Here is a 57,671-nt window from a genome sequence, read left to right as displayed (position 1 = left end):
GAATATCGAACTTAGGTTGGGTGGCCGACGTGATGTTGGTTTCAAAACCTGGGGTTAGATTACCCAGATCATTAATATTGTTAGCGCCTATTTTCCTCAGGTTTTGGGCGGAAAACGCGCTGATGGCAATGGGAACCTGCTGGATATTTTCCACCCGCTTCTGGGCGGTGACTTCCAGAACTTCAATGCCGATGACTTCTTTATCTTCGCTTTTGTCCTGAGCCATAGCCTGCGAGCAGGCCAGAATGGCGGTAACGGCACTGGCAATCAGTGTAGGATGCTGGGTCAGATGTTTCATTGTGTACCCCAAAGTTGCTTCATAGTGTTTGGTCGGGTTGCCCCCGATTCTCTGGATAGAAGTAAAAATTACCTGGCTTTTCTTCCACCCTGATGACCTATCTGGCCCAACCAGTGTAAGGACTGAAAATGTTGGACGCCAGTACTAAGTTAAAAAAATGTTTTAATTGGTACTATAGTTCCACTAGTATGCGTGATACAAAAGAAACATGAGAACTCAATCATGCCAAAAACTGTCATGCAGCTTGTCTTAATAGGTTTCGCGTTCTTGAGCCTGTCGGTACTTGCCGATCCTGCCAAGGTCTATACGACTTGTGCAGCCTGTCACGGTGATAAAGGGCAGGGCAATCCGCAGTTGCAAGGGCCGGTATTGGCTGGGTTGTCTGGTGAGTATCTGACGCGTCAGTTACAGGCGTTTCAACAGGGGAAGCGAGGACAGCATCCTCAGGATGTGCCGGGGCAACAAATGGCGGCAATGGCCAAGTCTTTACTTAGTGAGGAGACCGATTTAGCCGCACTGAGTGCTTATATTGAACAGATGCCGTTACCGCAGCAAAGCACAAGGCTGTCGGGGGATCTGAAAAGTGGCAACGCGTACTATCAAAATAATTGCGGGGCCTGTCATGGCGGTCAGGGGCAAGGGAATCCGGCGTTTCAAGCCCCCAGACTGGCCGGTCAGGACAGCGACTACCTGCGGCGTCAGTTTATGTATTTCAAACGGGGTATCCGGGGGACAGATAAGAGCGACAAGCCAGGTCGTCAAATGGCGATGATGGCCAACACCTTGCCAGATGACAAACTTAACGACGTACTGGCGTTTATCGGTTCCCTATGAAGTATTGGCCTTATCTTTTCATGCTGTTTAGCCTGACCTTACAGGCACAAGACAGTGTGGTATTGAGTGAGCAATGCCCGCCCAGTTTCGAATTACGCAGCGGTCAGTGTTACTTAGTTAATCGTTATCAATTCTATGATTCGCTGCAAGACCGTGGTGTTGGTGGCACACAAACCGGTTTGCCGGCTTTTCGGGATGGCTTCTCGCCTCAACAAATCGACCTGGGCCGTTATTTGTTTTTCGACCCCTTGCTGTCAAAAGATGGTTCACTGTCTTGTGCCAGTTGCCACCAACCGGCGCTGGGGTTTGCCGATGGTCGGGCTCGCAGCATCGGCATGGACGGTCAGGTGGTAAAACGCGCGGCTCCCAGTTTATGGAATGTGGGCTTTTTAAAAAAACTGTTCTGGGATGCCCGGGCCAGTACATTGGAAGAGCAGGCACTGGGGCCGCTTTTTGCTGCTGACGAGATGGCCAATACGCCACAAAAACTGCTGGCGGATCTAACCGGCAATGCCGCTTACCCTGATTTATTTGCCCAGGCTTACCCCGGCAGCGATGCGCCGCTGACTCTGCCAAATGTCGTACATGCGTTGGCGGCGTTTCAGACTTCTCTGATATCTCTGAACAGTCGCTACGATCGTTATGCTCTGGGCCACCACGGGGCGCTTAATGAGCAGGAAATTGCCGGTATGAATGTGTATCGCTCTTTTGTGGCGCGCTGTGCGGAGTGCCATACGCCGCCGCTTTTTACCAATCAGCAGATAGCGGTGATTGGCACACCGGAGCCCGAAGGTATGCCGCTGGATATCGGTGCCGAGGCCACCTTTAAGGCGGCAAAACTTAAGGGCGGCTTTAAGGTGCCGACTTTGCGCAATATCGTGAAAACCGCACCTTATATGCATTCGGGGCGTTTTGATTCGCTGCGTGATGCGGTGGAGTTCTATACCAAAGGTCGTGGACATGCGGTGCCGGCCGGTGTGGACATGCAGATCCACTGGCATATCTGGGAGCCAAAACTTACCGAGCAGGAAATTGATGACATTGTCACTTTTCTCGGGGCGCTAACCGATGAAAGCCTGATGCCGGTCATCCCGGCTAAGGTGCCGTCGGGCTTATCGCCACTGACGGGGTTTCAACCAACACTCAACCAACAACAAGCGGAGTATACCGATGAGTAAGGGCAACATTTTTGCCGTGGTGTTAATCGTAGCGGCATTCTTTGTCGGCCGGCACTGGTTTGCCGATACGCCGACTGTGATGACAGACAGCCGAAGCGGCGCGGGTTACAGCGGCGGGGCGGAATCGACGGGCAGCGCCCGAAGCGGCTTAGTGCGGGCTATCCATACCGCGCCACGTACCGGCACAGTGCATGAAGTGCGTGAAGGCGAGTTAATTATGGATAAGGTGAAGGTAGCCGAGCCGGGCGATACCATTCTGGTCTATCCGGGCAGCTATTCCGAGACCGTGTATATCGACAAGGACAATATCCGTTTGTCAGGGGTGATCGAGAAAGGTCAGCGTGCGGTATTGGATGGCAAGGGCCATCTGAACGACGCAGTGTTGTATTCGGGCAACGATATTGTGGTGGAAAACCTGCTGATCACTAAATACAAAGGCAATGCCATTATGGGCCAGGCCGGCAACAACTTTGAGATCCGCAACAACATCATTGTTGATACCGGCGTTTACGGTATTTTCCCGCAATTGGGTAAAAACGGCATTGTCACCCACAACGTAATCTCCGGCATTGAGGATGCGGCCATTTATGTTGGCATGAGTGACAACATTCATGTGGCCCATAACCAGGTATTTGAGAGTGTGGCGGGGATTGAGATTGAAAACAGCCGTCACGCCATTGTCGAGAATAACTATGTGACCAATAACACCGGCGGTATTCTGGCCTTTATCACTCCAGGTTTGCCGGTAAAAACCACATATGACGTGATTATCCGCAACAATTTTATTGTCGGAAATAATCATCCGAACTTTGGTGCGCCGGGCAGTACGGTAGCGGGCATTCCACCTGGTACTGGTATTCTGATTATGGCCGCCGATGAAGTGGTGGTGGAAGGTAACATTATCAGCGACAACAAGACCGCCGGTATTATTATCACCGATCACAATAACGCCCCCAATACCACCATCGATCCTGAGTCGGATCCGGCGCCAGATAAAGTGGCGATCTTGGACAACCTGATGCACAACAATGGCTACGACACTATTGATGAAGCCAAGGCATTAATGCTGACCGAATTTAAAACCGGTAACCCTGACATTGTCAGAGTGGGTGTCAGCCGCGATAGCTGTATTATTAACCGCCATCAATATGTGACCGTGGGCGTGGATAATTGGGCCGAATGTGGCTTTACCCATACCGGCGATATTATGACTTACTTGCTGGACAAGCCGGTTGAGCCACGTGAAATCGACCCGTCCGAAGTGGGTAAGGTGGCTTATCTTGGCATTTGCGCCGGCTGTCATACCTACACAGGTCGCATGATTGGCCCGCCGGTTCAAGTGATCCAGGCGTTATATATGGATAATGCCCAGGGGCTGGCGGACTATATTGCCAATCCGGTGAAAAAGCGTGATGACTACCCAGAAATGCCGCCGCAGGATTATCTGGATGCCACCACTCGTCTGGCCGTGGCCGAATATATGCTGAGCGTGAGCAAGTAAATCGGTCAGTCTGCGGTTGGCAGTATCCTTTACTGCCAACCGCCTTCTACTCACCTGTTAGTTCGGAATAAGCCTCTGTTCCCCATAGCGGCACGGTAGACAGGCTGTGTTTAAAGCTTCCCGAGGTTTCTTTGGTGGAATAAGACAGATACATCAGTGTCTGATGCTGTGGATCAAAAATCCGACGAATCTTCATTGTCTTGAAGAAAATGCTTTTGGATTTGCTGAACAGCACTTCACCGGATTTGCTTTTATCTATCTGCGCGATCATGGCCGCGGTGATTGGACCGGTTTGACGACAGGCAATGGCGCTGTCAGACGGGTCGGCCAAGTCCAGATTGGCCTCGATACTGGAGACATGGCAGGTCACGCCCGTCACTATGGGGTCGTTAAAGGCATCCAGCTTGATATCTTTAGTGGTAAATAGCCCTAGTGATACATCACCCACTTCGTTGGGGCTACATGCCGACAGACACGTCAGTGTGGTGAGTAATAACAGTGTGTTACGCATGGGTTTTATCCTGATTATCGAGAGTCAGATTATAGTGCCATAGACCAGGGGCAAAGCGCTGGGAGAATGATGAAAAATTGTCACTGGCGCTTGCAAAGCCGGTTTATCAAGCGCCAGAACCAACAGGCCCTTTAGGCCAGTTCGAATAAAGGGCCTTCCAGTAACATATCCAGTACCGACTCCACTTGCTGCATATCTATGGCTGACCAGGGGGAGGTGAGCAGTTGGTATTCAAGGTGGTACAAAGTACCGAGCAGAATCTGGGCGCGCGCCAGCGGTTTATCTTGCCCTAAGCCCGCAAAAAAGCTTTCTACCGCCTGCGTCATCATTAACTGTGGGTATTGATAAAGCTCGGCCAGTTTCTCGTTGCGCAAGGCTTCCTGACGGAACGACCACTCCACAATACGGGCGTCTTTATCCTGAACCTGATTTTCGATATGTGAGACTAAAAAGCGCAGCAGATCATCTTTCAGGCGCTTCTTATCTGCGTGTCTCTCAAATTCTTCCAGAGCTATCCAGGCGCTGCGTTCCAGTAACTGCACGTGGCTGGCATTTTGTTCGGTAAAGAACACAAATGCGTCGTGGATTAAACACTCAATGGTATCGAAGTAATAGGTGGTGGCCGACAGCGGCACCTGCGCTTCTTTAGCGACGGACCTGTGCCTTACTTCGCGGATACCGTCTCTGACCATAATGGTTAAGGCGGCTGCTAATATGCTGTTGCGTCTTTCCTTGCTGTCCTTGCGCTTAGTGGGACGCCCTGTGTACTGCAGGTTTAACTGGTCAAGTGCCAGCGTGTTCCTTGTCTGCATTCATTTTACCTTGTGGATTAAACCAGTTGAGTTTATCCCTTAATGTCACCACAGTGCCAACAATGATTAACGCCGGCGGTTTGATATGAGCAGCCTTTTGCTCAATATCGGCTAGGGTGCCGGCCACTACTTGCTGCTGATCCGTGGTGGCCTGTTCTACTAAAGCAATAGGCATATCCTTTGGCATGCCGTGCGCAATTAGTTCACGGCAAATCACAGGTAAGCCGGTCAGACCCATATAAAACACCAGGGTTTGACGCTTTTGTACCAGCGCGGGCCAATCCAGATTAATACTGTCATCTTTTAAATGGCCGGTGGCAAAAACCACCGACTGGGCGTGATCGCGATGGGTTAAGGGAATGCCGGCATAGCTGGACGCGCCGCTGGCGGCAGTAATACCAGGTACCACTTCAAAACCTATGTCGTGGGCAATCAGCTCTTCAATTTCTTCACCGCCGCGACCAAAGATAAAAGGATCGCCGCCTTTTAGGCGCACCACGCGCTTACCGGCCTTGGCTTCCCGTACCAATAACTGATTGATATCACCTTGCGGAAGAGTATGGTTGCTGGCCGCTTTGCCCACATACACCTTCTCGGCATCACGACGCACCATATCCAGGATATCCTGTGATACCAGGCGGTCATATACCACCACATCGGCTTTTTGCATTAAGCGCAGGGCGCGAAAGGTTAATAGCTCAGGGTCGCCGGGGCCAGCGCCAACCAGATACACTTCACCTTCAGCCTTGGGAGCTTCCTGTTGCAATTTGGCTTCCATCAGTTGCCTGGCTTGCTGGCTGTTGCCTTTCAGCACCTGCTCGGCCACTTCACCGTCAAATACCTCTTCCCAGAAATAACGACGCTGGGTGACATTGGCAAAACGTTGTTTGACCCGTTCTCTGAAACTGTCGGCGAACTCGGCCAGGCTGCTGATACGTCTGGGTAAAAAAGCTTCCAGTTTCTGACGTAAATAACGCAGCAGAACCGGTGCACTGCCACCGCTGCTCATAGCAATCAAAAGCGGTGAACGGTCAATAATAGAAGGGGTAATAAAGCCGCAGAGCTTAGGGGCATCCACCACATTGACCAGCAGTTTGCGCGCTTTGGCCTGGTGGCTAATTTGCGCATTTAGCTCTGTGTTATTGGTGGCAACAAAGACCAGTTGCGCTTTATCCAAATCTGATTCCAGATAAGGGCGTTGTTGTAAGCTGAGTTTGCCGCGCGCTGCCAGCGCCTGGATGGCCTGGCAGGCCTCGGGCGCCACCACTTCTACCTGGGCATGAGTACGCATCAGCAATTCCACTTTTCGGGCCGCGACCTCGCCAGCGCCCACCACCAGAACCTGGAGTGTATTGGTATCAACAAAAAGCGGGAAGTACTGCATCGGGCATATTCATAAAGTGGCTGTTACGGCCATTTTGGCAGAGCCTCTTATAACTACATAATATTAATTTATAAAAACATATAATTTTTTAAAAGAATGTGGCGGTCTTTGAAGGGGCGATAAAGGGACTAGCTCCTAGATAACGCGAACGCCTTTCTGCTTGCTGTGACTGGATAAGCCCCTTAAGTGTCGGCTACAACATAATGCTATAGCAGACACAGTCGGTACCCAAATGGGCAACCTGTTTCTCGTAGTGCATACCGAGTTTTTGCAGTAAGCGAATGGACGACTGGTTATCCGGCATGGCCAGGCCAATAATCCGCTTAAGATTAAGCTGCTGCTGACCAAATTGCATGGCTGCCTGAGCGGCTTCCAAAGCCAAACCTTGCCCCCAATAGTCGGGATGCAGGCGATAGCCTATGTCTGTTTCCTGCAAATCTGCCAGGTATTTCAAGCCGCAAAAGCCGATAAACTCGCCGCTGTCTTTATGGATGACGGCATGGCGGCCATAGCCGTACAGCTGATAATCACGTAGCGGACTGGTTTGCAGATAGTGGGCAGTGTCTTCCACGCTGTGTTGCAGTGGGCCGATATAACGCATCACCCGTTCATCGCTGTTTAGGCGGTGCAAGGCAGACGCGTCTTCTAAGGTTAACGGGCGCAGCAATAATCGTTCGGTGTGCAGACTTTGCATAGTGGGCTCGCAGCGAAAAGAGCGCTAAGGGTAGCAGAAAGCCGCGACAGAAAATAAAGCTTGTTTCACAGAGGGTGACTATTTACACTTTTAGACGTCTAAACGTCTTTATGGTGATGGCTGTTGTCTGATCTCAATTCCGTATCGGCTCGCGGTAAGTACGCATTACTGCCCCTTGGCCTGTTTCTTTTATTATTCCTCGGCGCTGGTTTTTATTACCAGGCCCAAGGCGTGGAATTTGCTTTTTATCAATTGCCGGCGCCGGTGGCGATTCTACCAGCAGTGCTGCTGGCGGTGTGGTTATCCAAAGCGTCCTTAAACCGCACTATTGCTCAGTTCACCGACGGTGCTGGGCATCAGGATATTATGACCATGTGCATGATCTTCCTGTTAGCGGGTGGCTTTTCGGCGGTGGCCAAGGCCACGGGCGGGGTGGACGCGACAGTGGCGCTGGGGGTGAATTTAATCCCGGCCCAGTTCCTGTTGCCGGGCCTGTTCCTGTTAGGCGCTTTTGTTTCTACCGCTATGGGGACCTCTATGGGCACCTTGGCGGCTATGGCACCCATTGGTATGGGCATGTCGGAAGTAACAGGTATTGAACCGGCACTCATGGCCGGGGTGCTGATGAGCGGTGCAATTTTTGGTGACAACCTGTCGATTATCTCCGACACCACCATTGCGGCTACCCGTACTCAAGGGTGCCAGATGCGTGACAAGTTTGTTGAAAACCTCAAGATGGCCCTACCAGCGGCGCTGGTGACGCTGATCCTGTTCGCCTGGGTAAGCCCACAACCTGAGCCGGTGACGGTGGATGAAGGCAATCCCTGGCTGGCGATCCCGTATTTGCTAATTCTGGTATTGGCGGTATCCGGGGTAAACGTCTTTGTGGTGCTGGTACTGGGCATTATCTGTAGTGCCCTGATGGGCCTGTGGCAGGCGGATTACGCGTTAAATCAACTGGGTAAAGATATCTACGCCGGTTTCACCTCCATGCAGGAGATTTTTATCCTCAGCATCCTTATTGGTGGCTTGTCCGGTTTAATGCGCTCTCAGGGCGGCTTGGATTATCTGGTGGCTAAGTTGCATGCCTTGTCGCAGAAGCTCTCCCGCCATGCCCATGCCAGTCATAGCTTTGCTATTGCTGCCCTTATCGTTATCAGCAACCTCTGTATTGCCAATAACTCGGTGTCTATTATTGTGGTGGGGGAAGCGGCGCGTAAGCTGGCCGAGCACGGCGAAATTGCCCCCAGGCGCAGTGCCAGTTTGTTGGATATCTTCGCCTGTATTGTACAAGGCTTGATCCCCTATGGTGCACAGGCATTGCTGCTGGGCGCAAGCTTTGCCATTTCGCCGGTGGAGATTATTCCTTATGTGTTCTACTGCTATTTGTTGGCGGTGGTCGCCTGCGGATACATTATCTGGAATCTGGCGGTTAAGCGTTAAGCCGCCAGCAATTTTTTAAGGCTCTGCCGGTAAAGCAGGGCCGCCTGCTCTTTGCCTAAGCTGTCGCGCAGCAGCAAATGGCCTAAGTATAAGCTGTAGAGTTCGTAGGCAAGGCCTGCCTGATTGATATCTGCGGGCAACTGTTGTTGCTCAACGGCTTTGGCCACCTGGCGCTGCAAATAACTTAGTAATCTGGCCTGCTGAGCCAGGGCAAACTGACGCACCGGGCTGTCTGGGCGATTTTGATATTCCACCGCCGCTTTAATCAGCGGGCAGCCCATACCGCTTTCTCCCATTACCCGTCCGGCCCAGTCATTCCAGGTCAGCATCAGGGCTTCAATTCTGGCCACGGTGTTGTGCTGACGGGTGGGGACCAGTACTTGCTGCATAAACTGCTGCTCAATGTATTCCAGAATCGCCATTTGCATGCTTTCTTTATCCTGGAAATGCGAAATCACGCCGGTGCGCGACAAGTTACAAAGCTTGGACAAGGTGCCAATGGTGATATCGGCCAGCCCGTATTGGCTGCTGTGTTTAAAACCGGCATCCAGTATATGCTGCCGGGTGCGTTCGCCTTTGTTCATGTACCGACCAGAATGGACGAGATTTGCCTGATAACCCCAGTATCCCTCAACAGTTTGTTATGACCAAGGTTTTGTGTCAGATACAAGGGCGTGCCCTGTTGCTCGCTAACAGCGCGGATATGCTCAATGGGGGCGAATTTGTCGTCGGTGTCGTGAATTAAAAATAAGCGATCGGCACATTTGTGCAGGTGATGTTGATACTGCAGCTGTTGCCAACTGGTCTGGTATTGGGCCGAGATTCGCTCCAGTACTAATGTCAGCATCTTACGCGAGATCCCCATACGTTCTACCTGTACAAACATCAGGTCAAACATGCGGATGGGCATGGCTATCAGAATGACCTTCAGTCCCTGCAGATATTCTGCTTTAAGGTTGAGTGCCGCCAGCCCGCCCATGGAATGGCCGATAATGGCCGCGACTTTTTGCTCCTGCTGTTTAAAATGCGCCAGCAAGGCTTCTTTCGCTTCAATAAATGCCAGCAAGTGGGCGTGTTTACCCCCTGACTTGCCATGGGCCACATGGTCAATGGCGGCCACACGGAAACCTTGTTCCAATAACGACGGGATCATGGTTTCAAAGCAGCGGCTGTTGTCGGCCCAGCCGTGGCTGGTCACCACCCAAGGGCCGCTGTCACCAAACAGATGCACTTTAACCAGGCCCTGACGGGTGTTGAATGACCAGTGGCTATGTGGGGTAACCCGCTCAAAATGCTTGACCCTTTTGCCAAAAGGCCTGAGCAGCATGTGTCGGCCTAACCACAGTGCCAACCTTGGCATTTTGTCGCTTAGAAAGCCGGTAGTCTTGTATAACAGGGCTTGGGCAGCGTTATGTTTTGCCCGGTCGGAAAAGTAGTTGAGTGCCATTAGTGTAGATTAAATAGTACAGTTGTACTTTTTAAAATAGTTCAACTGTACTATTTAAGCAATGGAAAAATCTTAAGGTGCCTTGTCAGGCGGCCAGATAGCTTAAGCGCGAACGGATAAATTCCGCCAGCTTAAGGCTGGCATGCGGGTGCTTATTAGACTGAACAAACAGGCTAATACCCACTTTGCCAAGGGGCGGCAAGCTGCGATGGCGAATCAGGGTCAGGTCAGCGGGTAGGGTGCTTTTGGCCAATACCGTCACGCCCAGGCCTTCTTTTAAGGCGGCGGTAATACCACCAATATCGGCATTGGTATAACTAATACGCCAGGGCTGGTTAGCCGCTTGCAATCGCTCCAGGGCGCGGCGCCGATAAATACAGCCGTTAGGTGCCACTACCAGAGCCACCTTATCGTCGCTGGGCCGGTATTGTGGATTGGCTACCCACACCAGTTCGTCTTGTAACACGGTTTCCGGCTGGTTAGGGTGAGGCATATCATCCAGTGCCAGAATCAGATCAAACTGGCGGCGGCGCTCCTTATCCAGCAGGGATTTACTCAAATCACAGGTGACTTCCAAGGTCACATCCGGATAGGCCTTATTAAAGTCACCGATAATGCTGGGCAACAAACTGGTGGCAAATTCGCTGGGCAGGCCCAGGCGCAGCTGGCCGCTTAACTGAGTTTGCTCAAACTGACGGAAGATATCATCGTTGATGGCCAGCATATGCACAGCCTGCTGATAGAGCTGCATACCTTCACTGTTCACTTGCTGGCGCTGGCCCTGACGGCTGAACAGCTTGCGCCCCAGTTGCTCTTCCAGGCGCTTTATCTGCAGGCTGATGGCCGGTTGCGAGCGGCCGAGAAAATCCCCGGCCTTGGCATAACCGCCCATTTCCACCACAGTGACAAAGGCCCGCAAATTATCCAGTGACAGTTGTTTCATGGTCGTCGCTTTAGGTGTTAGGTGCCAGGCGAGAGGTGCGACTTGTCTTGCACCAATACGAGTGAATCTCAGAGGGTGGCGATAAATAAGGTAAAAGGCGTATCTGGATTGCCTTCTGACTTTTGATCCTTATGGTTTCCTCACTCCTCACTCCTCACTCCTCACTCCTTAGTATCAGCATCTTAAATGATGAAGGGATAATACATAACAAAACTTAATCATTCCATTTAGATTTCCAATTTGTTGCCCTATGTTGAAGCTCCTATAATCAGGCCACTTTATTGATCCTGACATGAGTGCCAAAGCCATGACCAACAAGACTGTGTTGCACCCCAAACATCTTGAAGCCGGTGCCAAGATGGTGGACTTCCACGGCTGGGAAATGCCTATCAACTACGGCTCCCAGATTGAAGAGCATCACGCTGTGCGTAACGATGCCGGTATGTTTGATGTATCACACATGACCATTGTTGATATCAAAGGCCCGCAAGCCACAGCTTATCTGCGTTACCTGCTGGCGAACGATGTAGCCAAGCTGAAAGAAAAAGGCAAGGCGCTCTACAGCGGTATGCTGAATGAAGAAGGCGGTGTGGTAGACGATTTGATCGTGTATTTCTTCGCTGATGACGATTACCGCCTGGTGGTGAACTCTGCCACCCGCGAAAAAGACATCAACTGGTTGAATAAGGTCGCAGAAGGCTTTGACATTCAGATTATCGAACAGCCGGAACTGGCCATGATCGCCGTACAAGGCCCTAATGCCAAAGCCAAGGCTGCCGAGCTTTTCAGCGACGAGCAAAGATCTGCCGTTGAAGGCATGAAGCCCTTTTTTGGCGTGCAAAGCGGTGATTTGTTTATTGCCACCACAGGTTATACCGGTGAAGCCGGCTATGAAATCGTATTACCCACGGCACAAGCCGCTGATTTCTGGCAGAAGCTGCTGGATATCGGGGTGAAGCCCTGTGGCCTGGGCGCGCGCGACACCCTGCGTTTGGAAGCCGGTATGAACCTCTATGGCCAGGATATGGACGAAACCACCTCGCCACTGGCGGCCAATATGGGTTGGACCATTAGCTGGTTGCCGGAAGAGCGCGACTTTGTTGGTCGTAAAGCACTGGAAGAATACAACCGCAGCGGTAAAGAAAAGCTGGTAGGTTTGGTGATGGAAGACAAAGGCGTACTGCGCGCCGGTCTGACCGTCAAGGTGGAAGGCGGCGAAGGGGTGATTACCTCTGGCACCTTCTCCCCAACACTGGGATACAGCATCGCCCTGGCTCGCGTGCCTTCTACCGCAAGGGATACAGCCGAGGTGGAAATGCGCAAAAAGTGGGTTACAGTAAAAGTGGTTAAACCCAGCTTTGTCCGTAACGGCAAAAAAGTAGAACACTAAAAAGTACTAGAGGAATCAGAATGAGCAACATCCCTGCTGAATTGCGTTATGCCGCTTCTCATGAGTGGGTACGCCCCGAAGGTGACGGTGTTTACACCGTAGGTATTAGCGAACACGCCCAGGAGCTACTGGGTGATATGGTGTTTGTTGAACTGCCTGAAGTAGGCAGCAAAGTCAGCGCTGGTGACGACGTGGCCGTAGCCGAGTCGGTAAAAGCCGCCTCTGACGTTTATGCGCCTATCAGTGGTGAGATCCTGGCTGTAAACGAAGAGCTGGAAGACTCCCCAGAGCTGGTTAACTCTGACCCCTACGGCGACGGCTGGATGTACCGCATCAAAGCTGACGACGAGAGCGAACTGGCTGAGCTGCTGGACGCCGAAGGCTACGAAAACAGCATCGACGAAGAGTAAGATTTTTCTAAGGGCCGCGCCTTTCAGGTGCCGGCCCTTTTTCGTTAAGCGCCCTGGGTTTTCCCAGGGTTTGCTTTTGCACTTTCCCTAACCGAGATATCACGCATTATGTCTGACACCAACCTCTCCCTGTCGCAACTTGAACAGAAGCAGGATTTTGTCCGTCGCCATATCGGCCCAGGCCAGGAAGAAACCGCTGCCATACTCGACGTAGTCGGCGCTACCAGCCTGGAAGACCTGATAGAGCAAACGGTACCTGCGGCCATTCGCTTACCTAAGCCATTGAACCTGGGTGAGAGTCAGACAGAAGCCGACGCCCTGGCCGCCCTGAAAGCCGTGGCGAGTAAAAACAAGATTTTCCGCAGCCACATTGGTATGGGCTATCACGATACCCTGACCCCCAATGTGATTTTGCGCAATGTACTGGAAAACCCAGGCTGGTATACCGCCTATACCCCATACCAGCCAGAGATTGCCCAGGGCCGTCTGCAAGCGCTGCTGAACTTCCAGCAAATGACCCTGGATCTGACCGGTTTGCAACTGGCCTCTGCCTCACTGTTAGATGAAGGCACCGCCGCCGCCGAAGCCATGGCCCTGGCCAAGCGGGTGTCCAAGAACAAAAAAGCTAACCTGTTCTTTATTGCCGACGATGTGCATCCGCAAACCATCGACGTGGTTAAAACCCGCGCCGAGATGTTTGGTTTTGACATTATTGTCGCCCCGGCTGCTGACGCCCCTAATCACGATGTATTTGGTGCGCTGCTGCAATACCCAGGTACCAGCGGTGCCATCAGCGATCTGGAATCTCTGATTGCCACCTTGCAAGCCAATAAGGCCGTGGTGTCTGTGGCGGCCGATATTATGAGCCTGGTGCTGCTTAAATCCCCAGGCGAGATGGGTGCCGACGCGGTACTGGGCAGTGCCCAGCGTTTTGGCGTACCTATGGGTTACGGTGGCCCGCACGCCGCCTTCTTCGCCACACGCGACGAGCATAAGCGTTCACTGCCAGGCCGTATTATTGGGGTATCTCAGGATACCCGTGGCAAGCCAGCCCTGCGTATGGCACTGCAAACCCGTGAACAGCATATTCGCCGTGACAAGGCTAACTCCAACATCTGTACCGCACAGGTGCTGCTGGCCAATATGGCCTCTTTCTACGCTGTGTATCACGGTCCTAAGGGTCTGAAAACCATTGCCAGCCGTATTCACCGTTTCGCCGATATCCTGGCGGCCGGCTTGCAAGCCAAAGGTCTGGAACTGGTCAACGATACCTGGTTTGACACCATCACGGTTAAGGTCAGCAACAAAGACGAGATTGTTGCCCGCGCACTTGCCGCTGAACGAAACCTGCGTACCGACTTAGATGGCGCGCTGGGTGTAAGCCTGGATGAAACCACCAAGCGTGAGGATATTGCCAGCCTGTTTGGTGTGTTCCTGGGCGCAGGTCACGGCTTGGATATCGGTGTACTGGATGCACAAATCACCGCCGCTGGCTCAAACTCTATTCCGGCTAATTTGCTGCGTACCAGCGACATTTTGACCCATGAAGTGTTCAACAAGTATCACAGCGAAACCGAAATGCTGCGTTACATCAAGTCGCTGGAAGACAAAGACCTGGCCCTGAACCACTCGATGATTTCACTGGGCAGCTGCACCATGAAGCTGAACGCCACCGCTGAGATGATCCCGGTGACCTGGCCCGAGTTTGGTAAGTTGCACCCCTTCGCACCATTGGATCAGGCGCAGGGCTATCAGGAAATGTTCAAAGAGCTGGGCGATGCGCTGGTAGAAATCACAGGTTACGACAATATTTCCATGCAGCCTAACTCTGGTGCGCAGGGCGAATACGCAGGCCTTATCGCCATTCGTCGCTACCATGAAAGCCGTGGCGACGGTCATCGTAATATCTGTTTAATTCCAAGCTCTGCCCACGGTACTAACCCGGCTTCTGCACAGATGATTGGCTACAAGATTGTAGTGGTTGACTGTGACAAGAGCGGTAACGTGGATCTGGCCGACCTGAGAGCCAAGGCCGAAGAAAGTGCCGACAACCTGGCTTGTATTATGGTGACGTACCCCTCTACCCACGGTGTGTACGAAGAAACCATTCGCGAGATTTGCGATATCGTGCACCAGCACGGTGGCCAGGTGTACCTGGACGGCGCCAATATGAACGCCCAGGTTGGCCTGACCAGCCCCGGCTTTATCGGTTCTGACGTATCGCACCTGAACCTGCACAAAACCTTCTGTATTCCACACGGCGGCGGCGGCCCCGGTATGGGCCCTATCGGTGTTAAATCGCACCTGGCGCCTTTCCTGCCAAGCCACCCCATAGTGGAAATCAGCGGTACGCAGCCAACTAACGGTGCCGTGTCTGCCGCGCCTTGGGGCAGTGCCTCAATCCTGCCAATCAGCTATATGTACATCAAGCTGATGGGCGGCGAAGGGCTGGCGAAAGCCACGTCTATGGCAATTCTGAACGCTAACTACGTAGCCAAACGTCTGTCCGGCCACTATCCGGTACTGTACAAAGGCCGTAACGACCGTGTGGCGCACGAATGTATTATCGATATGCGCCCACTGAAAGAAGCCTCAGGCGTGACCGAAATGGATGTGGCCAAGCGTTTGAACGACTACGGCTTCCACGCCCCGACCATGAGCTTCCCGGTAGCCGGTACGCTGATGATCGAGCCCACCGAATCTGAAGCCAAGGCCGAGCTGGATCGCTTCTGCGATGCCATGATCAGCATCCGTGAAGAAATAGCCAAGGTAGAAAGCGGTGAGTGGAACGACACCGACAACCCGCTGCACAATGCCCCGCACACTCTTGCGGATATTTGTGACGACGAGTGGAACCGTGCTTACAGCCGCACCGAAGCGGCCTACCCGGTAGACGCCGTGCGCCGTAACAAGTTCTGGCCAAGCGTAAACCGTATCGACGACGTATTCGGTGACCGTAATTTAGTGTGTTCTTGCCCTGCTACTGATACTTATCGGTGAGTTGGCGGATAACGCTGAATAATTGAAAAAGGGCCTTGTGGCCCTTTTTTGTTGAGCTTTGTATTTGTTGGTTTTGTGGGGCAATGAGTGCAAAAGAGTGGTTTTGAATAACGTCCGTGTTTTTTATGACACGCAGTCCTTTGCGCGCTAGATACAGTTATTCACCACAAAGGACACGAAGTGCACGAAGGGTTATAGAGATTGTCCACTCTTCGCGTTCTTCTTATCTTCGTGGTAGAGAAATAATTTTGGATACTGACCTCCTTGTCTTATATGACGCGCGGTCCCTTGCGCGCCAGTCCCATTTACAACAGGCGTCCTGCCTGTTGCCCTAGGGGCCAGCTAAAGCTGTTCAATCTGGTTCCTGACCAGATTGTCTTTACTGCAAAGAAACGAGACGCAAAGACCAAATCTTCGGGAAAGATTTTGGACAGCTTTATGCTGGTCCGAAGGAAAAGTTACAGGGACGTAGCTTTCAAAGCGCGCCGCTGGATTCCCAACTACATCAGTCTAGGAAACAGCGAAAAAGACGGTCGCAGAAAAAGTTTTGATTTACGGCCTCCTGCCTTCAATCAAAAGTCCACTTCGGGCATCCTTTGCGATATTACGAGGTATCCATGCCCTTCACCCTTATGGGCCACCGTCGTACCTCCGATGTTCAAGTTTTCTCCTGGAAAACTTGTCTCGATGGCATCTGAATTTGCTGCGCGCTCTCGCAAATTCAGGGCGAAGCCATCCCAGACGCGTCTTCTACTTAAGTCGTTCCAGACGACTCATCCCCCTTTTAACAGCTCCCTGAACTGACCGGGAATTTTTAAGCGGTGGGAAAGCGACTTGGGCCGCTTGGGAGAGGGTTGCTTTGACAACTCTGATCCTTTGATGTCTGTTCTCTCTCTTGCCCGTAACACGCCTATTATCAATTGTAGAGCTACTTATAAACGTGCAGTAGTTCGATTTAACAATAACTGTTTCTCAAACTCTAATACACTCATAGTTGCAAACTGTATGTGATGAGAAGTATCTATCGCAACCCAATCTTTCAGGCTACCTTTAAGTAAACGATTAGCACAATCTTCAATGCGCCTATCGCCCCAACTGAAGCTAGAGCCAAGATAAAATCCAGAACTAATAACGGTCTCAGAAAGATCATACATCTGTGCTCCCTTATTGCCGTGCATTCTGGAATGTCCCCTAGCCACAAAATAGTTATCCGATATTGTGTAGCGAATCTTACCGTTTGCGTGAGGAGTTCTAATTTCAGCCGAATTTGGACTTACAACGCCGTAATCGCCAAAACCAATGTCCGCAGTGTTTCTCAGGCTTTTCCAAGCAACATATTCCCTTCGTAAAATAACTTCTGATGAATCCTGTTCAGGAACCATATCGGTGATAAATGAAGTTAGCGAACAACCAGCCATCGAAACCCTTGTAAAACCCAAAGGTCGAATTAATCCATAAGCTCGCTCCACCTTCTCACAAATTTCTACAACAGAGGTTGATGAAACATCACCCAAATCTAAAATCACATGGCATTTTGATGGCGTTAGTTGCAGAGTATCCAAAATATCATGCAAAATCTCACTAAAATGATCCTCATCGTACATATCTTCAAAAGCGTAAGACTCAAGTCTAATACAGAATGAATCTGACTTTACTCTAATCGATTCTAAAGCCTTTACGTACTGGATATCTTCCCACCTATCATATCCAACTACCGTAGTCACATTTGCATTTCTCGATGCTAGATAGTTGTAGGAAAAATTTAATACATGCTCACCGCTCTCTAGTGTGCTATCAGGTGACCACTTAAAAATATCAAGCATAAAAGGTTCGTTGCTTCTTGCCGAAATAATTTTGCTGAGTGTATCTGCAACAAACAGACGTTTAGGCGTCGGTTCATTTTCGTACTTTTTCCTTTTCAAAAATTCATCTGAAAAAATAGGTAACTCGAACAAAGGGAAAATAGCTTTATTTGTCTCTGTTCTTATATGATCAAGAGCATCGAACTCACCTTGTTTCGCATTCAATATAGGGGTATAGATTGGTTTACTCACAATTTTTCCTCCACAGAAAATTTAGAAAAGTGTTTTCTAACCTCTCCATATCCCACTAAATCAGCAAACACTTTGAAATTACCACTTTCTCTTCTTATTCTTCCTGCAATAATTGCAGGATGAATCTTTAAATCCTTTGCAAATTGCTCAATAGATTCCCTAGTGGGCCGCAAATAAGCCTCACTCCTCTTCCAGGCAACCCTAGGAATAAAGGTATCACGGGCAATTCTATTAGCTTCCGCCTCAATCTTATCTTCAGTTGACCGCTCTAAGTCATCAACAAACGTCGAACCAGTGTCAAGATGCTTCCAAATATGAACAGTCTCATGAAGCAATGTGAACCAGAAGTTATCTAAACGATCTTCTCTAATAGTCAGCCCAATAACAGGATTTCCAGCCGGAGTTCTTAGCGCGGCGCCATCTAAGCTCATTCCTTTTAAAGCTGGTTCAATAACCACTTTTATTCCGTGTTTCTCGATAAACTCAATAGCCAATTTGGGTCCTTCATCAAACCAACTCAAATGTGCTAACTCTTTTAAAAATTCCTTATTCAAACTTCCTTGTTTAAAATCATTAACAACTGGATCCAAAGACGCTTCTTGAACAACTTTTGATAACCAAGCAAAAATGCTGTATTTCTTGTTTGGTGAGTATGCCTCTCCTTGTAAAGTCCTTTTAAAGGCTGCCGCAGGCTGATGATTGTTATCACTTAAGACGCCGATGAATTTTTTAAGGCTATCCTCGACAATGTCTTTATTTCTTGCTTTGTTCTGAATATTTGATATCCATCCTCTGGAAATCATCTCACTCAGAGGAAACAACTTCCAATTAATGGTATCTGACGACCTGGAATCTTGAGACTCGTCAACATGCAAACCAACTAATGTTTCAACAGAGATACCTAATCCACTAGACAATGCTCTAATCATTTGAACGGTCAGCGGGCGCTTGCCAGAAAGTACCTCTGATACTCGACTCTTAGTTCCAAAATATGGAGCTAAGTCAACCTGTTTCAATCCCTGCTCATTCATACGAAACTTAATAGCTTCAATAGGATCTATTGGCTCAATCGGAAAATTTTGCTCCTCGTACTTTTCAATTAGCAATGTAAGGAGATCAAGCCTATCACTTTCTGGAGAACCAGCGCTTGGCGCCTTATCCAAAAGAAATTCACACTCTTCAAGGTAAGAATGATATTGTTCCTCTGTCTTGATAATTTTTAAGTTCTGATCACTCATATGTTCTAATCACATTCGACACTATCGCAACTCGTCTATTGAAGCAGAGTGTCAAGCTAATGGTGTAGCCTGTTTGAGCTACTACAAAATTAAACTTGCTTGGCCCAACTTGCTCAACTGCTGGATAGCTTTTCACTACATGTTCCGCATTCAACCAAGTGTTGGTCTTAACCTCATTTACCCACGCGGAAACCCACGTGTCAGTTACAGTGTCATGACCTTTAAGGCTGAAAAGACGTTGTATTCCTATTAATCGCATAGTGAAGTTCTCTAATTGGGAACAATATAAGTGTTGCCAGTAGTACTAGTCAATGAAAAAAGTTCCCAAATGTGGAATTTATTTTCTCATGCTTATACCGAGAGATTGGGTCATAGCCGGTCAAATTAAAGACAGAAAGAAAAAATAATTAATCATAAGGCATTATTATATAGAAGGAATTATGATCTAGGGGGCGCGTGAGGGTCAGAGTTGTTGAACCCATTTTTCAAATGCTGAGGTGTGTTTGAGGGCCTGTGATAAAAAGGTCAGATCCAAATTATGCGCCAGAGCAAGAGGAGCAAGGGAACAGAGATCTTGACTCCATAGCTAATACATTGTTCTGAATGCTGAAATTTTCTAAGTTGCACTCAGGCCAGTTTTTTAGCATCACTTTTTCTGCAAGTAAGCCCGTATCTCTGCCAGTTCACGCTTATTCCCATACCGCAGAATCTTAGAGATTTCCTGGTCATAACAGAGGTTTTCATCCCTGACCCAGGCGGTGCGGGTGAGTGAGCTTTTTAGTAGGGTCATAGAAGGGCAGGGTTGGTAGCCTTGCTGTTTGGCCTGATTGTCCCACCAATTATTTAGATAGCTTCTGCTAATTAGTAACCCCATCAAGCAAATTAGAGAATAAAAAGGGTCAGAGATCAAGGGGTCCGAGATCAAGGGGTCAGAGTTGTCGATCCCGTTGTCATTTGCTGAAGTGTGTTTGAAGAGCTAAGGTCAGAAGACCGAAGGACCCGGACATAAGCAATGGCTCGCCGCCCACGTCTCAATTTGGCGGGTGTTCCTCAGCATGTGGTGCAGCGAGGCAACAACCGTCAAGTCTGCTTCTATATTGACCAGGATTATGCGGTTTATCTGGACAAGCTAAAAGAATACAGCTGCCGTTATAAGGTGGCCGTGCATGCTTTTGTGCTGATGACTAATCATGTGCATTTGCTGGTGACACCCACAACGCCCTTAGGTGTGAGCCAGATGATGCAAGCGCTGGGGCGTTACTATGTGCGTTATATCAATGTCACCCATGGCCGCAGTGGCACATTATGGGAAGGGCGCTATAAGTCCTCCCTGGTTGATAGCGAACATTATCTGCTGTTGGTCAGCCGTTATATAGAGCTTAATCCGGTGCGGGCCAACATGGTGGCCCATCCTGCCGAATATCCCTGGTCTAGCTATCAGCATAATGCATTGGATAAGTATATTGAGTTACTTACCGCACATCCGCTCTATCTGGCCTTAGGTACTGATGTCACCAGTCGAAAGGCCGCCTACCAAGCCTTGTTCAAAGCTCAAATACCTGATTATTCCCTAAAGCAAATCAGGGAGGCGCTGCAAAAGACCTGGGTGCTAGGCGACAGCCGCTTTAAGCAGCAAATAGAGCAGCAACTAGGATGTGCCTTGCCCAAACAACTACAGCACGGTGGTGACCGAAAGTCGCAGCGATTCCGGGAGGTTAAGACTTCAACAACACTGACCCCTTGATCGAAGACTTCAACAACACTGACCCCTTGATCGGACCCCTTGATCGCTGAATAGTTGAAAAAGGGCCTTGTGGCCCTTTTTTGTTGGGCTTTGTATTTGTTGGTTTTGCGGGTCAATGAGTGTAATCAAGCGGTTTTTGAAGAACGTCCGTGCTTTTATGACACGCAGTCCTTTGCGCGCCAGATACAGTTATTCACCACAAAGGACACGAAGAGCACGAAGGGTTTTAGAGATTGTCCACTCTTCGCGTTCTTCTTATCTTCGTGGTAGACAATTAGTTAATTTCGAGAAGTTGGGAGTGGGCTTTGGTATCAAAGTTTCAATAATAGCGTTCTGCCTGTTGCCCTATGGGACAGCTTTATGCTGGTCCGAAGGAAAAGCCATATGGGGATAGTGTTTGAGTTTATATATTATATTCTTTAAAATAATTTTTCTTGTTAATTTTCAATATTTTATTCTTAAAGGGACTTTATGCGATTTTCCATATACATGTTTTTTTTATCTATAAGTGTTTTTTTGTTTTCAGGTTGCGGCGGGGAGGGAGGTGATTCCAGGCCAGCTCTACCTCTTGCGGTAATTAACGAAGTTGAAGTGTCCTTAATTGAAACTATAGATTCTATAAGTTTAAAAGCTACTATTAAATGCAGCAATTGTAAGATGGATAGTAAAAGTTTTAAGTGGTCAGTTAATGGTGAAGTAGTTTCTAAAGCAGAATCTTACCTTTTAGATTATGAAAATGTAAATAATGAAATCCGTATAGATGTGTCGGTAACCAATGAAGATCTTGTAAGTACCTCTGCTTTCAAATTAGTTTTCCCTGAGCGAACACAAGTTGTTGATATTGCATCTTCTAATTACGCATTTTCCGCTTTAAAGTCAGATGGGAGCGTTATTAGTTGGGGAAAGCTTCCTAGTGGAGTTGATTATGAAGATGTCTCGACTAAACATCGTCGATGTTAAAAAAATATATTCAACGGATGGTGCATTTGCAGCTTTAAAAAATGATGGCACCGTTGTGACGTGGGGATATATTTTCGGTGGAGGTGATAGTAGTTTGGTATATGAACAGCTAACGGATGTTGTTGAAATATATTCTACAAAGGATTCATTTGCAGCTTTGAAAAAAGATGGGACGGTAGTTGTTTGGGGAGGAGCGGCTGAAATTACAATGGAGGTTTCAGATCTCCTGGTTGATGTGGTTAATATTTTCACTTCATTTACTTCCTTTTCTGCTTTAAAAGCTGACGGTAGCGTAATTACATGGGGAGGAATATTCCGAAATGGTTATTTCACCTACCCAAATGTTAACAATGTGAAACGAGTTTATTCCACTGGGTATGCTTTCGCCGCTCTTAAAAACGACGGTTCAGTTGTGACCTGGGGGCCAAGTGATTTTGGAGGTGATAGTTCGCATATTGAGCTGACAGACGTCGTTGAAATTTACTCAACTGACTGGGCATTTGCCGCCCTTAAGGCAGATGGCTCAGCGGTTGTGTGGGGGTATGAAATATTTGGTGGTTATAGCGGAAATGTTGATTTGGTTGATATTGAAAAGATTTTTTCTACAACCGAGGCATTCGCTGCATTGAAAAAAGATGGGACTGTCTTGGCATGGGGAACTGGTATTTCTGGCGGGATAATATCTGGTTTGGAAAATATGCTAACCAATGTTATAGAAATTTACTCTAATTCCCAATCATTTGCAGCATTGACGAAAAGCGGTAACGTAGTTACGTGGGGAAATTTATCAATTGGTGGCGATAGCAGTAGAGTCGAAAATGAGCTTGTAAATGTCACTAAAGTCTATCCTTCACTGCTTGCATTTACAGCTGTAAAGGTGGATGGTTCAGCAGTCAGTTGGGGACACGAAAACTATGGTGGAGATAGTCGCTTGGTTGAGTTGGAAAATATTATTTCGGTTTATTCTTCTCTAGGGGCATTTGCTGCTATAAACAAAGATGGAAAGGTAGTGACATGGGGAAATCAATTCGAGGGAGCAGATAGTAGCTCTGTTGCTGAAGATTTGTTGCCCAGCTCAATAAATCTAATAATAAGATAATCTTATTTATCTTATTTCATAATTAAAAGTAATAAAAAGGGTCAGATCCAAATTAAGCGCCAGAGCAAGAGGATCAAGGGAACAGAGATCTTGAACCCATAGATAATACTTTGTTCTGAACACTGAAAGCGCAGAACTTGTAATCATCCTTGGATTTTTTAGCATCACTTTTGTTGCAAATAAGCCCGTATCTCCGCCAGTTCTCGTTCATTCCCATGCCGCAGAATCCTGGAAATTTCTGGGTCATAGCAAAGGTTTTCATCCCTGACCCAGGCGGTGCGGGTGAGCAAACTTTTTAGTAGGGTCATAGAACGGCAGGGTTGGTAGCCTTGCTGTTTGGCCTGATTGTCCCACCAGTCATCAATATAGGGACTGCCTATAAACAACCCGACTAAGCAACCTAAGGCGAAATAGCCGCAAAATAAGGTAAATTTGTCTTCCTTTTTGGGATTATATTTACCGGTAATACGCAAATAGACCTGATTGGCAAAGGCTATCGACAGAACCAGTAAGCCCAGTCCCGCTGTAGGTAATGCGCTACCCAGATAATTCAGTACTATCAAAGGGTCAGGGTCAGAGCTGTCGATCCCTTTGTCATTTACTGAAGTATGTTTGAGGGGCGAAGATCAGGATAGAGGGGTCAGACACTGACCCCCGTGGTCATATCGTTATAAAGTCTTTATTTATACTTGAATACGCGGATGCTATTGCTTAATCCAAATTTGTTGCGTACCTGAAAATCGCGCACCTTGGTTGATTTTGGTACCTTGAATGAGAGTGAATCGCTTGATATCGATATGGGTTTAATGCTTTCGTCACCAAACTGAACTGTTGTATCTGCGTCAAAACCTGTTCCGGGTAACCTATATTCTTCACCCTTGACTAAAATAACTAAGTTGTCGCCGAAAATCAGAGGGGCTTTTTCACTTAAAGGCTCTAAAAAGATTTCATTAGTACTTTGGCCATTAGTGTAAACAAATATTTTATATTTTGATTCGGGTATATTTAACTTAAATGATATTCCATCTTTAATTAAGTCTACTTCCTTAATATTGTAAGTGACTTGTTTGTTGTGAATAACAACAACCGGATTTTTAACCTGGTTTAATCCCATACCTGTAATGGTTATTGTGTCATTTATTCGGTAGCGACCTTTTTCAAGTTTATTATTGAAGTTGCCAGAAATACGCGATAGCTGAATTATTGGCAAGTCTGCAATCGACATTGTTTTCACTTTTTGCTCTGGTGCACTATCAAACACGTCAAACACTTTATCATCGTCTGTGTCTTTTTCCGTTTGACTGCTAAGCATGGCATCAGATGCAATTACGTTGCTTGTAAATAGTGATAAAAATAACAATGTAGTGATGTTCTTCATGCTCTTCCTTGCGTAGATATTCCAAGTAAAAATGATGTGTTGTGCTAGTTGCCACTTAGTGGCGGCACATTCAAATAACCGGGGCCAGTGTCTGACCTATCCCACAAATAAAATAGATAAATCAGTGGGGTAGTTAAATTTGATGAGAACAAACATGGCATTTTTTGATCTGAACATTCGGCAAAACGTTCAGGGCAGAAACGCCATGCATGCCCTCTTATCTTGACGAAAATTGTCGCCCTTGTCAGCTTCAATATGCATCAAAGCCGACAGAAGGCGTTTATTGCTTGCGTCAAAAGCCGCGTTTTCTGGGAGTGCCGACCCCATGGCAAGCATAGGCCCTGGGATAAGTTCAAAGGCCAAGTAAAGGAGCAGAGATCTGAAACCTAGCTAACCTCTTGAGCTTTCTGTCTCTTATTGCAAAGAGTCCAGCAGTTCACCAACTTTCGCCAGTTCCGACTGGGACATTTGCTGGGTGATGGAAGCCAGCGGCTTTTCTTTGTATTCATGCTTTACACGAGACAGCAATATTTCTTTGTAGGCTTGGTACAGATTCTTCTCTACCCCCTCTCCACCTTGTGCGTACAGAATACCAAGATTGAATTGTGCCTTGGCATGTCCCTGCGCCGATGCCTTGCTATACCAATTAGCCGCCTCTGAAAGGGACTGAGGTATGTTTGCTTCAGCTACGCCATTTTGTTTGGCCACTGCCATTGAATACTGCGCATCAGGGTTTCCGGCCTTAGCAGATTTCATGTACCAGCTATAAGCGCTGGTGCTGTCTTTTTCAACACCGATTCCATAGTTAAAACAATGCCCCAAATAATACTGGGCCTGGCTGTTGTGAGTATTTGAAGCCGATAAGAATAAATCGAATGCCCGCTTTGCGTCTTTGCCAACATGGGTTCCATTCACATAGAACTCGCCCAGCTTTACCTTGGCTTCGCTGTTACCCTTTTCGGCGGCCGCTTCAATATAGCCAATGGCTTTTGGTATATCCTGAGCGACATGGGCGCCATTCAAATAGAGTTCTCCCAGAGCAAACAAGGCATATGCATTCCCTTGCTCAGCGGACTTCTCATACCAGCGAATGCCTTCCGGCCCATCAACATTTGCATCACCTATACCCTGCGTATAATGCTTTCCAAGCCTGTACTGGGCGTATTCATTTCCGTAGTGTGCGGCTTTGAGAGTGTATTCATGGGCTTTTTTAAGATTCTTTTCGACCACTTTGCCCTCGAAATATTTGTGGCCTAATTTGTTGTAAACGCTATCTCCATTTTTCTCGAAATTTTGTGGGTATATCGCTTCTCCTTCTGCAATTGCCTGAGAGATTTGCTGGCTGCTCATTTTGCTTTCAAGGGATTTAATTTTTTTAAATTTACGAACACTTTCATATTTTGATGCCAGTGATGCGTAATACCATTTGTAGGCTTTGAACCTGGCGCTGGCTTCTGTCTCGTCCGTCAGCTTGAGAAAATCATCATCTGTATAAAACTTCACCAGCATGTCCTGGGAATAGGTATTCCCTTTTGACGCACCTGTCTCCAAAAATTTCAGTAATGCATTGTGGTCTTTTTCAATATTGGCCGTTGGATTGCCTTGCAGATAACTCATCATAAGCCAGGCAACAGCCATTTCATTACCCGACTCTGCACAGCGAATTAGATTGGCCTTCGCCTCCTCTATGGAGGCGGGTTCGATTTCTTTGCTTGAGTCAGACGCATTCAGTTGTTCAAGGTCGCAACCCGCCGGGCTGGCAAAACTGAGCTGACAGACAAACGTCAGGGTTATTATGGCAATGCTCTGTAATCCGGAAAGTTTCACGTTCATTAATGCGTCCTTAAACTAAAATCATCACGAAGAGCGGAATCGTTTACGCCATAGAATGTGGCTGCTTTGCGGATAGACTCAACCCAATAGAATGAGTTCGGTGACACCGCGTAATTAAACTGAGGCCGTTAAGATTCCGTTTTATGCTCAACTATGCCGCAGGCGGGAGGGTAGTGCAATTTTTGAACAAAGTGGCAGGTTACTGAGAGATGCCCTTTAATCGAATGTGATGCGCTTTTATGCCAAGCCTATTTTTCATATCAACAACAGCTCTCTGTGTTACGGCAATGGAGCCGCCCGAGCTATTAGATGTAAGCATCACGCCAACAACTGTTTTTATCCAAGTTAGCCTACAGTGCTGGATAAGTTATTTGTTCTGACCGACAAGCCTGCCCATTAAATAAACATCATAGTAAGTGGTTAAAATATCACCACAACTCTGTATTATTGGGTAAAACATAAAATAAGGAGCATTTTCATGGAATGTGCTGGGTATTTGAGGAGGTGTGGTGCACTAAGCTTGTTAATGATGTCGTATGTTTGCTTTGGTGCTCAGGACGTTGATGTATCCGGAAACTGGCAAGGGGAAATTCAGACGTTAGGGGCTAAGTCTTTACAAAAGCCTGTTGCTTTGCTCCTTGAGCAGACGGCGGACGGTAAAGTGAAAGGCTATGCCTTTTACGACGCTGATAGTTGTATTTTTACTGTTGAGGGGCAGGTATCAGCGCCTGGTCGTAATGCCCCGTCGCGTGCAGACCTACTCGAAAAGAGCGCTTTAACGGGCGCTTTAGATGGATGTCAGCACCAGCGGGTAGCGTATGCACTGGGGCTGTCTCTGGCAGGAGATAAACTGAAAGTAGAAGGCAATCATTTAGGCCAAATGATTAACGCAGAAAAGAGTCTTCTAACCAGACAGGGTGATTTTTCAGACCGTTCGGAATTAGTTGCAAGATTGGTAGAAAAGGAAAAACGCGCGCCGAAGCAGTTGCAGGTTGTATTGAATACGTCTGTTGTGAGGTTCTTGTTTCCGGCAGGCTACGCATCACCACAGCATTTTTATGTGCTGGCTGATCAAATCGGACCTAGAGGCGTAGGTGAATGCACAAATTCGCTTTATTATCAGGACGGCGTGGGCAACAACATTAGCTACCTCTCAGAAAATCCCCAATGTGATATTTTACCTGCCGGGCATTTTGATATCAGTGCTGAGGGTAACCTGAAAATCACCTGGCAACCCCAAGGTGCGAATGCCAGCGCGAGGGTGTTGCTGGATCAGGATGTATCTCAGATGCATCACAAACCCCTTACCGGCTTCATGTGGCAATTGCAGGATGTGTATAACAGGTACCGTGATTCACATACGCTAGCCCAGATTGCGTCAACATTTTTGGATCTCAGGCAGTCTGCGCTAGCGCAGGTTGATGAGGTTGTTGCCAAGGAGCTTGCCGTATCACAATACAGTCCTACATTTATGGGAGCCTGGCAGGGCTATATCCGTTTCAGTCAACGCAACAGACCTGAGCAACAATTAGAGCAAGCCGCGCTGGCACTGTGGCTTTCCGGCTCTGATGAGCGCAGTGAGATACTGGGCTATCTGACATTATCTGAACGCTGTTTCTTCACCATAAGGTTGAAAAACAATAACGGGGCGGCGGTTTTGTCTAACCGGAATGAACGGTTACAGAACATCTGCAATAAAGATCAGGTTAATTTTGTTTTTCCTCGTTCCTTTTTCGTTTCAATGAATGCCGGGCATAATCTGCTCAAGTTGGACTCTGGAACGCAGAACCGGCGCGTCAAACCATCTCATGGTGTTTTTCAGCGGAAAAAGCCCACTCCCTATCTGATGTCATTACTTGAATCTGAGCAAGGGCAGCGTTTTGCTCTGCCAAACGAGACGATGAAAACCCTGATGATTGCCGAACAAGTGCCAGATGATACTTTGGAAAAGCAGCATGATCAGAAGATGCAGGACTCAGCTGAGCTGTTAGCCCAAAAGGCGGAGCAGATAAGAATACAAGAAGCCGAAGCCAAACAGCGGGAGTGGGCCAGATTAAAGAAAGAACGTGAGTACAGGGCCGCTGCCCGGCAAGCTAAATTAGGCCGGACAGCAGATAGTCGCGAGGTGGGAGACGATCAACTGCCTGAAGTCACAGGGCCATTTGATGGTCTGCCTGGGGCGGCTTTTCTCAATGCGGTGTATCAGGGTGACAGAACACTAGTGCAACGTATTAACCGAGCATACACCAACAAGCAGGCGGCCGGGTTAAAGACGTTCTTTGGCAGTTATGCAAATAAGATGACCGATGCCACGGCTGACATGTATAAACTGGTCAGAATAGAAGACTCAGTTGCAGCAAAATATCTTTTCGAATACGAGAAACGTTATGGTCGATGCTTGTCAGAATCTCCTGCCACCTTCTATGTAACAGGTTACCAGCCTGACATGGTAGTAACTAATTTGCTGGGGGTGGAAATTGCGCGGCATTACGGTGGTGTAACACAAACAAAATACCAGGTTAACCCGGAGTTCACCGGGGTATTTCAGAAAGTTGGGAAAATGCAGCCGCAGGGCGTAGCGGCCAGTATTACCGGCTTGCTCGCCAGTCAGGGAGGAGAGGATTTAAGGAAGCTATCGCTGAATGGCGTTGCACAGATCTTTAGTCAGTTTTCCTGTGACAGCCCCGAAATAAGGACCTTTGAAAGGAATTTGATCGCGTTGTTTTAATTTTCTGGCCAGCTTTATTCAGTGTGTAAGGGGGCAGGGCGGCCCCTTTTTACCTGAAGAGTGGGTGGTTTAGGCCAGTGGCCTTAAAGCTCGGCCACTGGGCTGTCTTGGTCGGGGACGCGGCGTTTGGCGGTAAGCAGCATATACACGCAGGTGGTGGCTAAGCAGGCTGTCAGATACCAGGGGATGCCGTTGTTGGAGGTGGTGATGTAAGCCGCCAATAACGGCCCTACTACCGAGCCGACACTGTAGGCGAGCAGCATTAATTCAGTGGCCGACACGATCTTGTTTAACGCTAGTTTTTCACATACCAGAGTGATGGCAATGGGGTACAGGGCAAAGCTAGCTGCCCCTAATAACAAGTAACTCGCCACCAATAGCTCAACCTTGGCGGCGTAGATAACGCCGACAAGGCTGAAAACACCTGCCAGGGAAAACAGTGCCATCAGTAAGCATTTATTCAAGCGCGGTGATAAGTAGCTCACCAGCGGTTGCACCACCATACCGCCCAGAATTACCGCCGCCATTAACAAGCCGGTTTTCGGGGCGTATTCTGACTGCATAATATACACCGGCAGCAAACCGTAAATGGGCCCAAGTAACAGCCCGGAAACCAGGCAGCCCACTAGTGCCGGGCGACTAAGGTTCTTCAGCTGCTGCCACCGCAGTTTATGAGATTGTTGCTGTTCAGGCTGGCCACGTTTAATCAGTAGCGGCACCAATACCGCCATACTGAGCAGCGCAATCACAAACAGATAGGGCATAGCGCCTTCTACGCCCAGCGGCTTAATCATCAATTGCCCCACGGCTGAGCCGCCGTAGAGGGAGGTCATATACAGGCCCAATCGCTTGGCGCGCTGTTTGGCGGTATCGGCCATAAGCAGCCAGGACTCCACCACCACAAACACGCCCGCCACCGCAATGCCAGCAATAAAGCGGTCTATCAGCCATAGCCAGGCATACGGCAAGAGGATTTGTGACACCACAGTAGCCAGTAGCAGCAGCAAAAAACCAATAAAGGCTAAGCGATGGCCGGTAACAGCCACCACCCGCTGAATAAAAAACGCGCCAAACAGCAAGCCCAGATAAAACACACTGGCAAGCCAGGGGGCAAGAGCGGGTGTGAGCTGGTTGGCCACTAACGAGAGCGGTACCAGACTCATTAAAAAACCCGACGCTACCGCATAAAACGATAAGCCAAGTACAGGCACTAATGGACTGTTGGGTTTATTGGCCATTACTACATCGACCATCTTTACTTCCAGGAAAAAATAGTGCCGTTAACAAGGCTGAAACAACCGGCGGCACTGAGACAGGGGGAAATTGGCGGCGAATGTAGGGCAGGTTGGTCACTAAGTAAAGTGACATTTATTTATCCGATACCTGAATATTTTTCAGGCAAAGGGAGCATATAGCCAGTTAGGCTGACAAAGCCCGAAAAGTCAGGCCAAGATTGCCATTCATATTGCATGTTCGCGGGAAAATATTGGCTATCCTCAGCCTTGCAATGAAGAGGAAGTTTGGTGTGCCAGTATGGTCTTAGCGCAATAAAAAAGCACACTAAACAGCCCTGGGCTATTAAGTGTGCTTTTATGTGGTTAAACAAGCTTAAAGGCTAAGCCAATAAGCTTGTAGCCGGTTCGTTTAGAAGGTGTAGTTAAGACCCAAGTAGAAACGGCGACCGTTGGTCCATTCGTTAACCACCATTTTATCCAGGTGGTTCTCGTAATAGGGCTTCAGTTCGGCAACCGAAACACCACTGGCTTGCGACAGTATCTCAAATGCGGCATCGCCGGTAATGGATGACTCGACGATTGGGTTGCCATCATCGTCGGTGGCAACCACGCGGTTACCGGTGGCAGCACCGCTTTCATCTACCTCATCAATCCACTTCATCTTGTTGATAACAGGATCATTTACGATCTGCGAGCTATCCAGGTAGTGCACCACGTTCTCATTGGTCAGGTTGGTTACCGCAAAGCTGGCTACCAGGTTGTCCATGATTTTATACGTCGCTTTAAAATCTAACTGTGAGCGCGCATCAGTGTAACGAATACCTTCACTGTTGCTCTTGTTAGCAAACTCGCTGCGGTAGTTGTAGGAAAGACGGGCCGAGAAATCATCGTCTTCATAGTAAATCGACGCATTCAGGGTATCTTTCGACTGACCAAACATGGGTTCTGTTTGAGTAGTCGTTCTGGCAGTAAAGCCAGTGACTTCAAAGTATTCGCGCTGTGAGGGATCGCTTTGATGGGTTTCTACATCCGTCATATCGGCGATTTCATAGGCAAATTCAGAGGTAGAGAACTTCTGATCTGGTACATCGGTATAGGTGTAGTTAATCAAACCACCAAAACCGTTCCCCAAATCATGCTGAAGCTGTACCTCTACACCTTCGACTTTTTGCTCACCAGTATTGAAGTAGGAGCTAACGACATAGTCACCAAAAATATCGTAACCGTTATTGTCGGTTCTGCCTTCTTCGCCCAGATAATCCAAGTTTCGCACCGCGGATGTGCTGCGAACCATGTTCTTGATATCTTTCTGGAAGGCGGTAATGGCAAACAGAGATGACTCGCTGAAGTACCACTCCAGACCCAACTCGCTATTTACTGAGGTGTAAGAGCCTAAATTGGGATTACCCACTGAGCCTCTGCGCTGCGAGTTCATGGCCAGACGTTCGGCGTTACCTTCTGGGGTCAGATCTTGCTGACGTCCATCGGTGTAAAGCCTTTGCCTTTCGGTAACCAGATAGAAGTTACTTTTTAACTGGCTGAGGCTGGGGTGAGAGATATTCTTCGATGCCGCGGCGCGTAAAATCAAGCTATCGGTTAAATCATAAGATAGGTTGAAGCTTGGCAAATAGTCCTTGGTAGTACTGGTTTGCACTAACGGCTCGTATTTGTTGAAGCCCGCCAGCTCTGCGATATAGCCTGCTTCGCTTGGATCTGTGGGATAAGACAGTAACTGGCCATTTTCGTCTTTGGCCACTTCTTTGCTGATGGACTCACGCTCGGTATCTACTACCCGCACACCAAAGTTGCCGCGGAATCTTTCGCCACTGAAGTTCACCATAGCGTAATAAGCCAGTACTTCTTCGCTCACATCGTAGAAGTTGCCAGCAGATTCTGTCATACCAGAGCGACAACCATAGTAGTTGCCGGAACCCGATGCGGCGATGGCGTCTTCACAGGCCCCTTTATTGGGTGCAAGCTCAGAGTGCAGCAGCAAGAAGTGGTCATTGAGCAGGGCATCACGCTTATCCTGATCAATATCAAAATACTCATCAGGCACATCGTGACCTGCCGTGTCCAAGCCAGATACTGTACCGCCTACCAGTTCCTCGGCGAGGATTAACGGGAATTTACTGACTTCGTTAGCATAACCATGGAAGGTGGCATTTTCGGTATAGAAGTTTTCCGTGCGCTGCATGTTGCGGTACTTGGCACCGAATTTTACGCTGTCGATATAAAAATCGTTGTCCAGTTCCCAGGTAACATCACCCTGGAAAAAGTCCTCGGTATTTTCGCGATAACGGGCGGTATTGCGTAACCCCCCCGTCAACAGATAAAACTCGTTAGTGGGGGCCAGCAAGAAGTTTTCGGCGCGCTGTTGGGCGGCATCAAAGGCAGCTCCGCTTAATGACGGGTCTGCATGTAATCCCCAGTACACCTTGCCTGTTTCAGGATTATAGCCATACCCTAAGTTAACCCCTTCATAAGTCGGGATCTTAAGGGTGGTTTTGTCACCCGAATAAGGGGTTTCGGAATCACCGTAACGAGTAGCCAGGGTGGTGGCGCGATCTAATACCGTACTGTCTGCGGTAGTGCGCCCTGCTTGCAATTTGACGATAAAGGCATCTTTGGCGTAATCCATGGTCAGATGGATTCTGTCCTGTTCGGTTTCGGTGCCGCTGCGATCGTTGGAATCTCTGCGCAGCATCTCACCCCAGCGAGTATCGCCTTTAGTGTAGTTGTTGCCGTCCCATACCATGCCGGCCTCGCCCACTAAGTTAACGCCATCAATAGGGGCTGTGGCTGACAACACGATATCGCTAACCGGGTCCATGACCAAGCGTGGGTCAATTCCTGCCACGCCGTTACTGTAAAGCATTTGGCTGATACGGAAGGTTTGCGCGTACAGGTTATCGCTTTTGTTATCACGGTCTGAGCTGTTGCGATTTAACTCAAGGTTAAAGCTTAGCGAGTCAGACGGTGCCCACTGAAAGTTCACTGTGGTATCCAGGCGGCTTTCATCGGTAGAGAACGCCGGGGAGTAGAGCATATTACCTAAGTGTCTTGGTGCGGTTTGCCCCAGGCCACCTGTTCTGCGGCTGCCCCAGAACAATCCCCAGTCTGGGTCGATATAAGTGGGGTCCATCACCTCATCCATCTGGCCCCAGTTATTGGTGTGGTTATTCCATACCCCTGAGTTGGCCGGGTCGTAGGTTGGCCAGTAAGAGTCGCCATTGCCTGCAACTGCTTCAAGATCGCCATAGGTATAACCATTTAACGCCATATGTCTGGTGACAATTAAGTTATGGCCATTCATGTGTCTTAACTTAATGTCGCTACTGGCGCACTCTTCGGTGGGACAATCTATGGGGTTGGTTTGCTGGAAGCCAGTACCGGCGCCCATGCCACCAGATTCAAATCCTGAACGAAAGGCGTTACGTTGTTGAAGGCTAACCGCAACGGAGGCACCAAATTTCTGGTTTTCAGAAACAAAGTTATAGGCGGTAGAGATCTGTGGTGACGATTTTTCTGACGAGTCGTTGTACTCACCTTCAATATTCAAATAGCCGTAGCCATCTTTTTGCTCTAAGGGCTTTTTGGTATGCAGAATAACCGTGCCGCCGATACCGCCGGCATCTAAGTCGGCACGGGCAGATTTATGCACTTCAATCTTGGACACGCGCTCAGCAGGAATATTTGAGAAATCAAAGGCATTACTTTCCGCCTGACCTGGCCGGTAGGACGCCGATTTGGCTGACTGACCATTAACCAGAGTGTTGGTCAGCTCGGGAGAGGTACCGCGGATTGAAATTTTTGCGCCTTCACCAAACTCGCGTTCAATCTGCACACCTGGTATGCGTTGCAGGGCCTCGGCCATGTTTTTGTCAGGGTTTTTGGCAATGTCTTCGGTATTGATTGAATCAACAATAGCGTTTGAAAAGCGCTTATTGTTTAAGTTTTCACGCAGTGATGAGCGAATACCTGTGACTTGAATCACTTCAACGCCTTCTTTTTCGCTCTCTGCTGAAGCGCTTTGTGCTTCCTGAGCATAAGCAGCCATGGGCATGCTTGTGCCTATCACTAATGCTGTGCTCACTGCGATGGCGGTTTTGGATAATTGGATAGCCTTCATACCTTTCCCTATAGATTAGATGTAGCCATTGTTCTTATGTCCATTTGCTACAAACCTCAGTTGCAGCCTACAGGACTGCAAAGCGCGGTGTTGAGATGCTTTTGTAACGTACCTAAATAGACCCATGTGGTTGTCCCCAGCGACTTAGCGTTTCGCCTCCTGCTTTGCTTTTTGCCGCGCTGTTATTGCAAAACGGAAACGCTAAGTGCCGACTAATTAAGCAAAAACAGGAAAAAACATCAAGAATAATTTACCTTTATGTAAAAAAAATTTAAAAATAAATTATTTTGCTGGAAGGGTTTTAACCTGACATCCTTGTCAACTCGGGCAGGGGAGTAATGGGGGATGAAATAATGGAATTGTCCCTTGAGGGCGCTTAGCTGAGCATTAAATAAACATCAGTGCCGCTAAGGCGATACTGTGGCGAGGGCCTGGGGGTGTATTTAACGGCCTTAGTGCGCCGAGAGTACAACCTGATTTCGTCCACGCACTTTTGCATCGTACAAGGCTTTATCTGCGCGCTCTATAAAGGCGGTGGGACTTTCATTACCTTGCTGGGCCACACCAAAGCTTGCGGTTAAGCGAATATTGTTTGCCCATTGATGGTCGCTAATGAGTTTGCGTAAGGCCTGGGCCAGATCATAGGCGTCTTCCAACGCGGTGTTGGGACAAACCAATAGAAACTCCTCTCCGCCCCAGCGTGCCAGGAAGTCAGTGAAACGACAGTTCTGACTAATTAACTTAGAAAACTCCCTGAGAATATCATCACCCACGGCATGACCATGGTTGTCATTGATGGACTTAAAGTGGTCGATGTCAATAAACATCAGCGACAGTACTTCCAGCTCTTTGGTGAATATTTTTTCTATTCCGGCTCGGTTGAGCGCACCGGTTAAGGGGTCTCGCTCGGCCTGGTCTTTCAGCTCTTTGGTTTTAACATTCAGCAGTTGATTGAGCTGCTTCAGGTCTTCCGCCCGCTTTTCTGTTTCACTTAGTTGCTTGTATGACCATCTGAGACTGTAAAACAGAAAACATGCTGCCGAAGTAACCCAAAGGGAGATTAGAAAGAACAGAACTTGGCTATTGGTAAAGTACTTGCCGGTAAACTCAATATACTCCACTTCAATAAGATACTGCCCGGGTTGAATATTATTTCCGGTGGCCAGTTCCAGCACCATCACATTATCAAATTCGGGGACGGCGTACTTGATCGGCAGCTTCTGCTCCACTATCCACCAGGTCGCTACTTGCAGGCTTTTGAGGGGAAGATTATTGGACTCCGCTGAACGCTCAGGCCAGTATTCAATGCCCACATATTTCCATGTGTCCTGATTATCAAACCGGCCATATTCCGGGTTAAAGGTACGAAGTTGGAAGCGCAGACTGTCGTGGCCTTTATTAAGATAACGGGCCTTAATATAGACAGAGGAAAAGGATGAAAGATCAATCCCCTGACCGATCGTCTTGCCCTTAAAAAAGTTAATCGAGAGTTCGCAAAAGGGCCAACTGTACTGAGACGGCATGATTTGGCATGTTAGCAACCACTTGCCGTCTTTTTCGGTGATGGTGGCCTCAGACTTTCCGTTAATGCTTTTATCGGAGATAGCGCTGACATTTGCTGTATTGCCGGGGTGAAGTAGCAGCGTTCTTTCCATTAAGTAAAACTGCAACAGTATGGCGACAAAGGTAATGATTAACAGCAGGACCAGCGCGGCACTGTAGAGCTTTCGTTGCTCCATGAAAACCTCAATATTTAAATGGTCTCACTTCCGTTTTGTAACTGGTAAATCACAAAGCTAATAGGGCGTGCGTGAGCATTTGTAACATTCTCAAACCCAGAACTTGGCTAATGTTTGCCAAGTAAACTAACAACAAAAGCCTAGCGAACTTACCTACGTTGCTGTCCTTGCGTGCTTAAATATGCTTGAAAATTAAGCAAAAAGCTATGGCTACGCGGGATAGCAACCCCATAGAAATTGGGGCTGCCGGTTGGAAGACGATGCTCCTAGCGGTTTGCCTTAAAGCTGTTGACGGTTTTATCCAGGTTTTTGGCGATGAGATGTAAGCCATTTACGATGTCATTATTGGTATTAGCTTGTTGTTGAGCTTCCAAGGATAAGTCGGTCACACGATGAATGTTTTGATTAATATCACTGATTACCGCACTTTGCTCTTCTGTTGCGGCGGCAATTTGTAGGTTCGAGTCAGTCACACGTTTTAACTTGCTATTGAGTTGCTCAAACTGCTGGGTGTTGGTGTTTAACATACCCACCATATTGGCCACTTCTGTTTCAGACTGTTCCATATTGCGCACCGCAGATTCAGACAGTGTTTTCAGGGCCGAGATCATGGTCTCGATCTCTTGCGTACTTTGCTGCGTTCTTGCCGCCAGACTGCGTACTTCATCTGCAACAACCGCAAATCCCCGGCCTTGTTCTCCGGCCCGGGCGGCTTCAATGGCGGCATTTAATGCCAACAAATTCGTTTGCTCTGCAATGCCCTGGATAGTGGTTAAGATACTATTAATTTTTTCTACCTGTGAGCCAAGTGCCACCACCTCTTGGGCTGAGTCCGCCATACGGGTATTCAGTTTTTGCGTATTGCTTTTCATGGTTTGGTAGTCCTCGTTCATTTGGCTGCTTTGCTGGCTAACCTCTTGAATTTCAGCACTTGCCGCTTGCACATTTTGTGCTATCTCTTTGGCTGAGGCTTGCAGTTGGTTAATGGCAGTGGCCACGTTGTTCATATTGTCATTCAGGTAGTCAATACTTTGCATGGTGGCCGTTGTGCAGGTGGTGACCTCATCGGCGTTGCTGGTGACCTTGGCGCTGGATGAACGTATGTCCTTCATCACGCCTTCCATATCAGTCATCATATTGTTCAGAGATTTAGCCAGCATGCCCAGTTCATTGCTCACATCCATGGTTAGCCTGTAATCAAGGGCGGTATTGGGATCTGCCATAGTGGAAATCTGCCGGATCACACTGTCAACATTTGCCATGATTTTGCGTACTAAGAAAAAACCACCGGCAATTAACAGCGTCATCAAAACCAGAATCACGGGGATAGCCTTCGCCGATAAGCTCTCTTTTGCTTTCAGGCCGAAGTCGGCAAAGGTTTTTTCCAGCGCTGCTTGTGAGGCTTCAGAGGCGGTATTGACTTGGACATAACGGGCGGACTCTTTTGCCTGTTGATGAATCATCTTTCCCATATCCGTTAGCGCGGCGGCAACGATGATAATGGTAATAATTAAGGCGGGTAAAATGGCTACAAGAGTTAACTGAGTACGGATTGATAACTTCATAAATGGGCTTGTTCCTAAACAGGCAAAAGTATGACACTCACTCTCGGAATGTACGGTGATAACTTGTCCTACCACATAGGATAAGTCACTGTATGTTAAAGTTTTGTTGATTTCAAATGCAGCGTTTTAGTCCGTTCGAATGCCGAAGGGTTTTGTTGTGAGTTGGGCACAAATCTCGGGCTTTGGCCTAGCATACAAAGCTTTTATTGGTTACTTGGCTGGGGAATTGGCATCTTTATGTGGTTGAAATGTCATTGTACGACTTAGCCATAGCACAGCAGAAAGGCACCCTTCTAGGGTGCCCTTAAGCAAACTCACCTGCTATGCCGGTGAGCTTTTACTGATAACCTAGCGCAGTTTGGGTTGGTCGCTTACATCAACTTCTTTGCCCGGCGTATAGCGGATGCGGCCCGAGCTTTGGTAGGTGCATACCTCATCTTCACGATACTTGCTGTCGGTGTTTTCAGAGTGCACCCAGCGTCCGGCATTTTCATAGTAGCTGTTGTATAGATTGAACTGATAACGCACGGCTATGGTGCTGCAATCATAATACTCTCCGGTGTAGGTATCACGCAGGTCGGTTTGCATGGAAAGTTGTCTGGCTTCCAATCGATACAGGTCAAGCTGGTTACCACTGTACACTCGTTCCTGGGTGCGACTATGGTGCACTTGCCCTGCCAGTTTACGAATGTCTTGCTCCATATCATCCAGTACTTCTTGCGGGATCGCGGCTTTTTCACGCTCCGGTGGAGTGTTAATAGGGGTTACCTCAAGGATATTGGCGCAACCAGACAGTGCTATAAATAGCGTGGCAAAGAGGACTTTTTTCATCACTATCTCCCCAATTACAATCTGAGCTTGGCATTCGCGCCTTTTTCCAGGCGTTTTGCTTGCTGGCTGACTTCGGTTTTGGCGTAGCGTGCTCTGTCCTGCCAGATACTATTGGCAATAGCAGTATGGTCAAAGGCCACGGCGGATAGCCTATCAACTGTGCCATTATCTTGTGCCGTCAGGCTGTATGTTAGGGTAAAGCCACAGTCTGAGACGGGGATCAGCGTACTGTTAGCGGTCTGTTCTGTGACCGTCACTTTGCCATGGTAAAGCTTAAACCAGGCGTATTCTGTGCTGATGCGGGCCCGCAGTTGATCGCGATCATTTGGATTTTCGGGGGTGCAGCGGGCGGCCTGAGTGGCGGGGAGCAGCTTCGCCTGCCTGTCGTAATGCCAGGTAAAAGTGCGGGTTTTATGCTTGGCTGTTTCCTGTGAAGGCGTACCGTATTGCGCTAGCAAAGCTTGCGCGTAAGCCGAAGCATTAGGGGCACTGTTAGGCATAGGGCGGTGAATACGCTGTATGGCAGAGATATGGTTGCCTCTGAGCCTGACTGCATAGGCCGACAGTACATCCTGATGCGCGTTGGGGTGAGTGTTAAAAGGCCAAACAACGGTACTATATAAAGCATTGAGCGGCATTTCAGCATTCACAAAGCGCCGGTTACCTTGGGGATTATCGTGTTGTCCTGCCTTAAATTGCTTGGGTGCCTCCGAGAGGTCCTGCAGTTTATCCACCATGTTTCCCAGCCCTACGCCCAGAACTTTAAAATCTGGAACTGGTTCGCCGGCAGGGCGTTCCACTGGGCCTAGATGGCGCTGTAGCACCAGTGGCTGATTAAACAGTGGTGTGTTAGCCAAGACTAGTTTGTCGCCATCATTATTTAGGCTGACAGTGCCATTCTTGCAGTTTTGGGGTTTACCACGATAAACCGTTGCACTGAATTGCCCCTGCTGATTGGCCTGGCCAGAGATAAGCCATTTACAGGATTGGGTGAGACTATCCAGATGCAAGATACCGCCCGTATCGATCAAGGTCAGGGTGACGGGATTAGCCCGTTTAATCGAGCCCAGATGTGAGCTTAAGAGACCTTGCCAGATCCCCGGGCTGTCTTGGGTACTAGTCAGAGGGCGACCTTGGTTCACAGTGGCTGGTTGGTTAGCGCCCTTGCCGTCCTCCATAGTATTAGCACTTTTATCCTGGCGCTTCAGTGATATGCTGTCGCAACCACCGAAATCGACGTTGCCATTTAAAGCGCTACCAGCCTGGTTGAGGGTAAAACCGACCATGGAGTAGCCTCCTGGCTGTTTAATCCAGGCTTTGGGCTTTATGGTGATATTTTGCTGCCCAGCGGGGCGGTAGATGTCTACTTGGTAGCTGCCGGAGGCTGCGTTGCGCTGGCCGGCAAGATTATAAAAGCTAAATACCCCCTGGCCCTGCTGACCATCGAAGGTTTGCACCTCCAAGGTTGAGCCGGTGGCTCCTTGCCCGCATTTGTACGAGCCTTGCCAGACGCCGGTAAGTGCTGAGGATTGGGCGTGGCTGAAGGTGCTGAATAGAACGCCAATTGAGCAAATTAACAGGCCGGAAAACCTACGTATTGCTTCTGAGTATATTGAGTTGAGCATGTTAGTTCCCTTTAATTACAACAGGTTACAACTTAAGTAAGGCAAAGTCATATTGTCACTTACTGAACGTTTTTTCTACCGAGGGGGCGAGGTGTTCACTTTGTATTCAGGGAAAACACGCATTTACCTACCAAAGCGGATGCATCCCTGTCAGATTGGTTATAGCGACTTTTTATTGCAGCTAGTTTTCAGTCTCGAAAGTCAGTGATGAACTGCTGGAAAATGTCAGCGCAACAGCAGGGTGGAATGGCTTGCGGTGATTATTATTGTTACTGTGTTATGAGTTTTCTTGGGACTAGCTATCAATAATTGTTGTCCAGGGTTAAGTATGCGCAATGCTCTATTCCTAAAAGCTTTTTTGATTTGGTTGGGTATTTTAGTACTGGCCATTGCCAACGGTATTTTTCGCGAATCGGTGCTGTTGGGGCTGTTTGTAAAAACGGCGGCGTTTATACTCAGCGGCATACTGCTTTGTTTGTGTATTTTTGTCGTTACTTACCTAACTCTGCCTTGGTTGGGCCGAGGCTCCACGCATCGTTATTGGGCGGTGGGGGTGTTCTGGCTGGTACTAACCTTATGTTTTGAGTTTGTGCTGGGCTATGTGATTCAGGGGCATAGCTGGCAGCAGTTGCTGGAACCTTATACCTTGAAAGACGGTAACCTCTGGACTTTGGTGTTACTGGTTACCTTGCTTTCTCCCTATCTGGCGGCCAAGGTTAGAAAATAGCTGTGTGGCAGCTTATGACCATTTTGTCCTGATTCATGTCACCTGATAGTGAATACTTTTGCCATACCTAAGCCTTAGCGATTAAGCTTGCCCCCATCGTGATTTTGATACCAAGCGCTGTGTTTTATTGTGCTCCATAAATTGGTGGTGATAAGTGCTTGGTATTCCCCGTGTAACAAGGATGGGTTGATGAAAAAACTGCCGGTCGTATTGCTGTTTTTGCCTTTATTCTGCTTGGCCGAGGCGAAAGTGATAGAGAATTACCGCCACTATAATGTCTCTGCAAGCGAGAAAGGTCGGCTTTTATCTGCTCTGAACAAAGCGTCGCCTATTCGCGAAGACGGTGAGATATTTCACGGCCATACCAAATACCATATTGGTTGGAAGTACTGGTGGAAAACCCGCGATAAGCAATGTGCATTGACCAAGGTAGAGACCACCTTAACCCTGACATACACTATGCCTAAACTGGCGTCGGCCAGTGATGAAGTTAAGCAGGTATGGGATGCCTGGTATCCAAATCTTGCCCTGCATGAAGAACGCCACGGTAAACTGGCCAAAGAGGCGGCAGCGTCAATCGATCAGAAACTCAATGCCATAGGTCCACAGGAAAATTGCCGGACATTGGAGAAAGATCTCAACAAACAAGCTCAAGCGATAATGGCCGAATTGAAAAAAGCCAATAAACAATATGATGATGATACCAACCACGGTGAAACCGAAGGTGCCTGGCTGCATTTGCACCTTTAGTTGATGAGCGCGCTCTTTCTAAGAAGCGATGGCTCAGTGGGTAGTTTGCCCCTAGTTGTCTTCACGGCTTTGCGGCAGATGCTGTTGTAAGTAATCCAGCAGCAGACCCACACCGGGGGCGGTCCAGCGACTGGCGGGATACAGCCCCCATATGCCTTCACTGTCGGGCCTGTATGGGGCCAATACTTCTATCAGTTCACCTTGCTGAATCTTCTCCAGCACATATTCTTCGGGGAGTTGTACTATGCCAAGTGCCTTTTCGGCGGCATATAACAGTGACACGCCGCTATTACAGCGCAAGCTGCCATTTACTGTGATATTGCGCTCTTGACCGTTGTCCTTAAAACGCCAGTAGCCCAGCGAACCGAGCAAACAATTATGGCGTTTTAGTTGGTTTAATGTGGTCGGCTGGCCATAAGTCTGGATATAAGCGGGTGAGGCGCAGGTGTAAACATTGCGGCTGGCCAGTTTGCGAAAACGTAAGCGGCTGTCTTCCAACCGGCCCAGGCGGATAGCCAGATCCAGGCCGCTGTCGACAATATCCAAACGGGCATTGGTCAGTTCTACTTCGAGGCTGAGCTGTGGATAGTTCTCCTGAAAATCAATTAGCAGCGGCATCAGAATCCGCTCCCCGTAAGTGATGGGGGCGGTAAGACGAATCTTACCTTTGGGCGTGCTTTGCAGCTCCTGCAAGGCTTGCTCAGCGTCCTCAAAACCGTCCATCAGTTGGCGGCACTGCTGATAGTAGCGCTGGCCGGTTTCAGACACTCTCACTTTGCGCGTGGTACGGTGCAGTAGCTGCACGCCCAGGCGCTGTTCCAACTGATTAACCTGGCGGCTGACTTGGGCGGTGGACACCTGCAACCGTTGGGCGGCAGCGGTAAAGCTGCCGGTTTCCACCACACAAACAAATTCGGCAATGCCATTCCAAGCAGGGATATAGCTCATTGTTACATATGTGTAATAGTGAATTTATTCTGTGGATATTATCACTCTGTGGTGGCTAATGTAGGATCTCTTCATATTTTATTGTGAGGAATAAGCGATGAGTGCACAAAGCATACGTTGCCGCGCTGCGGTTGCCTGGGCGGCGGGTGAGCCCCTGAAAATTGAGCAAGTGGACGTTGCTCCGCCTAAAGCCGGTGAGGTGCGAATTAAAGTGATTGCCTCTGGCGTCTGTCATACCGATGCGTTCACCCTGTCGGGTGAGGATCCTGAGGGGATCTTTCCGGCTATTTTGGGGCATGAAGGCGGCGGCATTGTGGAGTCTGTGGGGGAAGGTGTAACTAGCCTCAGTGTTGGTGACCATGTTATTCCGCTTTACACACCCGAATGCGGTGAGTGCAAATTCTGTCTGTCGGGTAAAACCAACCTGTGCCAGAAAATCCGCGCCACCCAGGGCAAAGGTCTGATGCCGGATGGTACCTCGCGTTTTTCCATCAATGGTCAGCCGATTTTCCACTACATGGGCTGTTCTACTTTCTCTGAATATACCGTATTACCTGAAATTGCCCTGGCTAAGATCAATCCTAAAGCGCCGTTAGAAGAAGTCTGTTTGCTGGGCTGTGGTGTCACCACCGGCATGGGCGCAGTGATGAACACCGCCAAAGTGCAGCCCGGTGATACCGTGGCGATTTTTGGCTTAGGTGGCATTGGACTTAGTGCTGTCATTGGCGCCGCTATGGCCAAGGCCGGTCGTATTCTGGCCATAGATATTAACGAGAGTAAGTTTGCCCTTGCGAAACAGCTTGGCGCCACCGACTGCATTAACCCCAAGGATTATGACAAGCCGATTCAGGATGTGATTGTTGAGCTGACCGACGGCGGTGTGGATTATTCCTTTGAATGTATCGGCAATGTCAACGTGATGCGCTCGGCACTGGAATGCTGTCACAAGGGCTGGGGCGAGTCGGTGATTATTGGCGTAGCCGGGGCTGGACAGGAAATCTCCACCCGACCTTTCCAACTGGTAACTGGCCGGGTGTGGCGCGGCACCGCCTTTGGTGGCGTAAAAGGGCGCAGCGAACTACCCGACTACGTAGAACGCTACCTGGCAGGGGAATTTAAATTAAATGACTTTATTACCCACACTATGGGGCTGGAAGCCATCAATGAAGCGTTCGGTTTGATGCACGAAGGCAAAAGCATTCGCTCGGTGATTCATTTCTAAATCACTGGCAAGTTTATAAGCCCCTATCCAGGGGCTTCTTTTCTGATACATGGCGTTGTCTTAAGGCGGACACCACCGAACCTTTACCCCATGTTGCGGCTGACTTTCCCCTGCATAGACCGCGGCCAGACTCCTGCCATATGAGCATACAATCTACTTACAAATCATACTGGCTTGCTTCGAAGCTTGGCGGTAATCTTTGGGTAAATTCAAAGAGGGAACTGAAAATGTATAAACGATGGATTGGTTTGCTGGCCTTGCTTGGGCTTAGCCTGCCGGTGGCTGCGGATATGTCGGTTAGAGGCAAGGAACAACTGGATCACTATCTGGCCCAACTGGGCCAGCACAATAAAATGATGCTCAGTGTCGCGCTAAGTGAAAATGGCCGGCCGATTTATGCCAATCAGCAGGGCTATGCTGAGGTTGAAAGCCAGCAGGCGCTAAATGCCGATACCCAACTGCGCATCGGTTCAATCAGCAAAACTTTTACTGCGGTACTGGTGATGCAATTGGTTGAGCAGGGAAAATTGCAATTAGATTGGCCCCTTAGCCGCTATTTCACCGAGTTTCCCAACAGTGACAAAATCACGGTTGAGCATTTGCTGGCCCACCGCTCAGGGCTGTTCAATTTCACCAATGCCCAGGATTATGGCCTGTATATGCAAAGCCCACAGAGCCAGAAGCAGATGCTGGATAGAATGTTGGCCTTACCTCCTGACTTCGCCCCCGATGAAAAACAGGCGTATTCCAATACCAATTACTATCTGCTCAGCCTGATTATTGAGAAGGTCAGTGGTACAACTTATGCCGACCTGCTCGATACCCAGATTATTCAGCCACTGGGATTAAAACGCACCGGCTACGGCGGCAAGATTACCCCAGAGCTTAATCAGGCCTTGTCTTATCAATGGCAGGGCCAGTGGCAGCGTGCCAGTGAGAGTGACATGAGCGTACCCTTTGGCGCGGGGGCGCTGGTATCTACACCAACTGAGTTGAATCAATTCTTTGCCGCCCTGTTTAACGGCAAACTGCTGTCGGCCGACTCGCTTAAACAGATGCGTGCATTGCAACCAGGCTATGGTTTTGCTTTATTCCCTATGCCATTTCATCAATATCAGCTACTTGGTCACAAGGGTAGCATCGACGGTTTTGTTTCCATTTCTGCTTATTTGCCGGAAAAGGGGCTGGCCATCACTGCGCTGTCCAACGGCGTGAATTATGCATTTAACGACATGTTGATCGCGATGCTGAGTGCCTATTTTGATATGCCGGTGCGCCCGCCTGAATTCGTTAAGGCCATAGACGCTAAAGACATGGATTTGCAGCGCTTTGTGGGTGACTACGGCTCTAGTCAACTGCCGCTGGATATCAAGGTCTTTATCGATGGCGAAGCGCTCTTTGCCCAGGCCACTGGGCAGGGGGCGTTTCCATTAACCGCTATCAGTGGTCGAGAGTTCGTGTTTGAACAGGCCGGTATTCGTTTGGCATTTGTATTAGAGCATGACAAACCTGCCTCTGGCTTTGTGCTGAATCAAGGTGGTGGTGCCTATCAATATCAGCGCCAAACCAAATAACGCTAATTATTGACCTATCAGGCCGTTTATTTAAAAAGACGGCCTTCGCTCAACTACATCTGAATATGGGCATGATTCTCCACCACTAAAGCATCATGTCGCCAAAGCTCTTCATCAAACTCGATGATTTCACCTTCAGCGTTGCGCAAGGTGCGTTGTACTTTGAGTCCCAACGCCCCGTCATTAACACCCAGATGGGCGGCAGCCGGAGTAAACAGGCAGCAGGACTCTATGCTGATTTGGGTGCTTAGGGCGTGGTGGTGGTAGTGGTTTTTCAGCATAGCGTTGATAGACAGACTCAGATCCTGTTTTTCCAGGCCGGGAAAATGCCGCTGATTAAAGTAGATCTGTTCCATTAATACCGGTCGTCCATCAACCGCCCGTAAACGGGTGAGGGCTGTGACTGTGCTTCTGCCATCCAGCTCCATCAACTGACTCAGCTTAGCGCCGGCTTTTATTTTTTGCACTGACAGGAGGCGAGTGGTGGGGGTAAAACCTTGTGCCACCGCATAGTCTAAAAAGGATACATGACGCGTCGGTTCATAGCGTAACTTGCGTGGACAAACATACCAGCCTGAGCGGTTCTTGCGGTAAATCAGCCCCATGTTTTCCAGTTGTGATAGCGCCTGACGCAGGGTGGAGCGGGATACCTGAAATTGCTCGCAGAGATCCCGTTCAGCGGCCAGCGGCTGGTTTTCCGCTAGTTTGCCATGTTGGATCTGCTCGCTGATGGCTTCTCTTACTGCAGCATAAGCAAAGCTGTTATTGTCAGACATTGTCACTCGCTTTTTAACAAGGTGTTATGCAGGCTTAAAAATCTTTGATAGCACGCTATCCCTTTTGTAACAAGATAATCAGCCCTTCGTTTGGTACGTACCAAATTAATTTTTCTTTCATAAAACTGTCATTCATCGCACGTACTGTGGCGGGGTTTTGGAACGTACCAATTTGCGTTTGAAACCTAAAAGACGGTTTGGTTCCGCTCATTATTGACAGAACCGGTCGCAAGGTGGAGACGCAGCGCTGACGAACAGAAAAGGTAAGTGCGCAGGGAAGTCAGGCAGTCGGACGTATTGGTGAATTGAAATCTATTAGATCGCTAGGAACCTAGTTATGCAGAATTTACAGCAGTCTCAAAAGGGCAAAGCCGGTTTGAACAAATCCTTTATGCGCTCATTGCTTTGTTTGTCAGTGGCGGCCGCCTGTTCCCAGGCCAACGCCCAACAGTCTGAGGGCTTTCAGTCCGTAGAAGAGGGCATGGAAGTGGTGGAAGTGCGCGGTATCCGCGCCAGTATGGCAGAAAGCCTGGCGGTAAAACGCATGTCTAATGCCGTGGTGGAGGCCATTACCGCCGAAGACATTGGTAAGTTCCCGGATAAAAACATTGCGGATTCTTTGCAGCGGGTTCCCGGCATTATTATTCAGCGTGACGGCGGCGAAGGCGCTACCGTTAGTATTCGTGGTTTAAACTCCGACCTGACCCTGACTCAGTTAAACGGCAACTTCATTGCCTCATCGCCGGGCAAGCCGTCGCGCTCATTTGATTACAAGCTGCTGCCGTCGTCGATGATTGGCAGAGTGGAAGTGTTTAAAACCCCGGAAGCCCGTCTGGATGAAGGTGGTGTTGGTGGCAGCGTGATTCTGCATTCCCGTAAGCCGCTGGAGATGGATGCCAACTCAGGCATTATTAATATAGAAAGTACTTATGCCGATGTGACCGAAGATCACGAGCCGCAGTTTGCCGGGTTGTACTCGTGGAAAAATGAGGATGAAACTTTCGGGATCCTGGCCGGCTACACCAAGCAGGACAGAACTAACCGTACCCTCAGCGGCGACATGTATTACTCCATGTATACGGCTGATCCTGAAGACAGAGCCAATGGCACTGCGCAGGCCCTGGATGCCAATGGTAACCCGGTGGATGATGCTTATTACTGGAATACCGTTACCGACGCCAGTGGCAAACAATACGAAGGTTACTGGTTGCCCCGTGGTCTGCGTACCGGGGTGGTAAAAGAAGATCGTGAGCGCGAAGGTATTCAGATCAGCAGCCAATGGCGTCCTACCGATCGCATTGAGCTGGGTGTGAACTACTTTGGTTTTACCCTGGGTCAGAACCGCACTATGTCCTACGTGGATATGCCTGAATGGCACTACCGTCCTGACCGTTTGGTAGGTATGACAGTGGATGAAACCGACTCCATTATTACCGGTGCTGATTTCTCTGCTACCGCCAGCGGCAACGAAGTAGCGCTGGAATTCCCCTGGTACCGCGGTGGTTATCAGCGTATTGAGAATAGCTCTGATACGGTGGATCTGAACTTTAACTATCTGGGCGATAGTTTCTCGGCTAAGTTCGTTGTGGGTAACACCAAGGCAGAAGGTGGCCCAACCGAAGACTGGAAAGTCGCTTACAAGAGCCATCGCTCTGAAGCCAGGCTGGATGCTAACGGCAACGTGATGACCGATGCCAACGGTAATACTCTGTACAACCATAATAATGCCTCGCAAACCGCCGGATGGTCACTGACAAATGACACCATCAGCATGTATCTGGATCCGGATACGCTGACTAACATCCAAAACGGTCTGGGTGGTACGCCGGATCGCGGCTCTATCTCATCGGGCTGGGAGCAAAGCGAGCTGGAAGAAACTTACGCACAGCTGGATTTGGATTTTGATGTTGATTGGGGACCGGTAAACCGCCTGCGCACGGGTCTTAAGTATCGTAATACCGAACTGGAGCGCTTTACCGGTGATACCTTGTGGTGGACGCCCGGCCTAAGCCCCGATGAGGTGGCGAATCTGGAAGAGGGTGATACCTACGACAACGACACTAATGGTCCTGGCGTACCAGCCTTTAAAGACGTGATTAACGACAACCCGGAAGACAACATCATCGGTGGTTTTAATATCAACCTGATGCCTACCATCAACTGGGATAAGTACCGTGAGATTGTCAGAAGCAATTACCAGGATTACTACTGGGAAAAGCAAATCTATGACTACAGCATAGAAGAAGACATCACCGCTGCTTATGTGCAGGCCGACTTCGACCACAACAGCCTGCGTGGTAATCTTGGCTTACGTTATGTGCGTACCGAGCGTGCTACGTTATCTAATGAAATCAATGAGTACTTCCTTGATTACTATGACGATGTCACTGGCGAAGAGTTGCCTGAAGATGTGCGTCAGTACGAAGTTATCAACCCGGTCACGGTAGAAAAAACCGAGACCCACCTGCTACCTAGCCTGAACCTGGTGTGGGACGCCAGCGATAACCTGGTGGTTCGTGCAGCGGCGGCTAAAACTATTGCCCGCCCGGACTATTTTGAACTGGGCCGTGAAGAAGCGCTTGCCTATACCAGTGAAAAATGGGCGGAAGACCGCGGTGAGTTTGGTGACACAGAAGGCTTTGAAGGCCGTGGTGGTAACAAGAACCTGGACTCTTTTGAGTCAGTGCAATTCGATCTGTCGGTTGAATACTACTACGGTGAAGGTTCTGCGCTGGGTATGGCGTTGTTCCACAAAGACATCGATAACTTTATCGTGCCCATGCAGATCAGCTACAGCCGCTATTTTGATGGCGAGCCTGGGGTAGTTGAAGCCGGTGACATCACCATCAGCCCTTACAATACCTGGGCTAACGGCTCCAATGCCAAGTCTAAAGGGGTGGAAGTGTTCTTCCAGCACAACTTCGACAGCGGCTTTGGTGTGTACGGTAACTACACCTATAACGACACCAACCAGGCTGATGTGAGCTTTAACGGTCAGAAGATTGGTGAGTCTGTGCTGGTGGGCAGTGCCGAGTACCAGTACAACTTGTCGGCCTTCTATGAAAACGACAGCTTCAGCGTGCGCGCTTCCTATAACAAGCGCGGTGATGTAGTGCTGGGTAAGGTTAATGGCCTGGATGAAATTCAGGATGCTTACGACCAGGTGGATTTGAATGCCTCGTACAGCATTAATGAAGCCCTGAGCCTGCAAGCCTCGGTCATCAACCTCACCGAGTCTGAGTCTAAGAGCTATCTGGGTGATGACAGCAAGGCACGTTTATACAACGCCAGCTATGCCGGTCGTCGCTTCTACGTTGGTTTGAATTACAACTTCTAAGCCTTAGTTGATAGACAGCCTCCGCTTGTTTAAGCGGGGGCTGTTTTTGTTTATTTCCCTGCCTTTACAGGATGCAACATGACACTGATTCATTCCCGTCGGCTACTGGCGCTGGTCTGGCTTTTCAGCCTGAGCTGGCTAAGTGGCTGTCAGTCTGGCCCTGCCGATGCCGCCAAGGCGAATACAAACAGCAGTAAACCGCCTTTTACCCTGGCGGTTATTCCCGATACTCAAAAATACAGCCGTTATTCACCCGAGCGTTTCAGCGCTCAAACCCGCTGGATTGCAGACAATTATGCTAAACAGAATATCCGCTTCAGCATGCATCTGGGTGATGTGGTTGACCTGCCCCATCATGATAGTGAATGGCAGGCGGCCCGCCAGGCACTGGCTATTTTGGAGCAAAACCCGGCTACCCCCTACTCAGTGCTGGCTGGTAATCATGATCTGATGGCGTACGTGCAAGGCGGCATTAACGACAACCAGGATATGATGCGAAACGGAGCGCAGGAGCCCTTTATTCAGTACTTCTCGCCCCAGCGTTTGGCGAAGAAGGATGCAACCCTGGCAGGCTATGACACAACAGGTTTTAACCGTTACCACCTGTTTGAGGCCAATAATCAGCACTTCATGGTGATGGCGCTGGACTGGCGGGTGTCTGAGCAAACGCTGGCATGGGCGCAACAGGCCCTGGACGCGCACCCGGATGTGCCGGTGATTCTAACTACCCATCAGCTGCTGAATGTGGATGCCGACGGGCAGGCGTTTTTTACCGGTCATGGCGCTTACCTGTGGGACAAACTGATTAAAGATAACGATCAAATTTTTATGACCTTTAACGGTCATCACCACGGTGAAGCGGTAAAACGCGCTAAAAATGCTTATGGCCGAGAGGTGGTGATGTTGCTGGTGGATTACCAGTCCAATTTCTGGGGCGGTAACGGCATGCTGCAACTGGTGGAGTTTGACTTTGCCGGTCAGGCGCTGAATTTTCGCTCCTTCTCGCCCTGGGTGGCGGCCATTCCTGTTGCCGAGCGTCAGGCTCACGACGAGCTGAGCCGCTGGGAATTTAGCATTGCCATGGATCTTAAAGCGCGTCTGAGTGATTTTAACCAGTCTACCCTGGGGCGTTACCCCGGCAATATTGACGGTACGCTGGGCTATTGGATCTTTGACAATGAGCATCAGTTAACCGCCGCCAACGGCGATATGCTGTTTGCTGACTTGTCCGGCCGTGGTCAGCATATGGCATTGGCGTCGCTGAATACCGCCAAGTCGCAACAGTCTGATTGGATTGAACAAAGCGGCGAGAGGCCGCCTTTTGGTCATGCTGTTGGAGCACTGCGTTTTAAAGGCGACGGTGAGAAAGGGCAGGACAAAGGCGTATTTCTCAAGGCCGAATCCGCATTGGATGACGCCTCAAGTACGTTGTCGGAATTTACCTTGGAGGCGGTTGTCCGTTTTCCGCCCCAATGGCACGCAGATAAACATAGCTGGTCTGGGATCTTTGCCCAGCAGGCCAGTCATCAGCAGGTATGTGAATTTCACCAGTTGGCCTGCAAAGGCAGCGACTCAGCCATGGTACTGGCGGCATCGAGCCTGATGGAGCTGCAATGGGTGTCACTGTCGTCTAATCAGGCATCGCGTTCCAACTGGTCCTGGTCGCTGAATAAACAGCAGTGGTATCATGTGGCCGTGGTAAACGACGGTAAACACAACACCTTATATGTAAATGGAGCCAGGGTGATGCGCACCGCCGAGATTGAACAGCCAGGCGCTTTGTTAATGCCGGGTAAGGATTGGCTGGTGGGTATTAGCAGCAGTAAAGGGGAATATGCAAATCCGTTTTACGGCGATATTGCTGAAATCCGCCTGACCGGCCGCGCCCTTAAACCGGCACAGTGGTTAATGGCAAACTAAGGTGAAAGGGCGGGCAGAGGTGACACTCAAGCCCGCCACAATAAGCTGTTACTGATGCTTTAAACGGTACATCAGCAGAGCGGCGCGCTTGGCCTGTTTGGGCAACGAGTCTAATTGGCCGGTTTCATCCACTGTATGGCCGGCAGTGCCGCTCATCCCCAGGCCATCAATGGCCATATCCACAAAGGCGGCGGTAAAGGATACATCCGCTGCACCGGCATTTAGCGGGTTTACCGCCTCCACTTTACCCTGGCCTAAATCTTCGCTGGCCTGACTGTATAAACCGAGCAAGGTGCGGTTACCGTCACTGGGCCCCATAGGCGGGTAGCCATCGCCAAATTCAATGCTACCGCTGGTTTGCGGCAGGCTTCTGGCCACAATGGCGCACATTTTTTGCTGTACCCGTTGTAGTTGCTCCAATGACACGGCCCGGATATCGCCGGTCACAATGGCGCTCTCTGCCACCACATTGTTTTTGCCAAAGGTGCTGCCGCTGTTGCTGACGGGGTCATGTTTAACTGTGGTACCGCCCATAATGCGGCCAGGGTTAAAGGTCAGCAGATCTTCGCTGCGCAGTTCTTCATAAAAACTGTTCAGAATACGGGCCGCTTCATAAATGGCCCCGGCGCCCACTCTGTCCTGAAAGATTTGTGAGGAATGGGAGGGGACGCCTTTGACCTTCAGGCTCCAATCTACCGAGCCGCGTCTGGAAACGTTGGCGGTTTTGGGATTACCGTCGCCGTTTTCAAACCCCAGCGAAATATCGGCCCATTCGGCCGCATCGACCAGCGCCTTTTTGGATAAAGACAGCGGTCTGCCGCTTAGCTCTTCATCGCCGGTCATGATCACCATCACATTCATATCAGCCAGCTCACCGGCTTTATGTAATGCCTTAAGGGCTTGCAAAATAATGATATTGCCGCCTTTCATATCGGCGATGCCGGGGCCCTTGGCGGTATGTTCGTCGATACGCTCAAAGCGCTGAAACGGGCTGTCGGGTTCAAATACCGTATCCAGGTGGCCAATTAACAATAGCTTAGGCCCTTTGCCCCCATGAATTTCTGCAATCAGATGCCCGGCGCGGTTAAAGGCTTCACCACTGTCAAAACGGGCTTGCATACCCAGTTTTTCAAACTCCGGGATCAGCACGTCGGCCACCTGTTTAACCCCGGCAAAGTTCATAGTGCCGCTGTTAATATTGACCACCTGTTCCAGCAAGGCCAGTGCCTGGGGATTGCTTTGGTCAATATGGCTAACCAGCTTACTTTCGCTGGCGGTTAAGTCTGCCTGCGCGGTTTGGCTTAACAGCGCACTCAGGGCGAAGGCAATAAGGGTGGTTGGTTTCATCATCGGTCACTTGTAGCAAATGGGTAAGGCTACTATGGCAAATTCCTAAGGCCGGGGCGAGTGCGAGTAATGGCTGATCGCGGCTAAAGCGATAAATTCTGGGATACAGCTCAGCGAATACAGCTGGTAGGGAATAAATCTTTAAAAGCGTATCCCGGCCAGCAGGCTTTTAACGTTATAATCGCGCTTTTGTAATTGACGGGGATAGATAATGAAAGTCTGTGGTATTGAATTAAAAAGCAACGAGGCGAATTTGTGTCTGTTGTCCTTAACCAACGGGCTGTTTCATATTCCCGATTGCCGGGCTCGTCGTCTGACCTTAAGTGACAACAGTGCCGAAGGTCTGCGCCAGTTCCAGAGTACCCTGGCCAAGCTGTTAGAGGATTACAAAATAGATAAAGTGATTATTCGTCAGCGCCCAATGAAAGGGAAATTTGCGGGCGGTGCTATCGGTTTTAAACTGGAAGCCGCCATTGAGCTGATTGAAGGCGTTGAGACTATTGTGTACGGCAGCACCGATATGAAAGAGTCACTCAAGCACAATCCCGTTTCGGTGGAGTTTGCCGAAACCGGTCTTAAGCAGTTCCAGGAGAGCGCTTTTACGACGGCCTATGCCTGGTTAATGCAAAACGCCTGATTTATCCCAATGCGGTTGCTAATCAGCTAGCCTGTCGGCAGCCGCATGATTTTTTTCTGACGTTCGGAAAGTTCTCACCTTCGCACGCGGTCTATGCACCCTGACAGAATCACACTGGAGGATGCGATGACTCTGAAAAAAGGCTTTTTACTGCCTGGTTCCTTACTACTGCTCAGTTTTTCCGGGCTTGCGACTGCCCAAGTGCAGGCGCTGGACTTTATTCAATTGTTTGAAAAGATGGCGGGCAAACATCCTGGCCTGCGTAAGACACACGCTCGCGGCGTTTGTGCAGCCGGTGTTTTTGAACCTGCAGCCACCGGTCCCTTTGCTTCCGCCCCATTGCTGAGTCAGGGAAGTCTGCCACTTAGCGTGCGTTTCTCGGTGGGGGGCGGTAACCCGGCGGCCGATGAACGTGCCCCTGGTACCCGCGGCATGGGCATACAGATAAGTCTGCCAGATGGCAGCAAGCATAATTTTACCGGCAACAACTTTCCGGTTTTCGCCGGCAAAGATCCGCACACTTTTTATGGCTTTTTATCCACCCTGCTACCCGATGAACAAGGCCTGCGCGATCCCAAACGAATGGCCGATTATGTCGCTGCGCATCCCAGTGTTCAGGAACATTATGCCTGGCTGAAAAGTGCCAAAACGCCGGCCTCATATGCCAACACCGAATTTTTTGGTTTGCATACGTTCTTTTTTCAGCCTAAGGATGAATCTCAGATCAAGTTTCGCTGGCAGTTGATACCCGAGGCGGGTGTTAAAACTCTGGAAGCTGAAGAGGCTAAGGCGAAGTCTGCGGATTTTTTAGCAGAGACGCTGGCTGAGCAAATTGCCACAGGGGAGGTGAGTTATCGTTTGATGGCCAGCCTGGGCGAGCCGGGCGACAGTGATATTGACCCGTCCAGCCGGTGGCCCGCTGACAGGCAGCAGGTGTTGCTTGGCAAGGTGCGTTTAAGCCGTGCCGGGGGCGAGAGCTGTACGGCGATTAATTTTGATCCCAATCAGTTGTCCCGCGGTTTTGTCTCAAGTAACGACCCGGTACTGAGAATGCGCTCACCGGCCTATGCTATCTCTTTTGGCAAACGCTTGAGCGGCCAGTAACAGGGATAAAAAAAGGGAGCCTAAGCTCCCTTTTGGGTTATTTAACGCCCATTTCCTTTAGCAGATTATCGGCGCCATCCAGTTCCATTTGCCACAGCATAAAGCGGTGGTCTACCTGGATAGAACGGGTGTTGGCCGGGTTGAAATCCCAGTCAGAAATGATTGAATCCAAGGTGCCGTCAAAGGCCAGACCTACCAGCTCAGCTTTGCTGTTTAATACCGCAGAGCCAGAGTTACCGCCAGTAATATCCAAAGTGGCCAGGAAGTTCACCGGTACAGAATTAAGGCTTTCAACCTTGTAGTCACCGTATTGCTTAGCTTTGATGGCATCCAGCTGTTTCTGTGGGGCATTGAACTCGCCTTCACCGGTAGCTTTCTGGGTGATACCACGCAAGGTGGTGAATGGTGCCCAGGCATTGCCGTCTTCGGTACCGTGACCGCGACCTTTGACGTTACCGAATGTCACCCGCAGGGTGCTGTTGGCATCCGGATATACGGCCTTGCCTTGGTCGTGCATAAAGGCGATTTTGGCGCGCATATAGCTGGCATAAGCTTGCTGAATTTTACCGGCCAGTTCTTCTTCATTGGCTTCGCGTTTCAGGTCACCTTTGTACAAGGCTACTGCGGCTTTAACAAAGAAATCGTCTGATTTGGCAAACTGCTCTGGTGTGCTCTCCAGCAATGCCTGACGACTTTCCAGTGAGGTCAGTTGGGTATTGCTGTACCAGCTGTCAATCAGGGCGACCAGTTCGGCATCGCTCATCTTGTTTTTAATGCCCATGACTTTATCAAACGCGGCATTACGCTGCTTTTTCGGCAGGGCAGCGTATTTCTTCAGATCGTGTAGATCCAGGGCCTTTTCTACACCAACATCAAAGCTGCGTTCCATGGCGGCAACGAAGGATTTGAATCTGGGCAGGTCACGTTCTTGGAAACCAGCTTTACGTTCTGCATTCGGCTTAGTGCTTTCCTGCGCCAGACGGTACAGACCACGTGCCGTACCAAGCAGGCGAGGGGCTGCGGCATCCAGTAGATGATCGGTGCGGTCCTGACTATGACGCTCACCTAAAAGCTTCTCGATAGCGACCAGATCTTTAGCGTAGGCCTTTTTGTTCTCGCGGCTGCTGTTAACCCAGGCGGTCAACTCTGCGTGCTCGGCTTTTTTGCGTTCCAGAAAATCGCTGTCGGCGAAGCTGTCCAGCATGCCCTGACGGTTTTTCATATAGTTGTTCAAACCGGCAACGCGGCTGGCATACTTCAGCTCTGCGTCCTTGTTGTCGGCGGTTTCACGAGCAATGATATCCAGTGCATCGCGGTAGTCCTGCACAACGTTGGGGTAGCTCCACTCGAAAGTTTCAGCCACTTCGCTGGGCAGACGATGACGGTTGGTACGGCCGGGATAACCCAGAGCCATCACGAAATCACCCTCTTTCACGCCTTCTTTGGCAATGGTTAAATGGAAGTCTGGGGTGTAAGGCACATTGTCTTTACTGAAATCGGCAGACTTACCTTCCGGACTTACATAAGCGCGATAGAAGCTGTAATCACCAGTGTGGCGCGGCCACATCCAGTTGTCGGTGTCACCACCAAATTTACCTACACCGGACGGCGGTGCATGTACCAAACGTACATCTTTGATCTCAAGCTGCTTGATCATGTAGTACTCAAGACTGCCGTAGAAAGCAGCCACAGTACAACGGTGACCTTCGTCTTTCTCACACTCGGCAACCAGCGCCTTTTGGTTAGCTTCAATGGCATCGACACGCTTTTTACCGCTCAGCTTGGCGGTCTTGGCATCGATGACCTTATCCGTGACTTCTTGCACCGCTTTGGTGACAAAAATGCGGCTACCTGGGCGGGCTGGCAATTCTGCATCCAGGGTATCGGCTAAAAAGCCATTGGTCAGAATGTCATTCTCCGGCGTGGAGTTGTGGGCAATGCTGCCGTACACACAGTGGTGGTTGGTGGCAACCAGTCCCTGAGGAGAAACAAAAGACGCGGAACAGCCGCCCAGGCTGACGATGGCGCCCATAGGGAACTCGGTCAGTTTGGTCAAAGTGGCAGGGTCAAGGGCCAGGCCGGCGGCTTTCAGTTGCGGCGCAATCTCAGGCAACTGTTTTGGCATCCACATGCCTTCATTGGCAAATACGGTGCTGCTGGCGAACGCCAGTGCAAGTAAGGACATTCTCATGAGGTTATTTTCTCGTTGTTATAAAAGACGAAGAGCGGCAATGGTGTTTGCCACTGCGTCCCTTGTCAATACTGGGGGCGGGGAAGTGCAGCAGGAATGCGCTAACAGGTGGAAAGCGAGGATGACAGGAGGGGAATCTCGCTTGGTATTGCTAGGTCAGGTGACAAGAGGATTGCTTTAAAATAGACGGCCTGCGACCGGGTCATTACACTGAGAGTTATGAACTATCTTGCGCATTTATTTCTGGCTAAGCCAACTGCCGACTCGCATATGGGCAATCTGCTCGGGGATTTTTGTCGGGGGGTGGATACATCGCAATTCTCATTGCCCATACTGGCTGGCCTGGATAATCACAGAAGGGTGGACCGTTTTACCGACACGCATCCAGATGTCAGGGCTGCCAAAACCTTGTTTAGTGCCAAGCGCCGCCGCTTTGCCGGTATTGCCCTGGATGTGCTGTTTGACCATTTTTTGATTCGCCACTGGCACAAATACAGTGATGTGGGCTTTGCGCCGTTTTGTGAGCTGGCCTACCATCGCCTGGACAAGCGTATGGCGGTTATGCCACTGAGAATGCAAAGGGTGGTGGGCAGTATGATCAACCAACAATGGCTGGCCAGCTATGCCCAGCTTGATGGAGTAGGCTTTGCCCTTGACCGCATCGCCGGACGCATCCGTTTTAGCCATGAATTTGCTGGCAGCGTGGAAGAGATTGAGCGTCATTACCAGGAATTTGAAGCCTGTTTTGTCCGGTTTTTTCCTGAATTGTTAAACCATATTCAGCAGCAAAGCCCAGAGCGGGGCATTATTGGCTAAAGGTGATTTCCTGCAACAGTTGGTAGTTGGCGTCCTTATCCTGCTTATCTTGCTGAAAAAGCTGCACTTTTATACTGCTTATATTGCCTGACTGAAAGGCTTTATCCACTTCGCTGTTAAAGCCTCTTAATGGATGATGATCACTTTCCGAGGTCAGGAGATAAGCTTTACCTTTGTCCCGAATGAAGTACTGCATAATGTCTTTGGTTCGCTTGCGTTCAATTTTATGACCGCTGTTTGTTTCAATCTCATAGGTAAAACCATAGGTATATCTCGGGGTGACATGTCCCCGTGCGGATGAGAGCTCTTGTTCGGT

General features: G+C 49.3%; 45 protein-coding genes (2 of these 45 running past the window's edge). 20 read left to right on the top strand and 25 right to left on the bottom strand.

Features of this window, described 5'->3' with window-relative positions:
* Window positions 1-298 carry the 5' end (the start) of a TonB-dependent receptor gene (locus IEX02_RS08390; protein WP_188693153.1) on the bottom strand. Its footprint begins 2,258 nt before the window's first position, so the window shows 298 of its 2,556 coding nt (coding positions 1-298); it begins with the start codon at window positions 296-298; the stop codon falls past the left edge of the window.
* Window positions 299-520: 222 nt separating this feature from the next.
* Between IEX02_RS08390 and IEX02_RS08385 the strand changes: the two genes are divergently transcribed.
* From IEX02_RS08385 to IEX02_RS08375, 3 genes are read left to right on the top strand one after another with little or no spacing between them, the layout of a single operon-like run.
* Complete coding sequence (locus tag IEX02_RS08385) at window positions 521-1,132, top strand: c-type cytochrome (RefSeq protein WP_188693149.1); 612 nt, start codon at window positions 521-523, stop codon at window positions 1,130-1,132.
* Complete coding sequence (locus IEX02_RS08380; protein WP_229702154.1) at window positions 1,129-2,310, top strand: cytochrome-c peroxidase; 1,182 nt, start codon at window positions 1,129-1,131, stop codon at window positions 2,308-2,310. Before IEX02_RS08385 ends, IEX02_RS08380 begins: the two co-directional genes overlap by 4 nt.
* On the top strand, window positions 2,303-3,811 hold the full coding sequence (locus IEX02_RS08375; RefSeq protein ID WP_188693146.1) for a parallel beta-helix domain-containing protein: 1,509 nt from the start codon (window positions 2,303-2,305) through the stop codon (window positions 3,809-3,811). Before IEX02_RS08380 ends, IEX02_RS08375 begins: the two co-directional genes overlap by 8 nt.
* A gap of 46 nt (window positions 3,812-3,857) precedes the next feature.
* Here IEX02_RS08375 and IEX02_RS08370 read toward each other — a convergent pair whose 3' ends face one another.
* The 4 genes from IEX02_RS08370 to IEX02_RS08355 all read right to left on the bottom strand — a co-directional run bounded on the left by IEX02_RS08370 (window position 3,858) and on the right by IEX02_RS08355 (window position 7,212).
* On the bottom strand, window positions 3,858-4,322 hold the full coding sequence (locus IEX02_RS08370) for a CreA family protein (protein ID WP_188693143.1): 465 nt from the start codon (window positions 4,320-4,322) through the stop codon (window positions 3,858-3,860).
* Between the two features lie 131 nt (window positions 4,323-4,453).
* On the bottom strand, window positions 4,454-5,134 hold the full coding sequence (locus IEX02_RS08365) for a TetR/AcrR family transcriptional regulator (protein WP_188693140.1): 681 nt from the start codon (window positions 5,132-5,134) through the stop codon (window positions 4,454-4,456).
* On the bottom strand, window positions 5,106-6,518 hold the full coding sequence (gene cysG / locus IEX02_RS08360) for a siroheme synthase CysG (protein ID WP_188693137.1): 1,413 nt from the start codon (window positions 6,516-6,518) through the stop codon (window positions 5,106-5,108). Before cysG ends, IEX02_RS08365 begins: the two co-directional genes overlap by 29 nt.
* Before the next feature lie 193 nt (window positions 6,519-6,711).
* Complete coding sequence (locus IEX02_RS08355; RefSeq protein ID WP_188693134.1) at window positions 6,712-7,212, bottom strand: GNAT family N-acetyltransferase; 501 nt, start codon at window positions 7,210-7,212, stop codon at window positions 6,712-6,714.
* Between the two features lie 120 nt (window positions 7,213-7,332).
* On the opposite strand from IEX02_RS08355, the gene IEX02_RS08350 reads away from it, so the two are divergent.
* Window positions 7,333-8,655: a Na+/H+ antiporter NhaC family protein gene (locus IEX02_RS08350; RefSeq protein ID WP_373284981.1), complete on the top strand. Its 1,323-nt coding sequence runs from the start codon at window positions 7,333-7,335 to the stop codon at window positions 8,653-8,655.
* Here IEX02_RS08350 and IEX02_RS08345 read toward each other — a convergent pair.
* From IEX02_RS08345 to IEX02_RS08335, 3 genes are all read right to left on the bottom strand, one after another.
* On the bottom strand, window positions 8,652-9,239 hold the full coding sequence (locus IEX02_RS08345; RefSeq protein ID WP_188693128.1) for a TetR/AcrR family transcriptional regulator: 588 nt from the start codon (window positions 9,237-9,239) through the stop codon (window positions 8,652-8,654). The genes IEX02_RS08350 and IEX02_RS08345 overlap by 4 nt on opposite strands.
* Window positions 9,236-10,102: an alpha/beta hydrolase gene (locus IEX02_RS08340; protein ID WP_188693125.1), complete on the bottom strand. Its 867-nt coding sequence runs from the start codon at window positions 10,100-10,102 to the stop codon at window positions 9,236-9,238. The genes IEX02_RS08345 and IEX02_RS08340 overlap by 4 nt, the downstream gene beginning before the upstream one ends.
* Before the next feature lie 85 nt (window positions 10,103-10,187).
* Window positions 10,188-11,045 (bottom strand): LysR family transcriptional regulator, encoded by an 858-nt coding sequence (locus IEX02_RS08335; protein ID WP_188693122.1) that lies wholly within the window; start codon window positions 11,043-11,045, stop codon window positions 10,188-10,190.
* Between the two features lie 307 nt (window positions 11,046-11,352).
* Here IEX02_RS08335 and gcvT point away from each other — a divergent pair, with 307 nt between their 5' ends.
* The 3 genes from gcvT to gcvP all read left to right on the top strand — a co-directional run bounded on the left by gcvT (window position 11,353) and on the right by gcvP (window position 15,845).
* Entirely contained in the window at window positions 11,353-12,435 is a 1,083-nt protein-coding gene (gcvT, locus tag IEX02_RS08330; RefSeq protein WP_188694095.1) for a glycine cleavage system aminomethyltransferase GcvT, read from the top strand.
* A gap of 20 nt (window positions 12,436-12,455) precedes the next feature.
* A complete protein-coding gene (gene gcvH / locus IEX02_RS08325) occupies window positions 12,456-12,845 on the top strand; it encodes a glycine cleavage system protein GcvH (RefSeq protein ID WP_188693118.1) in 390 nt (129 codons plus the stop codon).
* A 108-nt stretch (window positions 12,846-12,953) separates the two neighbouring features.
* A complete protein-coding gene (gcvP, locus tag IEX02_RS08320) occupies window positions 12,954-15,845 on the top strand; it encodes an aminomethyl-transferring glycine dehydrogenase (protein WP_188693113.1) in 2,892 nt (963 codons plus the stop codon).
* A 932-nt stretch (window positions 15,846-16,777) separates the two neighbouring features.
* On the opposite strand, the gene IEX02_RS08315 is transcribed toward gcvP, so the two are convergent.
* The 3 genes from IEX02_RS08315 to IEX02_RS20640 all read right to left on the bottom strand — a co-directional run bounded on the left by IEX02_RS08315 (window position 16,778) and on the right by IEX02_RS20640 (window position 20,047).
* Complete coding sequence (locus tag IEX02_RS08315; RefSeq protein ID WP_188693110.1) at window positions 16,778-17,899, bottom strand: beta family protein; 1,122 nt, start codon at window positions 17,897-17,899, stop codon at window positions 16,778-16,780.
* Window positions 17,896-19,137, bottom strand: a complete 1,242-nt coding sequence (locus IEX02_RS08310; RefSeq protein WP_188693108.1) for an ImmA/IrrE family metallo-endopeptidase — start codon at window positions 19,135-19,137, stop codon at window positions 17,896-17,898. The genes IEX02_RS08315 and IEX02_RS08310 overlap by 4 nt, the downstream gene beginning before the upstream one ends.
* Before the next feature lie 646 nt (window positions 19,138-19,783).
* Window positions 19,784-20,047, bottom strand: coding sequence for a DUF1240 domain-containing protein (locus IEX02_RS20640; protein WP_505625239.1), 264 nt, complete (start codon window positions 20,045-20,047; stop codon window positions 19,784-19,786).
* A gap of 102 nt (window positions 20,048-20,149) precedes the next feature.
* Between IEX02_RS20640 and IEX02_RS08300 the strand changes: the two genes are divergently transcribed.
* The 3 genes from IEX02_RS08300 (at window position 20,150) to IEX02_RS08290 (ending at window position 22,940) form a co-directional block, all read left to right on the top strand.
* Window positions 20,150-20,881 carry a transposase gene (locus tag IEX02_RS08300; RefSeq protein ID WP_188693102.1) on the top strand — a complete coding sequence of 244 codons (732 nt, stop codon included), beginning with the start codon at window positions 20,150-20,152 and terminating at the stop codon, window positions 20,879-20,881.
* A 657-nt stretch (window positions 20,882-21,538) separates the two neighbouring features.
* On the top strand, window positions 21,539-21,841 hold the full coding sequence (locus IEX02_RS08295; RefSeq protein ID WP_188693099.1) for a hypothetical protein: 303 nt from the start codon (window positions 21,539-21,541) through the stop codon (window positions 21,839-21,841).
* A complete protein-coding gene (locus tag IEX02_RS08290) occupies window positions 21,807-22,940 on the top strand; it encodes an RCC1 domain-containing protein (RefSeq protein ID WP_188693096.1) in 1,134 nt (377 codons plus the stop codon). Before IEX02_RS08295 ends, IEX02_RS08290 begins: the two co-directional genes overlap by 35 nt.
* 164 nt (window positions 22,941-23,104) lie before the next feature.
* Here IEX02_RS08290 and IEX02_RS08285 read toward each other — a convergent pair whose 3' ends face one another.
* From IEX02_RS08285 to IEX02_RS08275, 3 genes are all read right to left on the bottom strand, one after another.
* A complete protein-coding gene (locus IEX02_RS08285) occupies window positions 23,105-23,503 on the bottom strand; it encodes a DUF1240 domain-containing protein (RefSeq protein WP_188693093.1) in 399 nt (132 codons plus the stop codon).
* A 116-nt stretch (window positions 23,504-23,619) separates the two neighbouring features.
* Window positions 23,620-24,318 carry an IPT/TIG domain-containing protein gene (locus IEX02_RS08280; protein WP_188693089.1) on the bottom strand — a complete coding sequence of 233 codons (699 nt, stop codon included), beginning with the start codon at window positions 24,316-24,318 and terminating at the stop codon, window positions 23,620-23,622.
* Between the two features lie 414 nt (window positions 24,319-24,732).
* On the bottom strand, window positions 24,733-26,151 hold the full coding sequence (locus tag IEX02_RS08275; RefSeq protein ID WP_188693085.1) for a tetratricopeptide repeat protein: 1,419 nt from the start codon (window positions 26,149-26,151) through the stop codon (window positions 24,733-24,735).
* A gap of 526 nt (window positions 26,152-26,677) precedes the next feature.
* Here IEX02_RS08275 and IEX02_RS08270 point away from each other — a divergent pair.
* Complete coding sequence (locus IEX02_RS08270) at window positions 26,678-28,879, top strand: hypothetical protein (RefSeq protein WP_188693084.1); 2,202 nt, start codon at window positions 26,678-26,680, stop codon at window positions 28,877-28,879.
* 83 nt (window positions 28,880-28,962) lie between these two features.
* Here the strand turns inward: IEX02_RS08270 and IEX02_RS08265 are convergent, their stop codons facing one another.
* The 6 genes from IEX02_RS08265 to IEX02_RS08240 all read right to left on the bottom strand — a co-directional run bounded on the left by IEX02_RS08265 (window position 28,963) and on the right by IEX02_RS08240 (window position 40,006).
* Window positions 28,963-30,132 (bottom strand): MFS transporter, encoded by a 1,170-nt coding sequence (locus tag IEX02_RS08265; protein WP_188693081.1) that lies wholly within the window; start codon window positions 30,130-30,132, stop codon window positions 28,963-28,965.
* A 391-nt stretch (window positions 30,133-30,523) separates the two neighbouring features.
* Complete coding sequence (locus tag IEX02_RS08260) at window positions 30,524-34,246, bottom strand: TonB-dependent receptor (protein WP_188693078.1); 3,723 nt, start codon at window positions 34,244-34,246, stop codon at window positions 30,524-30,526.
* Between the two features lie 452 nt (window positions 34,247-34,698).
* The gene (locus IEX02_RS08255) at window positions 34,699-35,985 is read right to left on the bottom strand and encodes a GGDEF domain-containing protein (protein WP_188693074.1); all 1,287 of its coding nucleotides are present in this window, start codon (window positions 35,983-35,985) and stop codon (window positions 34,699-34,701) included.
* 266 nt (window positions 35,986-36,251) lie between these two features.
* Window positions 36,252-37,550, bottom strand: a complete 1,299-nt coding sequence (locus tag IEX02_RS08250) for a methyl-accepting chemotaxis protein (RefSeq protein WP_188693072.1) — start codon at window positions 37,548-37,550, stop codon at window positions 36,252-36,254.
* A gap of 348 nt (window positions 37,551-37,898) precedes the next feature.
* Complete coding sequence (locus tag IEX02_RS08245; protein WP_188693067.1) at window positions 37,899-38,381, bottom strand: hypothetical protein; 483 nt, start codon at window positions 38,379-38,381, stop codon at window positions 37,899-37,901.
* Window positions 38,382-38,395: 14 nt separating this feature from the next.
* The gene (locus tag IEX02_RS08240; RefSeq protein WP_188693064.1) at window positions 38,396-40,006 is read right to left on the bottom strand and encodes a hypothetical protein; all 1,611 of its coding nucleotides are present in this window, start codon (window positions 40,004-40,006) and stop codon (window positions 38,396-38,398) included.
* A 328-nt stretch (window positions 40,007-40,334) separates the two neighbouring features.
* Between IEX02_RS08240 and IEX02_RS08235 the strand changes: the two genes are divergently transcribed.
* Together IEX02_RS08235 and IEX02_RS08230 are read left to right on the top strand one after the other, a co-directional pair.
* Entirely contained in the window at window positions 40,335-40,733 is a 399-nt protein-coding gene (locus IEX02_RS08235) for a hypothetical protein (RefSeq protein ID WP_188693060.1), read from the top strand.
* Window positions 40,734-40,922: 189 nt separating this feature from the next.
* On the top strand, window positions 40,923-41,483 hold the full coding sequence (locus IEX02_RS08230; protein ID WP_188693056.1) for a DUF922 domain-containing Zn-dependent protease: 561 nt from the start codon (window positions 40,923-40,925) through the stop codon (window positions 41,481-41,483).
* A 51-nt stretch (window positions 41,484-41,534) separates the two neighbouring features.
* On the opposite strand, the gene IEX02_RS08225 is transcribed toward IEX02_RS08230, so the two are convergent.
* Window positions 41,535-42,431: a LysR substrate-binding domain-containing protein gene (locus IEX02_RS08225; protein WP_308422486.1), complete on the bottom strand. Its 897-nt coding sequence runs from the start codon at window positions 42,429-42,431 to the stop codon at window positions 41,535-41,537.
* A 97-nt stretch (window positions 42,432-42,528) separates the two neighbouring features.
* On the opposite strand from IEX02_RS08225, the gene IEX02_RS08220 reads away from it, so the two are divergent.
* Entirely contained in the window at window positions 42,529-43,653 is a 1,125-nt protein-coding gene (locus tag IEX02_RS08220) for an S-(hydroxymethyl)glutathione dehydrogenase/class III alcohol dehydrogenase (protein ID WP_229702153.1), read from the top strand.
* A gap of 227 nt (window positions 43,654-43,880) precedes the next feature.
* Window positions 43,881-45,227: a serine hydrolase domain-containing protein gene (locus tag IEX02_RS08215; protein ID WP_188693053.1), complete on the top strand. Its 1,347-nt coding sequence runs from the start codon at window positions 43,881-43,883 to the stop codon at window positions 45,225-45,227.
* Window positions 45,228-45,280: 53 nt separating this feature from the next.
* Here the strand turns inward: IEX02_RS08215 and IEX02_RS08210 are convergent, their stop codons facing one another.
* Entirely contained in the window at window positions 45,281-46,003 is a 723-nt protein-coding gene (locus tag IEX02_RS08210) for a UTRA domain-containing protein (RefSeq protein WP_188693050.1), read from the bottom strand.
* A 337-nt stretch (window positions 46,004-46,340) separates the two neighbouring features.
* Here IEX02_RS08210 and IEX02_RS08205 point away from each other — a divergent pair, with 337 nt between their 5' ends.
* Both IEX02_RS08205 and IEX02_RS08200 read left to right on the top strand, forming a co-directional pair.
* Entirely contained in the window at window positions 46,341-49,340 is a 3,000-nt protein-coding gene (locus IEX02_RS08205) for a TonB-dependent receptor (RefSeq protein ID WP_188693047.1), read from the top strand.
* A 78-nt stretch (window positions 49,341-49,418) separates the two neighbouring features.
* Window positions 49,419-51,260: a LamG-like jellyroll fold domain-containing protein gene (locus IEX02_RS08200; RefSeq protein ID WP_188693044.1), complete on the top strand. Its 1,842-nt coding sequence runs from the start codon at window positions 49,419-49,421 to the stop codon at window positions 51,258-51,260.
* A 48-nt stretch (window positions 51,261-51,308) separates the two neighbouring features.
* On the opposite strand, the gene IEX02_RS08195 is transcribed toward IEX02_RS08200, so the two are convergent.
* Window positions 51,309-52,610, bottom strand: a complete 1,302-nt coding sequence (locus IEX02_RS08195) for a M20/M25/M40 family metallo-hydrolase (protein WP_229702152.1) — start codon at window positions 52,608-52,610, stop codon at window positions 51,309-51,311.
* A 208-nt stretch (window positions 52,611-52,818) separates the two neighbouring features.
* Between IEX02_RS08195 and IEX02_RS08190 the strand changes: the two genes are divergently transcribed.
* Window positions 52,819-53,244 (top strand): DUF3010 family protein, encoded by a 426-nt coding sequence (locus tag IEX02_RS08190; protein WP_188693041.1) that lies wholly within the window; start codon window positions 52,819-52,821, stop codon window positions 53,242-53,244.
* A 126-nt stretch (window positions 53,245-53,370) separates the two neighbouring features.
* Window positions 53,371-54,348, top strand: coding sequence for a catalase family peroxidase (locus IEX02_RS08185; RefSeq protein ID WP_188693038.1), 978 nt, complete (start codon window positions 53,371-53,373; stop codon window positions 54,346-54,348).
* A gap of 37 nt (window positions 54,349-54,385) precedes the next feature.
* On the opposite strand, the gene IEX02_RS08180 is transcribed toward IEX02_RS08185, so the two are convergent.
* On the bottom strand, window positions 54,386-56,539 hold the full coding sequence (locus IEX02_RS08180) for a S46 family peptidase (RefSeq protein ID WP_188693036.1): 2,154 nt from the start codon (window positions 56,537-56,539) through the stop codon (window positions 54,386-54,388).
* Window positions 56,540-56,758: 219 nt separating this feature from the next.
* Here IEX02_RS08180 and IEX02_RS08175 point away from each other — a divergent pair, with 219 nt between their 5' ends.
* Window positions 56,759-57,355: an acyl carrier protein phosphodiesterase gene (locus IEX02_RS08175; protein WP_188693033.1), complete on the top strand. Its 597-nt coding sequence runs from the start codon at window positions 56,759-56,761 to the stop codon at window positions 57,353-57,355.
* Here the strand turns inward: IEX02_RS08175 and IEX02_RS08170 are convergent.
* Window positions 57,345-57,671, bottom strand: partial view of a hypothetical protein gene (locus IEX02_RS08170; protein ID WP_188693030.1) — the 3' portion only. The gene runs 183 nt beyond the window's last position; 327 of the gene's 510 nt are visible here — the last part of the coding sequence; the start codon falls outside the window, past its right edge — the gene reads right to left on this strand; it ends in the stop codon at window positions 57,345-57,347. The two genes, IEX02_RS08175 and IEX02_RS08170, sit on opposite strands and share 11 nt — an antisense overlap.

The organism is Bowmanella pacifica, from assembly GCF_014645355.1.
Lineage (GTDB): Bacteria > Pseudomonadota > Gammaproteobacteria > Enterobacterales > Alteromonadaceae > Bowmanella > Bowmanella pacifica.
This window is presented reverse-complemented; position numbering and strand designations above follow the sequence as displayed.

Coding starts and splice junctions, on each gene's coding strand:
- IEX02_RS08385 (WP_188693149.1), top strand. CDS start 521: ATGCCAAAAACTGTCATGCAGCTTGTCTTAATAGGTTTCGCGTTCTTG.
- IEX02_RS08380 (WP_229702154.1), top strand. CDS start 1,129: ATGAAGTATTGGCCTTATCTTTTCATGCTGTTTAGCCTGACCTTACAG.
- IEX02_RS08375 (WP_188693146.1), top strand. CDS start 2,303: ATGAGTAAGGGCAACATTTTTGCCGTGGTGTTAATCGTAGCGGCATTC.
- IEX02_RS08370 (WP_188693143.1), bottom strand. CDS start 4,322: ATGCGTAACACACTGTTATTACTCACCACACTGACGTGTCTGTCGGCA.
- IEX02_RS08365 (WP_188693140.1), bottom strand. CDS start 5,134: ATGCAGACAAGGAACACGCTGGCACTTGACCAGTTAAACCTGCAGTAC.
- cysG (WP_188693137.1), bottom strand. CDS start 6,518: ATGCAGTACTTCCCGCTTTTTGTTGATACCAATACACTCCAGGTTCTG.
- IEX02_RS08355 (WP_188693134.1), bottom strand. CDS start 7,212: ATGCAAAGTCTGCACACCGAACGATTATTGCTGCGCCCGTTAACCTTA.
- IEX02_RS08345 (WP_188693128.1), bottom strand. CDS start 9,239: ATGAACAAAGGCGAACGCACCCGGCAGCATATACTGGATGCCGGTTTT.
- IEX02_RS08340 (WP_188693125.1), bottom strand. CDS start 10,102: ATGGCACTCAACTACTTTTCCGACCGGGCAAAACATAACGCTGCCCAA.
- IEX02_RS08335 (WP_188693122.1), bottom strand. CDS start 11,045: ATGAAACAACTGTCACTGGATAATTTGCGGGCCTTTGTCACTGTGGTG.
- gcvT (WP_188694095.1), top strand. CDS start 11,353: ATGACCAACAAGACTGTGTTGCACCCCAAACATCTTGAAGCCGGTGCC.
- gcvH (WP_188693118.1), top strand. CDS start 12,456: ATGAGCAACATCCCTGCTGAATTGCGTTATGCCGCTTCTCATGAGTGG.
- gcvP (WP_188693113.1), top strand. CDS start 12,954: ATGTCTGACACCAACCTCTCCCTGTCGCAACTTGAACAGAAGCAGGAT.
- IEX02_RS08310 (WP_188693108.1), bottom strand. CDS start 19,137: ATGAGTGATCAGAACTTAAAAATTATCAAGACAGAGGAACAATATCAT.
- IEX02_RS08300 (WP_188693102.1), top strand. CDS start 20,150: ATGGCTCGCCGCCCACGTCTCAATTTGGCGGGTGTTCCTCAGCATGTG.
- IEX02_RS08295 (WP_188693099.1), top strand. CDS start 21,539: ATGGATAGTAAAAGTTTTAAGTGGTCAGTTAATGGTGAAGTAGTTTCT.
- IEX02_RS08290 (WP_188693096.1), top strand. CDS start 21,807: ATGAAGATGTCTCGACTAAACATCGTCGATGTTAAAAAAATATATTCA.
- IEX02_RS08280 (WP_188693089.1), bottom strand. CDS start 24,318: ATGAAGAACATCACTACATTGTTATTTTTATCACTATTTACAAGCAAC.
- IEX02_RS08275 (WP_188693085.1), bottom strand. CDS start 26,151: ATGAACGTGAAACTTTCCGGATTACAGAGCATTGCCATAATAACCCTG.
- IEX02_RS08270 (WP_188693084.1), top strand. CDS start 26,678: ATGATGTCGTATGTTTGCTTTGGTGCTCAGGACGTTGATGTATCCGGA.
- IEX02_RS08265 (WP_188693081.1), bottom strand. CDS start 30,132: ATGGTCGATGTAGTAATGGCCAATAAACCCAACAGTCCATTAGTGCCT.
- IEX02_RS08260 (WP_188693078.1), bottom strand. CDS start 34,246: ATGAAGGCTATCCAATTATCCAAAACCGCCATCGCAGTGAGCACAGCA.
- IEX02_RS08255 (WP_188693074.1), bottom strand. CDS start 35,985: ATGGAGCAACGAAAGCTCTACAGTGCCGCGCTGGTCCTGCTGTTAATC.
- IEX02_RS08250 (WP_188693072.1), bottom strand. CDS start 37,550: ATGAAGTTATCAATCCGTACTCAGTTAACTCTTGTAGCCATTTTACCC.
- IEX02_RS08245 (WP_188693067.1), bottom strand. CDS start 38,381: ATGAAAAAAGTCCTCTTTGCCACGCTATTTATAGCACTGTCTGGTTGC.
- IEX02_RS08240 (WP_188693064.1), bottom strand. CDS start 40,006: ATGCTCAACTCAATATACTCAGAAGCAATACGTAGGTTTTCCGGCCTG.
- IEX02_RS08235 (WP_188693060.1), top strand. CDS start 40,335: ATGCGCAATGCTCTATTCCTAAAAGCTTTTTTGATTTGGTTGGGTATT.
- IEX02_RS08230 (WP_188693056.1), top strand. CDS start 40,923: ATGAAAAAACTGCCGGTCGTATTGCTGTTTTTGCCTTTATTCTGCTTG.
- IEX02_RS08225 (WP_308422486.1), bottom strand. CDS start 42,431: ATGAGCTATATCCCTGCTTGGAATGGCATTGCCGAATTTGTTTGTGTG.
- IEX02_RS08220 (WP_229702153.1), top strand. CDS start 42,529: ATGAGTGCACAAAGCATACGTTGCCGCGCTGCGGTTGCCTGGGCGGCG.
- IEX02_RS08215 (WP_188693053.1), top strand. CDS start 43,881: ATGTATAAACGATGGATTGGTTTGCTGGCCTTGCTTGGGCTTAGCCTG.
- IEX02_RS08210 (WP_188693050.1), bottom strand. CDS start 46,003: ATGTCTGACAATAACAGCTTTGCTTATGCTGCAGTAAGAGAAGCCATC.
- IEX02_RS08205 (WP_188693047.1), top strand. CDS start 46,341: ATGCAGAATTTACAGCAGTCTCAAAAGGGCAAAGCCGGTTTGAACAAA.
- IEX02_RS08200 (WP_188693044.1), top strand. CDS start 49,419: ATGACACTGATTCATTCCCGTCGGCTACTGGCGCTGGTCTGGCTTTTC.
- IEX02_RS08195 (WP_229702152.1), bottom strand. CDS start 52,610: ATGATGAAACCAACCACCCTTATTGCCTTCGCCCTGAGTGCGCTGTTA.
- IEX02_RS08190 (WP_188693041.1), top strand. CDS start 52,819: ATGAAAGTCTGTGGTATTGAATTAAAAAGCAACGAGGCGAATTTGTGT.
- IEX02_RS08185 (WP_188693038.1), top strand. CDS start 53,371: ATGACTCTGAAAAAAGGCTTTTTACTGCCTGGTTCCTTACTACTGCTC.
- IEX02_RS08180 (WP_188693036.1), bottom strand. CDS start 56,539: ATGAGAATGTCCTTACTTGCACTGGCGTTCGCCAGCAGCACCGTATTT.
- IEX02_RS08175 (WP_188693033.1), top strand. CDS start 56,759: ATGAACTATCTTGCGCATTTATTTCTGGCTAAGCCAACTGCCGACTCG.